Below are 57,671 nucleotides of genomic sequence, written 5' to 3' on the forward strand. Positions count from 1 at the left end.
CTGCAGGCGATGCGCACGCGGGCCCGCCGGGTCGACGACGGGTACGTGGTCGACGGCACGAAGACGTGGATCACCAACGCGCGCCGCGCGGGGCTGGTGGCGTTGCTGTGCAAGACGGATCCCGACGCCGAGCCCAAGCACCGCGGCATCAGCGTGCTGCTGATGGAGAAGGTGCCCGGCTTCGAGGTCTCGCGCGACCTGGGCAAGCTCGGCTACAAGGGCGTGGAGACGTGTGAACTGTCCTTTTCAGACTGTCACGTGCCCGCGTCGGCGTTGCTGGGCGGGGAAGAGGGCCGCGGCTTCGCGCAGATGATGCGCGGCCTGGAGATCGGCCGGATCCAGGTCGCCTCGCGCGCGCTCGGCGTGGGCCGGGCCGCGTTCGACGACGCGTTCCGCTACGCGCAGGAACGCGAGTCGTTCGGCAAGCCGATCTGGAAGCACCAGGCGGTGGGCAACCACCTCGCGGGCATGGCGACGAAGCTGACGGCCGCGCGCCAGCTCATCCTGCACGCCGCACGGCAGTACGACTCCGGCGCGCGCTCCGACCTCGAGGCCGGTATGGCGAAGCTGTTCTGCTCCGAGGCCGCGATGGAGGTGGCACTCGACGCCATCCGCGTGCACGGCGCGTATGGCTACTCCACCGAGTTCGACGTGGAGCGCTACTTCCGCGACGCCCCGCTGATGATCGTCGGCGAGGGCACCAACGAGATCCAGCAGGACGTGATCGTGCGCCAGCTCATCGCCCGCGGTGGCCTCTAGCCGTTTCGGAGCCCACCGCGGGCGACCGGGGCGTCAGTCCGCGACGTCCAGCGCGGCGCGGATGATGCTGTCGGTGTCGATGCCGTGGTGGCGGTAGACGCTCTCCAGGTCGCCCGACTGCCCGAACCGGGTCACGCCCAGGTGCGCGGCCCGCACGCGGTGCACGCCGGCCAGGAACGCGAGCGTGTGCGGGTGCCCGTCGAGCACCGTCACCATCGGCGCCGAGCGCTCGGACGGCAGCGCGGAGTCGAGGATCCACGTGTCGGCGGTGTCCTGGCCCGAGCGCGCCTGCAGCGCGCGGAACAGCAGGCCCGCGCTCGTCACGCACACGACGTCGGCGTGCTTGCCCAGCGCGTCGAGGCGGTCGGCGGCGGCCAGCGCCTCGGTGACCATCGCGCCCATCGCCACGATCGTCACGTCCGGGCGGGCGACCGCGGCCGTGCGGATCGGGTAGGCGCCGGCCACGACCTGGCGGCGCCGGCGTTCGCGTGCGGCGAGGTCGGTGGGCACCGCGGCGAGGTTCTGCTCCACGGGCCGGGTCGAGAGCCGCAGGTACGCCGACGTGCCGTCGGGCCGGCCGAGGCGGCCCAGCGAAGCCAGCAGCGTCCACTCGACGTCGATCGCGAACGCCGGTTCGTAGGTGATGCAGCCCGGCTGCTCGAGCCCGACCGACGGTGTGGTCACCGACTGGTGCGCGCCACCTTCCGGCGCCAGCGTGACGCCCGAGGGCGTGCCGACGAGGATCGACTGCCCGCCGCCGTAGATGCCGAACGACCACGGCTCCAGCGCGCGTTCCACGAAGGGGTCGTAGAGCACGCCGATGGGCAGCAGCGGCCGGCCCCAGCGCGACCACGTGGTGCCCAGCTCGCCCAGCGCGCTCACCAGGTTCACCTCGGCGATGCCCAGCTCCAGGTGCTGCCCGGTGGGCCGTTCGCGCCAGTGCAGGATCGTTTCGGGGTCGTCGGCGAACCAGTCGACGCGTTCCTGCGGCGACCACACACCGACCTTGTTGACCCACCCGCCGAGGTTGGTGCTCGACGAGACGTCGGGGCACAGCGTCACGACGAGCTTCGCGGCTTCGGGCGCTTCCCGGGTCAGGTCGAGCAGCGCGCGCCCGAGCGCCGCCTGCGTGGTCGTGCGACCCGAGGGCGTGCGGCCGATGTCGGCGGGAATGGCCGGAACCTCGTGGGCCACCACGGGTTCGCGGTGCAGCCGCGCCGCGGTCTCGGCGCACAGACGGGCCGCGGCCGAGGCTTCGGGGAACTTGTGCCACGGGTCGTCGACCGACGTGCCGACGCGCTCGGCCAGCTGCCCGAGCTGCTCGGCCGTGAGCAGCGACGAGTGGTTCTGCGGGTGGCCCTCGCTCGCGAGGCCGAAGCCCTTGACGGTGTAGGCGAAGATCACCGTGGGACGGCGGTCGTCGATGGCGTCGAACGAGTCGAGCAGCGCGGACAGGTCGTGGCCGCCGAGGTTGCGGATCGCGGCGTGCAGCGTCTCGTCGTCGAGCGAGTCCAGCAGCGGTGCCAGCTCCGCCGACGCCAGGCGCTCGCGCAGCTGGGCCGGCGTGCAGCGCAGCAGGCGCTGGTACTCGGGGTTGGGCATGTCGTCGATCCGCCGGCGCAGGGCCTCGCCGCCCGGGCGCTCGAACAGCTCCTGAAGCAGCCGGCCGTACTTGACGGTGAGCACCTGCCAGCCCGCCGCGTCGAACATGCCCTGCAGGCGCGTGGCGCCGATGTTGGGCACCACGCGGTCGAGCGACTGGCGGTTGAGGTCGACGATCCACACGACCTCGCCGAGCTCCTGCACGTTCGGGTCGAGAATGGACTCCCAGACCGCGCCTTCGTCGAGCTCCGCGTCGCCGACGAGCGAGTACTGGCGGCCGGTGCCCGCGCCGCCGGTGGTCGACTCGACGTAGCGCCGCGCCAGCGCGCCCCAGATCGGCGCGGTGGCGCCGATGCCGACCGAGCCCGTGGAGTAGTCGACCTGGTCGGGGTCCTTCGAGCGCGACGGGTAGCTCTGCAGTCCGCCGAACTCGCGCAGCGACGTCAGGTACTTCTCGTCGAGGCCGTCGAGCAGGTAGTTGATCGCGTGGAGCACGGGGGAGGCGTGCGGCTTCACCGACACGCGGTCCTCGGCGCGCAGCCGCGCGAACCACAATGCGGTCATGATCGAGACCATCGACGCGCTGGAGGCCTGGTGGCCGCCGACCTTGAGGCCGGTCGGGTTCGGGCGCACGCGGTTGGCGTGGTCGATGATCGCGGTCGAAAGCCAGAGCACGCGGTCCTGCACCTCGCGCAGGACTTCCGTGTCCGCTGCGGTTCCCGGTGTGCGCTCGGCGGCTGGACTGCTCACGACGACAACGACCTCTCTGCGATCTTCTTGGGCGTAACGCGGTCTTCAGTCCAACAGAGCTGGGTATGCTGCACAACCGATGGTCTGTTCAGTGAGCAGAACGCCCAGAATCGCGCCTTCAGGCGCCGAGAGGACTGCGCACCATGCCCAGTGGCCAGCGGCTCGACGCCACCGACGCCCGGATCCTGCTCGCGCTCAACCGCAACCCGCGTGCCACCGCGGTCGCGCTGGCCGACGAGCTCGGCCTCTCGCGCAACACCGTGCAGAGCCGCCTCGCGCGGCTGGAACAGGGCGACTCGCTGCGCTCGGTCGAGCACCGGATCGACCCCGCCGCGCTGGGCTACCCGCTCACGGCGTTCGTGACCGTGCAGGTCACGCAGCGGCTGCTCGACGAGGTCGGCCGCGCGCTGGCCGCGGTGCCGGAGGTGCTGCAGGTGCGCGGGCTGACCGGGCAGTCCGACCTGCTGGTGCACGTCGTGGCCCGCGAGGCCGACGACCTCTACCGCATCGCCGGGCAGATGCTCGAGATCCCCGGCGTGGAGCGCACGCACAACGCGCTCGTGATGCGCGAGATGGTGCCCTACCGGATCACGCCGCTGCTGGAGCGCGCGGTGGCCGGGAAGTGAGCCGCGCGGGCACACTGGAGCCGTGAACGATCTTGTCGCGCGGGCGCGGGAGCTGCGGCCCCTGCTCACCGCCGAGGCCGCGCAGGGGGAGACCGACCGCAGGCTCACCGACAAGGCCGTGCGCGCCCTCGACGACGCCGGCCTGTTCCGGCTCGGCACGCCGCGGCGCTTCGGCGGCCACGAGGCGAGCCTGCGGACACTGCTGGACGTCGGCGCGGAGGCGGGCGAGGCCGACGGCGCGACGTCGTGGGTGCTCACGCTCGTGAACGCGTGCGCGTGGGTGGTGAGTCTCTTCCCGGAGCCGGCGCAGGACGACGTGTTCGGCGCGGACGCACAGGCGAAGATCGCCGGCGCGCTCGCGCCGACGGCCGGGCCGAGCGGGTGCCCGGCGGGTACCGCGTCGGCGGGCGCTGGCCGTACGCGTCGGGGATCACGCACGCGGGCTGGGCGCTGCTGGGGATCCCGGTGGGGGACAACGGCGAACCCGCGATGGCGCTCGTGCCGGCGGGTGACTACGCCGTCGAGCGCACGTGGGCCGTCGCCGGCATGCGCGGCACGGGCAGTGACACGGTGGTCGCGGACGAGCTCTTCGTGCCCGAGCACCGCGTTGTGCGTACGGCCGCCCTTCTGGAACGTGTTTCAGTCTTCGCGCCGTACCTGACCGTGGTGCTCGCGGCGCCGCAGCTGGGACTCGGCCGGGCCGCGCTGCGCCTGGTGCGCGAGGCCGCGTCGGCAAAAGGTGTGACCGGAACCGTGTATGCGCGCCAAGCCGATTCGGCGGTGTTCCAGGTGCGGTTCGCCGAGGCGGCGTTGAAAATCGACACCGCGCACCTGCATTCGGCGCGAGCCGCGGGTGACGTCGACGCGGCCCTCGCGAGTGGGGAACCGATGACCGAACTGGCGCGGGGGCGAGTGCACGGGGACATCGGGCTGGCGGTGCAGAGCGTCGTCGACGCGATCGGGATCCTCGTGGCGGCGCACGGCACAGGAGGGTTCGCCGACGCGCATCCGTTGCAGCGCATCTGGCGCGACGCGAACTTCGCACTGACCCACGCGATGGCACAGCCGGCGGTGAACCACGAGATCTACGGGAAGGCGCTGCTCGGTATCCGGCCGAACATCACCGCGATGCTCTGAGCCTGCGCTAGGCCTTCGCGTCGTCGGCCGTGTGATTGCGCTTGCGCATCAGGATCGACCGGTGGACCCAGACGAGCACAGGGACCGTGACGAGGCCCCACAGGAACATGCCGGTGCTGCCGGCCAGCAGCCCGACCACGATCATCAGCACCACGGTGACGTCGGCCAGGATCAACGTGGCGAGCCACGTGCGCGATCGCACGGGCGGGGCGCCGGCGCTCAGGGCCGCGACGAAGTCGGGGTCGCTCGCGGCCAGCTCTTCTTCGATCTTCCGCAGTGCACTGCGGTCACGATGGGGAAGCATGACCCCCTCCTCAGGACGGATCGGGCCGGGTGATCGCCCTACCAGTTGAATCCCCGGGCCCACCCCACGTCAAGCGCCGCTTTTCCAGGAATAATCGCCAAACCGGACGGGTGGTGCGGTGCTCCGTGGCCCGGAGGCCACCTGCTCACTGTAGAACACTTCCGGCCGTCAGGCGGATTTCGTTGCAAACTGAAACACGTTCTAATACTGTCGGGAGCCGTGAGATACGGCATCGTGCTCTTCACGAGCGACCGCGGGATCACCCCCGCGGCGGCGGCGCGGGCGGCCGAATCGGCCGGGTTCGACACCTTCTACGTTCCCGAGCACACCCACATCCCGGTCAGGCGCACGGCCGCGCACCCGCGCACCGGCGACGCGAGCCTGCCCGACGACCGGTACCTGCGCACGCTCGACCCGTGGGTCTCGCTCGCCACGGCGGCCTCGGTCACCACGCGCATCCGCCTGGCCACGGCGGTCGCGCTCCCGGTGGAGAGCGACCCGATCACGCTCGCCAAGACGATCGCCACGCTGGACCACCTCTCCGGTGGGAGAGTCACGCTCGGCGTCGGGTTCGGGTGGAACACCGACGAGCTGGCCGACCACGGCGTGCCCGCGGGCCGGCGTCGCACCGTGCTGCGCGAGTACCTCGACGCGATGCGTGCCTTGTGGACCGACGAGGTGGCGAGCCACGAGGGCGAGCACGTGGCGTTCGGGCCGAGCTGGGCGTGGCCGAAACCGGTGCAGGAGCGGGTTCCCGTGCTCGTGGGCGCGGCCGGCACCGAGCGCACGTTCCGCTGGATCGCACGCTCGGCCGACGGCTGGCTCACCACACCGTCCGAAGTGGACGTCGAGGCGAATGTCGGGCTGCTGCGGGAGATCTGGCGCACCGAGGGCCGCGCCGGCGAGCCGGCGGTGGCCGCACTCGGCCCGCGGCCCGATCCCGAAGGCCTCGCACGGCTCGAAGCGGCCGGTGTCACGGAAGTGATCTTCGGGCTGCCGGACCGCGAGCCGGCCGAAGTCGTGGCCTGGCTCGGACGGCTCGCGGGCAAACTCGATCACAGAACCCTCATCCGACCCTGACAAGTTCCTGACCGATTCGGCCCGCCGTTCTGCCAGCCTGGCGCGGTGCTGAAGAGAGTGTGGGCGACCGCGGTCGCCACCGGCTCGATCCTCGTGCTCATCTCGGGCACGGCGGTCGCCGCCCCGAGCCCCGGGTCCGACGGCGCCGGCGACCCGCTGTTCCCGCAGGACGGCAACGGCGGCTACCGCGTGAGCCACTACGACGTCGCGCTGGACTACGACCCGGCGAAACCCGACCACCTCACCGGCGACACGGCAGCCGACGCCGTCGCCACCCAGGACCTGAGCCGCTTCGACCTCGATCTCGAAGGCCTCACCGTGCAGAGCGTCACGGTCGCGGGCGCGCCCGCGGCGTTCACGTGCACCGGGGAGCACGAGCTCGTGATCACGCCCGCGAAACCCCTGCGGCGCGGGCAGTCCTTCCGGGTGCGCGTGCGCTACCAGGGCACGCCGGGGTTCTTCTGGATGACGGCCGACGACGCCGGTGCGGTGCACGCGTTCGGCGAGCCGCATTCCGCGTCCAGCTGGTACCCGGTGAACGACCACCCGTCGGACAAGGCGACGTTCCACCTCGCCGTGACGATGCCGGACCGGCCGGGCTGGGCGGTGGTGGGCAACGGCGTGCCCGCGCCGCCGGTGGTGCGCGACGGCCGCAAGACGTTCTCGTGGACGGAAAACCACCCCGTGGCCTCCTACCTGACGGGTGTGGTGATCGACCGGATGACCGTCCACACGGGACACCTCGCCGACGGGACCCCGGTCGTGGACGCGTACACCACGGGCGCCGAAGCCGCGAAGCCGTTCGAAGACCGGCTGCCCGAGGTGCTCGGGTTCCTGTCCTCGCGCTTCGGGAAGTACCCGTTCTCCGCGGCCGGCGGCGTCTTCTACCCCGGCGGCACCGGTGGCGGGTTCGAGATGCAGGAGCGGCCCGTGTACCCGGGCGGGGTTCCGCCCGAGCAGTTCACCGACATCGTGCACGAGCAGGCGCACCAGTGGTTCGGCGACAGCGTCGCGGTCGCGCGCTGGTCCGACATCTGCCTCAAGGAGTGCTTCGCCACCTACGCGGATGGCTGTGGCGGGAGGCGAAGGAGGGCCACGACCTCGACGCCGACTACCGCACCGCGCTCGCCGGCGCCGGCCCGGACTTCTGGCAGGTCCCGCTCGCGGACCCGGGTGCCGGCTTCTACGGCGGCTCCTACACCGTCGGCCCGCTCATGCTGCACGCGCTGCGCCGCACCGTCGGCGACGCCGTGTTCTTCCGGACCCTGCGTGATTTCCTCGCGCAGCACCGCGACGCCAACGCCTCCTGGGCCGACTTCGAGCACCTCGCGGCCCAGGAGTACGGCCACGACCTCACCGGCTTCTTCACCGCGTGGGCCCACAGCACCGTGATCCCGCCCGAGCCCTACCTCCACCCCGGAACCCTGAAGGACAACGCATGAGCTGGTACAAAGCGCTCGCCCTCGTCGCGAGCGGAGCGGCGGCGCTCGGCATGGCGCAGCCGCCGGCGATCGGCGCGGACGGCGTCGGCGACCCGTACTTCCCACAGGACGGCAACGGCGGCTACGACGTCTCGCGCTACGACGTGAAGGTGTCGTACGACCCCGCGGATCCCGGTTCGTTCACCGGCGACACCACGGTGCACGCGGCCGCGCGCCAGGACCTCGACCGGTTCGACCTCGACCTGGAGGGCTTCACGGTCTCGGCCGTGACCGTGAACGGCGCGCCCGCGAAGGCGATCGCGCGGTCGGGCGCGCACGAGCTGGTGATCACGCCGCGCACGCGGGTGCTGCGCGGCAGCACCTTCGCCGTGCGCGTCGTGTACTCCGGCAAGCCGGTCGGCGCGAGCTGGCACCGGCTCGTGGGCGGCGGCATCGACGTGAGCGGCGAGCCGCACTCGGCGACGGCCTGGTTCCCGCTGAACGACCACCCGTCGGACAAGGCGGCGTTGCACCTGGAGGCGACCGTGCCGACCGGGTGGACGGTGCTGGGCAACGGGCTGCCCGGCCCGACGACCACCTCCGCCGGCCGCACGACGTTCCGCTGGCACGAGGACCACCCGATCGTCTCCTACGCCACGACGATGGCGATCGACAAGTTCACGGTGCACACCTCGAAGCTCGCCGACGGCACGCCCGTGATCACCGCGTACGGCCAGAACACGAGTTACCTCCCCGACTCCGAGGCGCTGCTGCCGAAGATCATGGGCTTCCTGACGAAGACGTTCGGCCCGTACCCGTTCGACTCGACCGGCGCGATCGTCGTCGCCCCGGAGGCCACCGAGGGCAGCCTCGCGCTGGAGACGCAGACCCGCCCGACCTACGACGGCGCGTTCTTCGACGCCTCGGCCGTCCACGAGCTGGCGCACCAGTGGTTCGGCGACGCGGTGTCCTTTTCGGACTGGCGCGACGGCTGCCTCGCCGAGTGCTTCGCCCAGTACGCCGGGCAGCTGTGGGACGAGGCCGAGAACGGCGCCGACCTCGACGAGAGCTACCGCTCGATCGTCGAGCAGAACGCAGGCGACGCCGCCTACTGGCAGGTGCCGATCTACGACCCGGGCAAGGATCGCCCGCTCGACTACGCGCTCTACGACCGGGGCTCGCTCATGCTCCACGCGCTGCGCCGCACGATGGGCGACGACAAGTTCTTCGGTCTGCTCAAGCACTGGATCTCCGCGCACCGCGACGGCAACGCGTCCTGGCCCGACTTCGAGCACTTCGCGTCGGCGCAGGCGGGCCAGGACCTGTCGGGCTTCTTCACGGCGTGGGCGCACAGCTCCGTGATCCCGCCGGCCCAATACCTGTACCCGGGCTCACTCGCGCGCTGAGCGAGCCGCACTTCACCCGAAATAGTGAAGTGCGCCACCACGCGTCATTCTGTTCACCGGATGTCCTCTCGGTGGGTGTGGCGGTGACCGGCCGGCACGCCCCCCGACTGGCCGGTCACCGCTGTACGCATCCGGCATTCGGGTGCCGCCCGGCGAGGCGATTGGCGCGCCCCGGCGCGGGCCGCAAGACTGGGCCGGTGCAGAGCCCGACCGCCTCCGGATCACCGACCCCCGACGTTTCGCCCGAGCTGGCCGAGCTGGCCGCCGCCTACGGCGTGGCGACCCACTACGAGAACTCCGACCGCGTGGAAGTGCAGGTCGAGGCCGAGGTGGTGGTCGCCGTCCTCGCGCAGTTCGACGTGGACGCCTCGAACGAGGAGTCGATCCGCCGGGCGCTGGAGGGCGTGCGCGCGGCGCGGGCGTCGGCCGACCTGCCGCCCACGATCGTCGTGCGCGCCGGTGACACGCGCGAACTGGGCCGGGAGGTGACCGTCGAGCTGGAGGACGGCACGACCCGCGCCGTCGGCACCACGCTGCCAGCCGACCTGCCGCTGGGCTGGCACCACGTCGTCGACGGCGAGCGCCGGGTGCCGCTGGCCGTGGTCCCGGCGAAGCTGCCCGAGGTGCCCGCCGCGTGGGGCTGGATGCTCCAGCTCTACGCCCTGCACTCGGCCGGGTCGTGGGGGATGGGCGACTTCGGCGACCTGCGGACCACCGCCACGCGCTCGGCCGCCGAGCTCGGCGCCGGCGTGCTGCTGGTCAACCCGGTGCAGGCGTTCGCGCCCGCGCACCCCGTGGAGCGCTCGCCGTACTCGCCGTCGAGCCGCCGCTTCGCGAACCCCGTGTACCTGCGGGTCACCGACACCGAGGCGTTCGCCGGGGCCGACGAGGCCACGCGCGCGAAGGTGCTGGCCCTGGCCCCGGACGCGGTTCCGGACCTCATCGACTACGACGCCGTGTGGGACGCCAAGCGCACCGCGCTGGAGCTGCTGCGCCCGCACCACCCGCGGCCCGTCGAGCTCGACGGCGACCTTCGCGACTTCGCGACGTTCGGCGCGCTGGCCGAGGTGCACGGCGCCGACTGGCGCGAGTGGCCCGAGGCCCTGCACGACCCCGCGAGCCCCGAGGTCGCGGCCGCGCGCGCCGAGCTGGCCGACCGGGTCGAGTTCCACGGCTGGCTCCAGCAGCTGTGCCACGAACAGCTCGACGAGGTCCGCCACGCGGCGCGTGAGGCCGGGATGACGGTGGGGGTCGTGCACGACCTGCCCGTCGGCGTGCACCCCGGCGGCGCCGACACGTGGGCGCTGCGCGAGGTGTTCGCCGCCCGGGTGCGCGTGGGCGCGCCGCCCGACGCGTTCAACCAGCAGGGCCAGGACTGGAACCTCCCGCCGTGGCGGCCCGACCGCCTCGCCGAGGCCGGGTACGCGCCGTTCCGCGACGTCATCCGCGGTGTGCTGCAGCACGCCGACGGCATCCGCGTGGACCACATCGCCGGGCTGTGGCGGCTGTGGTGGATCCCGCCGGGCGAGCCCGCCGGCCGCGGCACGTACGTGCACTACGACGCCGAGGCGATGCTCGGCGTGCTCGCGCTGGAAGCCCACCGCGCCGGCGCCGTGGTGGTCGGCGAGGACCTCGGCACGGTCGAGGACATCGTCACCGAGACCATGCACGAGCGCGGCGTGCTCAGCTCCGCCGTGCTGTGGTTCCAGCGCGACTGGGACGCACCGGGCAAACCGTTCGTCCGCCCCGCGGACTGGGATCCGCACGCGATGGCGAGCATCTCGACCCACGACCTGCCGACGGTGTCCGGCTGGCTCGAAGCGGAGCACGTGCGCGTGCGCGCCGAGCTGGGACTGCTCGACCGGCCCGTGGAGCAGGAGTACACCGAGGCGGCGGCCGAGCGCAGCGCGCTGCTCGACCTCGTTGCGCGCGAAGGCATCCCCGCCGACGACCCGGTGGTGGCCCTGCACACGCTCCTGGCCTCGGCGGCGTCACGCCTGGTGCTCACCTCACCGGCCGACGTGGTCGGCGAACGGCGCCAGCCCAACCTGCCCGGGACGATCGACCAGTACCCTAACTGGCGGATCCCGCTCCCCGTCACCGTCGACGGGTTCTTCGCCGACGCGCGGGTGCGTGCGGCGGTCGCCCCGCTCAAGGCCGCCCGTCCGCTCCCGTAACCGCCCGGGCCGGTCCTCGTGGTTCGAGACCCGCCCGCGCGGGTAAGTCAGTCTTCCCCGAGCAACCCGACAAACCGATGTCCCCCAAGGAGAGTCCCGTGCGTCCCTGGCCCGGAAGGCCCTACCCGCTCGGCGCCACCTACGACGGGGTGGGCACGAACTTCGCCCTGTTCTCCGAAGTCGCCGAGTACGTGGAGCTCTGCCTGTTCGACGAGGACGGCACGGAAACGCGCTCGCGCCTGGAGGAGGTCGACGGCTTCGTCCACCACGGCTACCTGCTCGGCATCGGTCCCGGCCAGCGCTACGGCTTCCGCGTGCACGGCCCGTACGACCCCGAGCGCGGCCTGCGCTGCAACCCGAACAAGGTCCTGATCGACCCGTACGCCAAGGCCCTTTCGCGCGGCGTCGACTGGTCGGAGGCGCTGTTCGGGTACGAGTTCGAGAACCCGGAGCAGCGCAACGACCAGGACTCGGCCGGGCACGTGCCGTACTCGCTGGTGGTCAGCCCGTTCTTCGACTGGGCCAACGACCGCGCGCCGCGCACGCCCTACCACGAGACCGTGATCTACGAGGCCCACGTGCGCGGCATGACGATGACGCACCCGTTCGTGCCCGACCGCCTGCGCGGCACGTACGCCGGGCTCGCGCACCCGGCCGTGATCGAGCACCTGAAGAAGCTCGGCGTCACGGCGGTGGAACTCATGCCGGTGCACCAGTTCGTGACCGACCACGGCCTCGACCAGAAGGGCCTGCGCAACTACTGGGGCTACAACACCATCGGCTTCTTCGCGCCCCACGACGCCTACGCGGCGATGCCGGGCCAGGGCGGGCAGGTGCAGGAGTTCAAGGGCATGGTCCGCGCCCTGCACGAGGCCAACATCGAGGTGATCCTCGACGTCGTCTACAACCACACCGCCGAGGGCAACCACCTGGGCCCGACGTTGTCCATGCGCGGCATCGACAACGAGGCCTACTACCGGCTGGTCGAGGACGACTCGCAGTACTACATGGACTACACGGGCACGGGCAACTCGCTCAACGTCCGCAACCCGCACACGTTGCAGCTGATCATGGACTCGCTGCGCTACTGGGTCACCGAGATGCACGTGGACGGGTTCCGCTTCGACCTCGCCTCCGCGCTGGCGCGCGAGTTCTACGACGTCGACCGTCTGTCCACGTTCTTCGAGCTCGTGCAGCAGGACCCGATCGTGAGCCAGGTCAAGCTCATCGCGGAGCCCTGGGACGTCGGACCCGGCGGGTACCAGGTGGGCAACTTCCCGCCACTGTGGACGGAGTGGAACGGGCAGTACCGCGACACCGTGCGCGACTTCTGGCGCGGCGAGCCGTCGACGCTGGGGGAGTTCGCCTCCCGCATCACGGGTTCGTCGGACCTGTACCAGGACGACGGGCGCCGGCCGTTCGCGTCGATCAACTTCGTCACCGCGCACGACGGCTTCACGCTCGAGGACCTGGTGTCCTACAACGAGAAGCACAACGAGGCCAACGGCGAGGACAACCGCGACGGCGCCGACGACAACCGGTCGTGGAACTGCGGCGTGGAAGGCCCGACCACCGACGAGGAGGTGCTCGCGCTGCGCGCCCGCCAGCGCCGCAACCTGCTCGCCACCGTGCTGCTGTCCCAGGGCGTGCCGATGCTGCTGCACGGTGACGAGCTGGGCCGCACGCAGCAGGGCAACAACAACGCGTACTGCCAGGACTCCGAACTGTCCTGGATGGACTGGGGGCTCGCCAAGGAGAACGTCGACCTCGTCGAGTTCACCGCGGCGCTCACCGCGTTCCGCAAGGCGCACCCGGTGTTCCGGCGCCGCCGGTTCTTCCAGGGAAAGCCGGTGCGCAAGGGCGAGGAGCTCGGCGACATCGCCTGGTTCACTCCGGCCGGCGAGGAGATGACCGAGCAGAACTGGGACGACGGCTTCGGCAAGTCCGTGGTCATCTTCCTCAACGGCGAGGGCATCTCCGACCTCGACCCGCGGGGCATGCCGGTGGTCGACGAGTCGTTCCTGCTCGCGTTCAACGCCCACTACGAGGACATCGCGATGACCTTGCCCGCCAACGGGTACGGCACCGAGTGGACGGTCGTCGTCGACACGGCCACCGGCCAGGTCGGCAAGACCGACGTGGAGCCGATCCCGGGCGGGGGCAAGCACACGCTCGCCGCGCGGTCGCTCGTCGTGCTGCAGCGCACCGGCCGGGAGGAGCAGGAGTGAGCGCGCCGTCCTCGACGTACCGGGTGCAGCTGCGCCCGGAGTTCACCTTCACCGACGCCGCCGGGATCGTCGACTACCTGCGCTCGCTCGGCGCGGGCGCGCTCTACGCGTCGCCGGTGCTCGACGCGACGACCGGCTCCACCCACGGCTACGACGTGGTCGACCCGACGCGGGCGCGGCCGGAGCTGGGCGGCGAGGAAGCCCGGCAGGTGCTGGTCACGCGGCTGGCCTCCGCGGGGCTCACACTCGTGGTCGACATCGTGCCGAACCACATGTCGGTGGAGGTCCCGAAGCTCAACCGCTGGTGGTGGGACGTGCTGCGCCACGGGCCGGCTTCGGAGCACGCGGGTTTCTTCGACATCGACTGGAGCCGCGGCAAGGTGCTGCTGCCCGTGCTGGGCGAGGACGCTGCCGTCGCCGAGCTGACCGTCGAGGGAGAGGAGCTGGTCTACTACGACCACCGCTTCCCGATCGCGCCCGGCACCGGCGAGGGCACGCCGCAGGAGGTGCACGCGCGCCAGAACTACGAGCTCGTCGGCTGGCGCCGCGGCAACGCCGAGCTGAACTACCGCCGCTTCTTCGACATCACCAACCTCGCGGCCGTCACGGTCGAGAAGGCCGAGGTGTTCGCCGAGACCCACGGCGAGGTGCTGCGCTGGGTGGCCGACGGCGACGTCGCCGGCCTGCGCGTGGACCACCCGGACGGCCTGGCCGACCCCGGCGGGTACCTGCGCCGGCTGCGCGCAGGCGCGCCCGACGCGTGGCTGGTCGTTGAGAAGATCCTGCACCCGGGCGAGGCGCTTCCGCAGAGCTGGCCGGTCGACGGCACCACCGGCTATGACGCGCTGAACGAGATCACGGGCGTGTTCGTCGACCCGGCCGCGGAGCCGGCGTTCACGCGGCTCGCGGGCGAGCTGGGCGGGCGCACCGACTATCCCGCCGTGGAAGAAGAAGCGCGGCGGCTGGTCACCGACCGGATCCTCGTGGCCGAGGTGCACCGCATCGCGGGCCTGGTCGACGGCGTCGAGCCGGAAGCCGCGCGCGCCGCCGTGGCCGAGGTGATGATCGCCTTCGGCGTCTACCGCTCGTATCTGCCGGAGGGCGCCGCCGAGTGGACGGCGGCCGTCGAGCGCGCGCGGGCGCGCCGGCCCGACCTGGACGAAGCCCTGACCGCGCTCGATACGCAGGTCCGCGCGGAGCCCGCCGGCGAGCTGGCGACGCGCGTCCAGCAAACGTCCGGCATGGTCGTGGCCAAGGGCACCGAGGACACCACCTTCTACCGCTTCACCCGCTTCGCCGCGCTCAACGAGGTCGGCGGCGACCCGGACCGGTTCGGCCGCACGGTGGCCGAGTTCCACGAGCTGGCCGGGGCCCGCGCCGCCGGCCGCCCGGCGAGCATGACCACGCTGACCACGCACGACACCAAGCGCTCCGAGGACACGCGGGCGCGGCAGGCCGCGCTGTCCGAGCTGGCCGACGAGTTCGGCGACGCCGTGCGCCGCTGGACGAAGCGGCGCGGCATCGACGAGCCGGCGCTCAACCTGCTGGCCTGGCAGACCCTCGTGGGCGCGTGGCCGATCGCGCCCGGGCGCCTGCGCGACTACCTCGACAAGGCGGCCAAGGAGTCGAAGCTCCGCACCACCTGGACCGACCACGACGAGGAGTTCGAGCAGGCCGTGGCCGCGTGGCCCGAGCAGGTGCTGGGCGACGCCGAGCTGGTGGCCGAGATCGAGGAGTTCGTCGGGAAGCTGCGCGGGCCGGGCTGGGTGAACTCGCTGGGCCAAAAGCTGGTGCAGCTGGCCGGGCCGGGCGTGCCGGATGTCTACCAGGGCACCGAGCTGTGGGACTTCTCGCTCGTGGACCCGGACAACCGGCGCGCGGTCGACTACGGCGTGCGCCGCGAGATCCTGGAGCGCGTGCTGGCCGGGGAACAGCCGGAGGTCGACGAAACCGGTGCCGCGAAACTGCTCGTGGTCCACCGGACGCTGACGCTGCGGCGCGAACGGCCCGAGCTGTTCACCGGCTACCGCCCGCTGAAGGCCGAGGGCGCGGCCGCCGAGCACCTGCTGGCGTTCCAGCGCGGCGAGAACCTGGCGGTGGCCGTGACGCGGCTGCCCGTCGGGCTGGAGAAGTCCGGCGGCTGGCGCGACACCGTGCTGCCGCTGACCGACGGCTTCTGGACCGACGTGCTGACCGGGCGGGCGCTCGGCGACGCGCCGCCGGCCGCCGCGCTGTTCGACCGGTACCCGGTGGCTCTTCTGGTGCGAGGGGATTCCTGAATGTTCACCGTGTGGGCGCCCGCCGCGGATCGCGTGCGGGTGCGCGTCGACGGCACTGACCACGAGATGAGCCCAACCGCCGGCGGCTGGTGGCAGGCCGAGGTCACCGGTACCGACTACGCGTTCCTCCTCGGCGACGACGGGAAACCGCTGCCGGACCCGCGTTCGCTGCGCCAGCCGGCCGGCGTCCACGAGGCTTCGCGCGTGTACGACCACGCCGAGTTCGAGTGGACCGACCGCGCGTGGACCGGCCGCCAGCTGCCCGGCGGCGTCGTCTACGAGCTGCACCTGGGCACCTTCACCGAGGGCGGCACGTTCGACTCGGCGATCGAGCGGCTCGGCCACCTCGTGGACCTCGGCATCACGCACGTCGAGCTGCTGCCGGTGAACTCGTTCGACGGCACGGCCGGCTGGGGCTACGACGGCGTGCTCTGGGGCGCGGTGCACGAGCCCTACGGCGGGCCGGACGGCCTCAAGCGCTTCGTCGACGCGTGCCACGCCCGCGGCCTCGCCGTGGTGCTGGACGTGGTCTACAACCACCTCGGCCCGTCGGGCGCCTACCTCGACCGCTTCGGCCCGTACTTCGCCGGCCACACCGACTGGGGCGCGGGCCTCAACCTCGACGGCCCCGGCTCCGACGAGGTGCGCCGGTACGTGCTCGACAACGCGCTGGGCTGGCTGCGCGACTTCCACGTGGACGCGCTGCGGCTCGACGCCGTGCACGCGCTGGTGGACAAGCGCGCCGTGCACCTGCTGGAGGAGCTGGCCACCGAGGTCGGCGAGCTGTCCGCGGCGCTGCGCCGCCCGCTCACCCTGATCGCCGAGTCGGACCAGAACGACCCGCGGCTCGTCACCCCGCGTGAAGGCGGCGGCTACGGCGTGCACGCGCAGTGGTCCGACGACCTGCACCACACGCTGCACGTCCGCATCACCGGCGAGACTTCCGGGTACTACGCGGACTTCGCCGCGCCCGGCGCGCTCGCGAAGACGCTGCGCGAGGTGTTCTTCCACGCCGGCACCTGGTCGTCGTTCCGCGAGCGCACCCACGGCCGCCCGGTGGACACGCGCAAGGTGCCGGGCCACCGGTTCCTCGCGTACCTGCAGAACCACGACCAGATCGGCAATCGCGCCACCGGCGACCGGCTTTCGGCCACCGTCGCGCCGGGCCTGATCGCGGCCGCGGCCGCGGTGGTGTTCTGCTCGCCGTACACGCCGATGGTGTTCATGGGCGAGGAGTGGGCGGCGAGCACGCCGTGGCAGTTCTTCGCCTCCTTCCCGGACCCGGAGCTGGCCGAGGCCGTGCGCACGGGCCGGCGGCGCGAGTTCGGCCGCCACGGCTGGGGCGAGGCCGACGTGCCGGACCCGATGGACCCGGCGACCGTCGCGCGCTCGCGGCTCGACTGGACCGAGCCGCAACAGCCCGGGCACCAGGAGATGCTGCGGACCTACCGCAGGCTGATCCGGCTGCGCCGCGAACGGCCGGAGCTCGCGGACCCGAACCTCGACGGGTTCGTCGTGTGCGCGGCCCCGGACGATTCGTGGCTGGTGCTGCACCGCGGCGCGCTGCGGCTCGCGTGCAACTTCGGCGGAACCCCGGCGACCGTCCCACTGGGCGGGACGCCGGGCGAGATCCTGGCGTCCTGGGACACGCCGGAGTTCGACCATGCCGGTGAATCCGTCCGGCTTCCGGGCGCGTCTTTCGTGCTGGTGGTCACCTCCTGACCGGCGCCTACGCGGGAAGTCCGGCACTTTCCCCGGAAAGTTCAGCCGGGTAGCCGGACCCGCGGGACCGGCCGGTTTGGGAGGATCACCCCATGGCAACACGACCCGCTTCCGACACCCAGGTCCTGGCCGGCCGACCCTTTCCGCTCGGCGCTCACCCGGAAGCCGGAGGGGTGCGGTTCGCCGTCACCTCGGCGGTGGCCGACGCCGTGGAGGTCTGCCTCCTCGGTGACGACGGCAGCGAGCGCCGGATCGAGCTGACCGAGCGGACGTTCGGCGTGTGGCACGGGCTGGTCCCGGGCGTCACGCCGGGCCAGCGCTACGGCTACCGCGTGCACGGCCCGTACGACCCGGCCCGAGGGCTTCGCTGCAACCCGGCGAAGCTGCTCGTGGACCCGTACGCGCACCGGATCAGCGGCCGGTTGACCGACCTCACGGCCGCGCAGGGCTTCGTGGGCGACCCGGACCGCGGTCCCGCGTCCACTGTGGACTCACTCGGCAGTGTGCCGCTCTCGGTGGTCACCTCTCCCGGCGGACCGGACACGGGCGTGCGGCCCGAGGTGCCGTTCGAGGAGTCGGTGATCTACGAGCTGCACGTGAAGGGCTTCACCGAGCTGCACCCGTTCATCCCGGAAGCGCTGCGCGGCACCTACCTGGGTCTCGCGCACCCGGTGGCGATCGAGCACCTCACGCGGCTCGGCGTGACCACAGTGGAACTGCTGCCGGTGCACGCGTTCGCCGACGAGCCGGCGCTGGTGCGCGCGGGCCGGCACAACTACTGGGGCTACTCGCCGCTGGGCTACTTCGCCCCGCACCCGGGGTACGCGAGCGAACCCGGCCGGGAGATCGAGGAGTTCCGGACGATGGTGGCGGCGCTGCACGCGGCCAACATCGAGGTGATCGTCGACGTCGTGTTCAACCACACCTGCGAGGGCGGGCCCGACGGGCCCACGCTGTTCCTGCGCGGCCTCGACGCGCCGGCCTACTACCTGCACACCAAGCGCGGGCAGATGGCCGACATCACCGGCTGCGGCAACACGCTCGACTCGGGCTCGCCGACCGTGGTCCGGCTCGTCACCGATTCGCTGCGGTACTGGACGCAGGAGCTCGGCGTCGACGGCTTCCGGTTCGACCTCGCGAGCACGCTGGGCCGTCCGCGCGGCGGTATGTTCGACCGCGACTCCACCATGCTCACGGCCATCACGACCGACCCGGTGCTGTCGCGGTGCAAGCTCATCGCCGAACCGTGGGACGCGACGGGGGAGGGCTACCGCGTCGGCGACTTCGGCGCGCAGTGGGCCGAGTGGAACGGCCGCTACCGCGACAGCCTGCGCGATTTCTGGCGCGGCGTCACGGGTGTGCGCGACCTCGCCTACCGGCTTTCGGGGTCGTCGGACCTCTACGACCACAACCTGCGCCGGCCGTGGCAGTCGATCAATTTCGTGACCGCGCACGACGGCTTCACGTTGCGGGATCTGGTGTCCTACAACGAAAAGCACAACGAGGACAACGGCGAGGACAACCGCGACGGCACCACCGACAACCGCTCGTGGAACCACGGCGTGGAGGGCGAGACCGACGACCAGGCGATCGTCGCGCTGCGCACCCGGCAGGCGCGCAACCTCTTCGCCACGCTGCTGCTGTCCACCGGCACGCCGATGTTCGTCGCGGGCGACGAGATGTGGCGGACCCAGGGCGGCAACAACAACGCCTACTGCCTCGACGACGAGACGTCGTGGGTCGACTGGACGCCCTCGGCCGCGTCGGAGCCGATGCTCGCCTTCGCCCGGCGGGTGGTGCGTCTGCGCGCGAGCAGCCCCGCGCTGCGCCAGCCGGAGTTCTTCGAAGGCCGCACCACACCCACCGGCAAACCGGACCTCGTCTGGTTCCGGCCCGACGGCGAGGAGTTCGACGAGATCGACTGGTTCGACGAGAGCCGCCGCACGCTGTGCATGTGGATCGACGGCTCCAACTCGCAGGCCCGCAACCGCGAGGGCGAGCTCGTCACCGACCACTCCTGGCTGCTGATCCTGCACGCCGGAGAGGACGACGTGGAGGTGGTGCTGCCCGGACCCGAGTACGGTGCCACGTACAAACCCACGCTGGACACCGGCACTGCCGATGGCAGCCCCGCGTACGTCGGGGCGCTGGATCCGAAGACGCGCATCGTGGTGGCGGCCCGATCGTTGCAGCTGCTCCGAGCGCCGCGGGACTTCGTGCCGGGCCCCCAGCCGCTTTAGCGCGGGGGTCCGGCGGCTCCCGGGGTGCATCGATCAAGAGGTTTCGCAGAAATCGGTCAAGAGATCACTCTCACCCCGGAACGCCGGAATCCCCCTCGTCATCCGGATCGTTGGATGCTGAAATCCAGCGTGGCTATCCCCGAGGAGAAGTGCATGAGCGACGACGGCACTGGATCCGAGCCCGGTCTGCGCATCGGACTGGTCGCGGAGTCGACGAAAACCGAGACCCGCGTCGCGCTGACGCCGGACACCGTGCGCAAGGCCATCGGCCTGGGTTACCGCGTGCTGGTGGAGTCCGGGGCCGGCGTGCGATCGGGGTTCGACGACGAGGCCTACCTGTCCGCGGGCGCCGACGTCACCCCCGATCCGGTGTGGGACGCGGACGTCGTGGTCACCGTCAACGCGCCCGATCCCGGCGAGATCGAGAAACTGGGCCCGGGCACGGTCCTGGTGTCGATGCTGGCGCCCGCGCTGGAGCCGGACCGGCTGGCGGCGCTGGCCGCCCGCGGCGTCACCGCGCTCGCGATGGACGCGGTTCCGCGGATTTCGCGGGCGCAGTCGCTGGACGTGCTCAGCTCGATGGCGAACATCGCCGGCTACCGGGCCGTGATCGAGGCCGCGCACGTGTTCGGCCGGTTTTTCACGGGCCAGGTCACGGCGGCCGGGAAGGTGCCGCCGGCGAAGGTGCTCGTCGCGGGCGCCGGGGTCGCCGGGCTCGCGGCGATCGCCGCGGCCAACAGCCTGGGTGCCGTGGTCCGCGCGACGGACCCCCGGCCGGAGGTGGCCGACCAGGTCCGTTCGCTCGGTGGCGAGTACCTCGCCGTCGAGGTCGAGCAGGAGGCCAGCACCGACGGCTACGCCAAGGCGACCTCGGCGGACTACGACAAGCGGGCGGCGGAGATCTACTCCGAGCAGGCCGCCGACGTCGACATCGTCATCACGACCGCGCTCATCCCGGGCCGGCCCGCGCCGAAGCTGCTCACGGCCGAGCAGGTCGCGTCGATGAAGCCGGGCAGCGTCATCGTCGACATGGCCGCCGCGCAGGGCGGCAACGTCGCCGGCACCGAGGCCGGCGAGGTCGTGACGACCGAGGGCGGGGTCACGATCATCGGCTACACCGACCTGCCGGGCCGGCTGCCCGCGCAGGCTTCGCAGCTCTACGGCACCAACGTGGTGAATCTGCTCAAGCTGCTCACGCCCGGGAAGGACGGCCGGCTCGCGCTCGACTTCGAGGACGTGGTGCAGCGCGGGCTCACCGTGGTCCGCGACGGCGAGGTCCTGTGGCCGCCGCCGAAGGTGTCGGTGAGCGCGGCGCCGCAGGCCGCGCCGGCGGCGCCGAAGCCGGCACCGGAACCCGAGAAGCCCCGCTCGCCGTGGGCGCGGGCGACGGTCGCCGCGGTCGGCGCGGTGCTGCTGTTCCTGGCGTCGGCGTTCGCACCGCCGGAGCTGGCCGGGCACCTCACGGTGTTCGTGCTCGCCATCGTGATCGGCTTCTACGTGATCGGCAACGTGCACCACGCGCTGCACACGCCGCTGATGTCGGTCACCAACGCGATCTCCGGGATCATCGTCGTCGGCGCGATCCTGCAGATCGCCGGCGGCGGGATCGCCACCACCGTCCTGGCCGCCGCCGCCGTGCTGCTGGCCGCCATCAACATCGTCGGTGGGTTCATGGTGACCCGCCGGATGTTGTCGATGTTCTCGAGGAGCTGAGCGAACAGTGCACGCTGAAACGTGGAAGTCGGCGGCGTACCTGATCGCCGCCCTGTTGTTCGTGGCCAGCCTCGCGGGGCTCGCCAAGCACGAGACCTCGCGCCGCGGGGTCTGGTTCGGGATCGCGGGCATGGCGATCGCGCTGATCGCGACCGCGGCCACCGCGCTCGGCCTGGCCTCGGGCCTCGGCATCACGCTGCTGCTCATCGCGCTCGTGATCGGCGCCTCGATCGGCGTGTGGCGGGCGCGCGTGGTCGAGATGACCGGCATGCCCGAGCTGATCGCGCTGATGCACAGCTTCGTCGGCCTCGCCGCGGTGCTGGTCGGCTGGAACGGGTTCCTCGAGGTCGAGGGGAACGACGCGCAGACCGAGCTCGTGGGGTCGCTGCTGGGCATCCACCACGCCGAGGTCGTGATCGGCGTGTTCATCGGCGCCGTGACGTTCACCGGCTCGATCATCGCGTTCCTGAAGCTGTCGGCGCGGATCCCGTCGGCGCCGTTGCAGCTGCCGGGCAAGAACATGCTCAACCTCGGCGCGCTGGTCGTGTTCGCGGTGCTCACGGTGTTCTTCGTGATCACTCCCGCCACATGGCTGCTCGTGGTGGTCACGGTGCTCGCGCTGGCGCTCGGCGTGCACCTGGTCGCGTCGATCGGCGGCGGGGACATGCCGGTGGTCGTGTCGATGCTCAACAGCTACTCCGGCTGGGCCGCGGCCGCGTCGGGCTTCCTGCTGGGCAACGATTTGCTGATCATCACCGGCGCGCTCGTCGGCTCTTCCGGTGCGTACCTGTCCTACGTGATGTGCAAGGCGATGAACCGGTCGTTCATCTCCGTCATCGCGGGCGGCTTCGGCGCGCCGGCGACCAGCGGCCCGGCCGAGGTCACGGGCGAGCACCGCGAGATCGACGCCGCCGGGGTGGCCGAGCTGCTGGCAGGCGCGAGCTCGGTGGTCATCACGCCGGGGTACGGCATGGCGGTGGCGCAGGCGCAGTCGCCGGTGGCCGAGCTGACGCGGCGGCTGCGGGAGCAAGGCGTGAACGTCCGGTTCGGGGTGCACCCCGTCGCCGGCCGGCTGCCCGGGCACATGAACGTGCTGCTCGCCGAGGCGAAGGTGCCCTACGACATCGTCCTGGAGATGGACGAGATCAACGACGACCTCGCCGACACCGACGTCGTGCTCGTCATCGGGGCCAACGACACCGTGAACCCGTCGGCCGCGGAGGACCCGGGCAGCCCGATCGCCGGCATGCCGGTGCTGCGGGTCTGGGAAGCCGGCAACGTCGTGGTGTTCAAGCGGTCCATGGCGCCGGGCTACGCGGGTGTGCAGAACCCGTTGTTCTTCCGCGAGAACAGCCAGATGCTCTTCGGCGACGCCAAGGAGCGGGTGCAGGACATCCTCGCCGCGCTGCCGGCCCGCGTCGGCTGAGCCGGTAGTCGTCCACCGCGCCGCCGGACCGGGAGAGCCCCCGGACCGGCGGCGCGGTGCTGTGTCCGGCGCCCACTGTGGACAGTCGGGCGCGAATCCGCCGGGGTCGTCGACTCGCGCGAGGAACTGTGAACGTTGTTCGACTTCTGTGTTACGGGGAAACTGCGAAAAACAGGCTCAGGTGATTGTTCCGCCGTTCGAGTTGCGCCCGCTGCGAACGTGTGGGAAAGGGCGGAAACTCCGGCCGGCCGGATCCGTTTCGCCCGACCGGGTGGCGGGTACAACCGTAAAAGGCCCCGCTGTCAAGGGCTTTGAGGGAATCAGGCACACTGACCGTGCTCGCGTTCGCACGGAAATCAGCACAGCCAAGAGGGGCGTTGCCATGACCGGCCGGCTCGGTATCGACGACGTCAACCCGACCGTCAGCTGCGGTCGGTACCCGGCGAAAGCCGTTGTGGGAGAACACTTTCCGGTCTCCGCCACGGTGTGGCGCGAGGGTCACGACGCCGTGGCGGCCACCGTCGCCTGGCGCGGTCCGGGTGACCGGGTGTCGCGTCAGACGCGGATGGCCGAACGCGGCAAGGGCCTGGATCTGTTCGCCGCCGTGATCGTGCCCGACACCGAAGGCCTGTGGACCTACCGCGTGGACGCCTGGAGCGATCCGTGGGCGACGTGGGAACACGCCGTCGAGGTCAAGATCGCTGCGGGACAAGGACCCGAGGACCTCGCGAACGACCTGGAGAACGGCGCGCGGCTGCTCGAGCGCGTGTCCCGCCGGCCCGAGCGCCGCGGCGAGCGCGCGCTGCTCGCGGGCGCGGCGGCGGACCTGCGCGACGCCGGCCGCGATCTCGGCGAGCGCGTGGGCGCCGCGCTTTCGCCCGAAGTGCGCCACTTGATGCACGAATTCCCCGTGCGGGAACTGATCACCAAGGGCAAACCGCTGAAGCTGTGGGTCGACCGCAAACGCGCGGCCTTCGGTTCCTGGTACGAGTTCTTCCCGCGGTCCACGGGCGGGGTCGACGAGCACGGCAATGCGGTGCACGGCACGTTCGCCACCGCCGCGCGTTCACTCGACCGGGTGGCGAACATGGGCTTCGACGTGGTCTACCTGCCGCCGATCCACCCGATCGGGCGAGTGAACCGCAAGGGTCCGAACAACACCCTCGTTGCCACTCCCGACGACGTCGGCTCGCCGTGGGCCATCGGCGCCGACGAGGGCGGGCACGACGCGATCCACCCGGACCTCGGCACGTTCGACGACTTCGACGCGTTCGTCGCCCGTGCGGAGGAACTCGGCATGGAGGTGGCGCTCGACCTCGCGCTGCAGGCCGCGCCCGACCACCCGTGGGTGCTCAAGCACCCGGAGTTCTTCACCACCCGCCCGGACGGCACGATCGCGTACGCCGAGAACCCGCCGAAGAAGTACCAGGACATCTACCCGGTCAACTTCGACAACGACCCGCGCGGCATCTACGACGAGGTGCTCCGCGTCGTGCTCCACTGGGTGTCGCACGGGGTGCGCATCTTCCGGGTGGACAACCCGCACACCAAGCCGCCGGACTTCTGGGCGTGGCTGATCCAGTCGGTCAAGGACGCGCACCCCGACGTGCTGTTCCTGGCCGAGGCGTTCACGCGCCCGGCGCGGCTGTGGGGCCTGGCGAAGCTCGGTTTCACCCAGAGCTACACCTACTTCACCTGGCGCACGAGCAAGGACGAGCTGACCGAGTTCGGGACCGACCTGGTCGAGCACTGGAACGAGGGCCGCCCCAACCTGTTCGTGAACACCCCGGACATCCTCCACGAGTCGCTGCAGCACGGCGGCCCGGGCATGTTCGCGCTGCGGGCGGCGCTGGCCGCCACGCTGTCGCCGACGTGGGGCGTTTACTCCGGGTACGAGCTCTACGAGCACCAGCCGGTGCGCGAGGGCAGCGAGGAGTACCTCGACTCGGAGAAATACCAGCTGCGTCCGCGCGACTTCGAGCGGGCGCTGGCCGAAGGCCGTTCGCTGGAACCGTGGCTCACGAAGCTCAACACGATCCGCAAGAACCACCCGGCGTTGCAGGGCATGCGGACCCTGCGGTTCCACCACGTCGACAACGGCGCGCTGCTCGCCTACTCCAAACAGGACCCGGCGACCGGCGACACCGTCGTCACGGTGGTGAACCTCGATCCGCACGGTGCGCAGGAAGGCACCCTGTGGCTCGACCTGGAGTCGCTCGGCTTCGACTGGCACGAGCGGCTCATCGCCCACGACGAGGTCACCGGGGAGACCTGGGACTGGGGCCAGGCCAACTTCGTCCGGCTCGAACCGTGGCGTGCCGTCGCGCACGTCGTCGCGGTCCGCCGCCGGCTCGCCGGGTAACCGGGTCCCCTGAACGAATTTTCCAGCCACCCTGCACGCACGGCACGCGGCAGGGACGATCGAACGTACCGCCGGACGCGGGACGAGGTGGAGTTTGATGGACGACGAGAGCCGGCCCGACGCAGCTCTGGGCCTGGACGGTGTTCCGCACACGGGTGAGGCGATGACCGCCGAGGGCCTGCTCGTGGAACCGCAGGCGGACGAGTTCGCGCACGCCGAAGAGGCGCCGCGCGACCCGCACTGGTTCAAGGGCGCCGTGTTCTACGAGGTGCTCGTGCGTGCCTTCACCGACTCGAACGGTGACGGCACGGGCGACCTGCGCGGGCTCGCGAGCCGGTTGGACTACCTGGAGTGGCTCGGCGTCGACTGCCTGTGGCTGCCGCCGTTCTACGCGTCGCCGCTGCGCGACGGCGGTTACGACATCAGCGACTTCCGCTCGGTGCTGCCGGAGTTCGGCACCGTCGAGGACTTCGTGTACCTGCTCGGCGAGGCGCACCGGCGCGGGATCCGCGTGATCACCGACCTGGTGCTCAACCACACCTCCGACGCGCACCCGTGGTTCCAGCAGTCGCGTTCGGACCCGGACGGCCCGTACGGCGACTACTACGTGTGGAGCGAAGACGATTCGCGCTACGCCGACGCCCGCATCATCTTCGTCGACACCGAGACGTCGAACTGGACCTACGACCCGGTGCGCGGCCAGTTCTACTGGCACCGCTTCTTCAGCCACCAGCCGGACCTCAACTACGAGAACCCGGCCGTGCAGGAAGCGATGATCGACGTGCTGCGGTTCTGGCTCGACCTCGGCATCGACGGGTTCCGGCTCGACGCCGTGCCGTACCTGTTCGAGCAGGAGGGCACCAACTGCGAGAACCTGCCGCGCACGCACGAGTTCCTCAAGCGCTGCCGCAAGGTCGTCGACGACGAGTTCCCCGGCCGGATCCTGCTGGCCGAGGCGAACCAGTGGCCCTCGGACGTGGTCGAGTACTTCGGCGACCCGGACGTCGGCGGCGACGAGTGCCACATGGCGTTCCACTTCCCGCTGATGCCGCGCATCTTCATGGCGGTGCGGCGCGAGTCGCGGTTCCCGATCTCGGAGATCCTGCTGCAGACGCCGCAGATCCCGAGCGGCACGCAGTGGGGCATCTTCCTGCGCAACCACGACGAGCTCACGCTCGAGATGGTCACGGACGAAGAGCGCGACTACATGTACTCCGAGTACGCCAAGGACCCGCGGATGAAGGCCAACATCGGCATCCGCCGGCGCCTGGCGCCGCTGCTGGACAACGACCGCAACCAGCAGGAGCTCTTCACCGCGATGCTGCTCTCGCTGCCGGGCTCGCCCGTTCTGTACTACGGTGACGAGATCGGCATGGGAGACAACATCTGGCTCGGCGACCGCGACGCGGTCCGCACCCCCATGCAGTGGACGCCGGACCGCAACGCCGGCTTCTCCTCCTGCGACCCCGGCCGCATCTACCTGCCGGTGATCATGGACCCGGTCTACGGGTACGAGGCCCTCAACGTCGAGGCCCAGTCGAACAACGTGTCGTCGCTGCTGAACTGGACGCGGCGGATGATCGAGGTGCGCAAGCAGCACCACGCGTTCGCCGAGGGCGACTTCGTGGACCTCGGCGGGTCCAACCCGAGCGTGCTGGCGTACAAGCGCCAGTGGCGCCGCCCGGACGGGCGCGAGGACGTGGTGCTGTGCGTGAACAACTTGTCGCGCTTCCCGCAGCCGGTGGAGCTCGACCTGGCCGGCCACCGCGGCTCGGTACCGGTGGAGCTCACCGGCGGGGTGCGGTTCCCGGAGGTCGGTGAACTTCCGTACCTGCTCACGCTGCCCGGACACGGGTTCTACTGGTTCCAGCTCCTTGAGCGGGAAGCCGAAGGCGAAATGAGGTGAGTGCCTTGAGCGACCACGGGCACCTGGTCGAGCAGCTCGTCGCGGAGCTGCCGGCCTGGCTTCCGGCGCAGCGGTGGTTCGCGGGCAAGGACCGGCCGATCACGGCCGTCCGCCCGCTCGCGTCCACGGTGCTGGTCGAAGGCGACCCGCAGCTGCTGCACGTGGTCGTCGAGGTGGTGCAGGGCGAGCGGTCCGAGCCGTACCAGCTGCTGGTCGGGCGCCGTTCGCACCCGCCGGAGATCTCGTCGTCGGCGTGGATCGGCGCCGACGGCGGCCTCAACTTCTACGAGGCGAGCGGTGACGCGGACCTGACCGCGGTGCTGCTGGACCACGTGGTGGCCGGCGACCGCGTCGGCCCGCTCGTGTTCGAGCACGAGCCCGGTGCGCAGCTCACCGGCGGGCTGCGCGCGCGGCCCATCACCTCCGAGCAGAGCAACACGTCGCTGGTGTACGGCGGGCAGTACATCCTCAAGCTGTTCCGCAAGCTCAGCCCGGGGACGAACAAGGACCTGCTGCTGCACCGCGCGCTGCAGAAGGCCGGCTGCGAGCACATCGCCGAGGTCGTCGGCTCGATCACCGGCGAGCTCGCCGGGGAGCCGGCGACGATCGCGATGCTGCAGGTGTTCCTGCCCGACGCCGTCGACGGCTGGGCCATGGCCACCACGAGCGTGCGCGACCTGATGGCCGAGCCGGAGCTGCGGCCCGACGAGGTCGGCGGCGACTTCGCCGGCGAGGCCGAACGCCTGGGCGCGGCGGTGGCGCACGTGCACACCGACCTCGCCGCGGCGCTGGGCGCGCACCCCGTGGACGAGTCCGAACTCGAGCGCACGGTGGCGGGCATGACCGAGCGGCTCGACCGGGTCGCGCGCGAGGTCCCGCAGTTGGCCGAGCACGCGCCCGCGCTGCACAAGGTGTTCGACGCGCTGCGCGACCTGCCGCCGGGCCGGCCGGGGATCTCGATGCAGTACATCCACGGCGACCTGCACCTGGGCCAGGTGCTGCGCACGGTCGGCGGCTGGCTGCTGCTCGACTTCGAGGGCGAACCGGCCGCGCCGCTGGAGGAGCGGCACGCCCTGCGGTCGCCGCTGCGCGACGTCGCGGGCATGCTGCGCTCGTTCGACTACGCGGCCCGGCAGCTGCTGGTGGGCCAGCCGGACGACCCGGCGCTGACCGAACGCGCGCTCGAATGGACGCGCCGCAACCGCACGGCCTTCTGCGACGGGTACGCCGGGGCCGCCGGCCCGATCGGCGACCCGCGCGAGCACGGAGAGCTGCTTCGTGCGTTCGAACTCGACAAAGCGGTGTACGAAGTGGCCTACGAGCACGCGAACCGGCCCGACTGGCTGGCCGTGCCCATGGCGGCGATCGCCCGCATCGCCCACGGAGGTGAGTGAAGACGTGAACGCGGTTTCCCGGGATCTGCCCGCGGCGGCTCCGTCCCCGCAGGACATCGACCGGCTGCTGGCCGGCTCGCACCACGACCCGCACTCGGTGCTCGGCGTGCACGCCCAGGGGACGGTGGGCATCGGCAGCACGAGCCCCGGCACCGTCGTGGCGCGCGCGTTGCTGCCCGGGGCGAAGTCCGTCTCCGTGCTGGCGGGGGCGCGGCGGTTCCCGCTGGAGCGCGTGGCCGACGCGTTGTTCGCGGCCCCGCTGCCCGAGCACCCGGGCGACTACCGGCTCGAGGTCGACTACGACGGGCACACCGTGGTCACCGACGACCCGTACCGCTGGCTGCCGACCGTCGGCGAGCTCGACCTGCACCTCATCGGCGAAGGCCGCCACGAACGGCTGTGGGACGTCCTCGGCGCTCACGTGCGCGACTACGACACGCCCCACGGCGCGGTCGAAGGCGTGTCGTTCGCCGTGTGGGCGCCGACCGCGCGCGGCGTGCGGGTGATCGGCGACTTCAACGGCTGGGAGGGCCGCGGGCACGCGATGCGCTCGCTCGGCTCGTCGGGCGTGTGGGAGCTGTTCGTGCCCGACGTGCCGGTCGGCTCCTGCTACAAGTTCCGGATCCTCGGCGCCGACGGGCACTGGCACGAGAAGGCCGACCCGATGGCGTTCGCCACCGAGGTGCCGCCCGCGACCGCGTCGAAGGTCACGAAGTCGGCCTACACGTGGGCCGACGACGAGTGGACCGCCCGGCGCGAGGCGACGAACTGGGCCGACGCCCCGATGAGCGTCTACGAGGTCCACCTCGGCTCGTGGCGGCCGGGGCTGGACTACCGCGAGCTGGCCGACCAGCTGGCCGATTACGTGACCGACACCGGCTTCACCCACGTCGAGTTCCTGCCGGTGGCCGAGCACCCCTTCGGCGGTTCCTGGGGCTACCAGGTCACCTCGTACTACGCGCCGACCTCCCGCTTCGGCTCGCCAGACGACTTCCGCTACCTCGTGGACCACCTGCACCAGCGGGGGATCGGCGTGCTCGTGGACTGGGTGCCCGCGCACTTCCCGCGCGACATCTGGGCGCTGGCGCGCTTCGACGGCAGCCCGCTGTACGAGCACGAGGACCCGCGCCGCGGCGAGCAGCCCGACTGGGGCACGCTCGTGTTCAACTTCGGCCGCAACGAGGTGCGCAACTTCCTCGTCGCCAACGCGCTGTACTGGCTCGAGGAGTTCCACCTCGACGGCCTGCGCGTGGACGCCGTCGCGTCGATGCTCTACCTCGACTACTCGCGCAAGGACGGCGAGTGGCTGCCCAACGAGTACGGCGGCCGCGAAAACCTCGACGCCGTGCGGTTCCTGCAGGAGCTGAACGCGACCGTCTACAGGCGACACCCTGGTGTGGCGATGGTGGCCGAGGAGTCCACCGCGTGGCCCGGCGTCACGCGGCCGACGCACCTCGGCGGGCTCGGCTTCGGCTTCAAGTGGAACATGGGCTGGATGCACGACACGCTGCGCTACCTCGGCCACGAGCCGATCCACCGCGCCTACCACCACAACGAGATGACGTTCTCGCTCGTCTACGCGTGGAGCGAGAACTTCGTGCTGCCGCTCTCGCACGACGAAGTGGTGCACGGCAAGGGTTCGCTGTGGCAGCGCATGCCGGGCGACGACTGGAACAAGGCGGCGGGACTGCGGTCGCTGCTGGCGTTCATGTGGGCCCACCCGGGCAAGCAGCTGCTGTTCATGGGCGGCGAGTTCGGGCAGCCGCAGGAGTGGTCGGAGTCGCGCTCGCTCGACTGGCACCTGCTGGAGCAGCCGCTGCACCGCGGCGTGCAGGACCTGCTGCGCCGCCTCAACGACATCTACCGGTCCACGGCCGCGCTCTTCAGCGGCGACGTGCGGCCGGAGGGTTTCCAGTGGATCGACGCCAACGACTCGGCCGGCAACGTGCTCAGCTTCCTGCGCATCGGCTCCGACGGTTCGCGGCTGGCGTGCATCGCGAACTTCGCGGGCGTGCCGCACCACGACTACCGCGTGGGCCTGCCCGCCGCCGGGCGCTGGACCGAGCTGCTGAACACCGACGCCGAGGTCTACGGCGGGTCCGGGGTCGGCAACCTGGGCGCGGTCGAGGCGGTCGCCAAGCCGTGGCACGGCTTGGCGGCCTCGGCGGTGCTGCAGCTGCCGCCGAGCGGTGTCCTGTGGTTGCTGGAGGAGGCCCCGGTTACCGCCGAGTGAGGTTGTCGGAAAATTCCTCACGTCAATCCTTGCCGGTGAACAACCGGTCGGGTTAGCTTTGTTGCCATCCACAACAAACCCGGGGTGGCGCCGCCAGGCCGCCCCTCGAGTGACGAGGGATGACGACGATGAAGTCTCCGAAGACGTCTGCCCGGTGGCGGCTGCTGGCGATTCCGGCTGCGCTGGCCGTGGCGGGAGCCGTGACGCTCACGGCGACACCGGCCGGCATCGCGGCTCCGGCGAGCCCGGCCGCCACGTTCACCGACGACTTCGACGGGCCCGCGGGCAGCCCGGCCGACGGCTCGAAGTGGAACTACGAGACCGGCGACAACGTGAACAACCACGAGCGCGAGTGGTACACCTCCGGCGCGGCCAACGCGGCGCTCGACGGCCAGGGGCACCTGGTGATCACGGCCAAGCAGGAGAGCTCCGGCAACAATTGCTGGTACGGCCCGTGCGAGTACACCTCGGCGCGGCTCAACACCTCCGGCAAGTTCTCCACGAGCTCCGGCCACGTCGAGGTCCGCATGAAGCTCCCGCGCGGGCAGGGCATGTGGCCGGCGTTCTGGATGCTCGGTGGCGGCAACTGGCCGACCGACGGCGAGATCGACGTCATGGAGAACATCGGCAAGGAGCCGAACACCGTGCACGGCACGATCCACGGCCCGGGCTACTCCGGTGCCAACGGCATCGGCGCGGCCTACAACGGCCCGAACTTCTCCGACGACTTCCACACCTACGCGGTGGACTGGTCCACGAACAAGATCGTGTGGTCGGTGGACGGCAACGCCTACGAAACGCGCACGCCGGCCGACCTCAACGGCAACAAGTGGGTCTACGACCACCCGTTCTTCCTCATCCTCAACCTCGCCGTGGGCGGCGACTGGCCGGGTGACCCGGACGGTGGCACGCAGTTCCCGCAGCAGCTCGTGGTCGACTACGTGCACGTGAGCTGATCGTCTACTTCGGACTGTTTCGCGGTGGTGCACGCCACCGGACGCCTCCGCGAATTCGGGCCGCGGCGGCGGGCGGAGATCGGGTGGGCGCGGATCTCCGCGGCTTCGCCCGGCTCGACTTGCGGCGAGCCGGGCGAAGCTCCGGAACCGGGTCTCCGGTACTTGTCCACTGCGGATCTACAACCAGCCGCGTTCTTTCGCGTTCATGCCGGCCTGGAAGCGGGTCGTCGCGTTGAGCTCGGTCATCAGCCGCTGCACGCGCCGCTGAGTGGTGCGGGGACTCCAGCCGAGGGCGCGGCCGATGCCGGCGTCGGTCTGGCCCGCGGCGAGCAGAGTCAGCAGTGTCATGCTCTCGGGATCGCGGTCCGGCGACGGGTCGGTGAACGCCTCGGCGATCGGCACGGCGCGGTCCCACTCCGCTTCGAACAGCGTGACGAGTGCGTCGAGCAGGGCCGAGGCGTGGATGATGTAGGCCGCGTCGACGACGTGCGGTGACGAGCTGATCGGGATCACCGCCACCTCCTCGTCGGCCATCACCATCTTGATCGGCAGCTGCGGGCGCACGCGCGAACGTTCCCCGTGGGTGCCGCTCAGCAGGATGTCGTTCTGCAGCCGGCCGGGCACGGCGATCGCCTCGCGGTCGTAGATCACGCGGAAGACGATGCCGGCCTTGAGCCGCCGGTGTTCCAGGTCGAGGTTGCCCCCGGGCGCGCTGACGTAGGGCGGCCGGTCGAACCCGCGGATCTGCGTGCGGGCCTCGTCCTGCAGCCGGCGCACGCGGGCGTCGAGGTTCTCCGCGCCGGTCACGACCTCGACGAGCTCGGCGGGGTGGGTGAACCGGCTGGCTTCCCGGTGCACGGTCATCAGGTCCTCGATCGCCGCGCGGGCGCTTCGCAGCTCGGCCGCGCGTTCGGCCGCGAGCGCACCCAGTGCGATGTCGGGGGCCGCGGCGAGGTAGCGCGCGGGCCGCCCGGGCACCCGGCTCGCCATGCCGCTCGCGGTGAGCCGCGAGAGCGCCCGCGTCACCTGCTGGGCGGAAAGTCCGGATTGTTCCACCAGGTCCACGGCTCGCGTGCGCGGATGGCCGAGCAGCGCCGTGTAGACCTGCGCGTCCGTGGCCGGGACGCCGAGCGCGTCGAGGTCCCGCAGCTGCTGGCGGGAACCCGCCACTTGGCGACTATTGGTCATGGTGGCTATCTTGCGCCACCGCGGCCACCGCTGGGAAATTGATCCGATCACTGGCCGACCGGTCGGTGATCCCCGTCCCCGACCCCTGTGAACTCCCCGTCCCCCCGACCCGAAAGGGAGCCAGGTGCCCCGCGCCCGAACGATCCCGTTTCGCCGTGTCCTGACCGCTGTGACCGCGGCCGCGACCTTCGCCGGTCTCGCAGTCGCTCCGGCCACCGCCGCACCCGAGCCCGATCAGCCACCACCTTCGAGACACGTCGCGATGCCCGATGGCGGCAGCATCACCGTCGACCCCGACGGCACCGCGACCCGCACCGACGCCCACGGCAAGACGCTCGGCAAGACCGTGCTCGCGCTGCCGCAGGGGACTTCCCCACTCGGCGCGCTGGCGCCGACCGACGACGCCGTGCGCGCCGCCTTCACCCGCAGCGCCACGCCCGAGCAGCCGAGTGACGTGCTCGTGCAGCTCGCCGCCTCCACGGCCGTGACCGGCGCGCCGCTCGCGGCCGGTCGCCGTGCGGCCAAGACGTCGGACAACGGCGTCAACGCGGCGCTGGCCGCGGTCGGCGCGACCTCCGTCGAACCGGTGTTCCCCGACGTCACCGACGTGCCCGCGCTGGCCAAGACCGTGCTGGTGCACCTCGCCGACAGCAAGCACACCGATGCCGCCGTGCAGAAGCTCGCCGCCACGCCCGGCGTGGTGAGCGCGCAGCCCGACCGCCGCGTCTCGGCGATGTCGACCGGCCCCGTGCCCGTGCCGCAGCCGAAGGTGAAAGCGGCGAAACTGCCGCAGGCGCACCAGAAACCGCCGACCGGCCTGCCGTCGAACTACGGCGTGACGTCGTCGGCGCAGAGCTACCTCGACGCCGGCGGCACCAACGCGCTCGGTACGTACAGCCTCCTGCACGGGAAGCTCCCGGGCAGCGGCGAGATCATCACCAACGTCTCGCTCGGCGACCTCACCGACCAGAGCATGGCCGACGCGGGCGACACCTACGTGCGCAACTACGGCCCGACCACCGTCGTGCAGGGCGGCCAGCGCTACCTCGATGTGCCGTCGATGCCGCTGATCCCCACCTACACCGCCGACTCCTCGGGCCGGCTCGACCCGCTCGGCTCCGTGGAGAACGAGGACCCCGCGCTCGGCGAGGTGCTGCTCGACTTCGGCGTGATGGCCCCGCTGCCGCACGACGCGCAGCGCGCCGGCGCCCAGGGTGACGGCTTCACCGACCTGCTCGGCATCGCGCCCGGCGCGCAGTACCGGCTGGTGGTGCCGCAGGAGCCGACGCTCGACCAGATCTCCGTGGCGCTGCTGGCCGCCGCGCGCCAGACCCCGCGGCCGGACGTGATCACCGCGAGCCTCGGCGTCGGCACCGACAGCGCGGGCTTCCCGGGCCGCTACCTCGAAGACGACCCGGTGGCGCAGGCGGTGATCTCGACGATCGTGAACCAGTACCACATCGTCGTCACCATCTCGTCCAACGACGGCACGCGCCTCTACACCCCGGCCGCGGTCGGCCCGGACGGCGGCAGCACGCCCACCGACGTGACGCGCGACGCCCGCGCGACCACGGACATCGCCGACGACCAGTTCTCCACCACCCCGACCAAGGTGCTCGACAGCGGCGCGATCGCCGTCGGCGGCACCACGCTCGACGACACGCTCGCCGTGCCGCAGCAGGCCGGCGGCGCGGCCGCGCACAACCCGACCTTCGCCACCACCCGCACCGACGGGGGCGGGAACTTCTCCTCCGGCTTCGGCACGCGCGTGGACGTTTCCGCGCCCAGCGACAACATCCTCGTCGTCGAGCACACGCAGAGCGGCGGCGCGCAGGACGTGACGCCGGTACTCAACGGCGGCACGTCGGCGTCCGCGCCGATGACCGCGGCCGCGGCGGCGGTGGTGCTGCAGGCGGCGAAGCTGGCCGGCCGTTCACTGAGCCCGGCCGACGTCCGCTCGGTCCTGCAGCACACGGCGCGGCCGGTCGCGTCGCCGCCGCAGATGGACCGGCCCGTGACGGTCGGTCCGCAGATCGACGTGACGGCGGCGGTGCAGTCGGTGCTCGGTGATCGGCATGCGGAGCCGGCGATCGCGGGGGTTTCCGTGGCGCACCGCGTGACCGTGGGCGGGCTCGGCGGTTCCTTCACCGAAAACGCCGACGGCGGCCGCATCGACCTCGACACCGGCGGCACGGGGGAGGGCCTCGTCGGCCCGGTCACCGTCGGCGCCGACGTGGTGGGTGCGCCGGATCACGCGACGTACGCGCTGAAGATCCACGGGCACGAGTTCACTTCGGACGTTCCGGCCGTGCGGCTGAGCCCGAAGGAAATCCTGGCCGCGGCGGGACTTCCGGTGGTGTCCACAGAGGACCGATCCGTGCCCGTCACCTTCGAGGTCCGCTCGGGACACCGCGTGGTCGCGTCGGCCGCGCAGACGCTCACCTTCGGACCGGCCGACGGCACCTACGCCGAGGCACTCGCCCCGGTGGCGCCGGCAACCGTGGCCGTGGGCAAGGACGTGCGGGTGCACTACGACCTCACCGGCGTGCGGAACCTCTCGAACCCGCAGGTGGTCGTGTCGACGCTGGGGCACTGGAACCCGGTCAACGCGCCGCTGTTCGGCACTTCGTTCGTCGCGCCGGTCACCGCGACTTCCGGTGACGTGGTCGTGCCGGCTTCGGCTTTCGCCGGCGGGGCGGGCGTCTACGGCGTCGGGATCGTGCAGCGTTCGGTGACCGGCACCGCCGGCGACCCGACTTACGGCGAGTTCACCGCGATCCGCGTCGGCGGCGCGGCGCAGCGGCCCGACGCGCCGATCCTCACGGCGGGCGGGATTTCCGGGCACTTCGTGGAGATCACGCGGGCGGCGCCGGCGTTCTCGCTCGGCTACGACGTGCGCGGCGTGCCGGGTGCGACCGGCGCCGCGGTGGAGGTGTCGGCTCCGGCGCCGACGTTGTACAACTCGCTCAACACCGTGACCAACGCCAACGGCGACCGGCGCGACCAGGGTGGCCCGAGCGCGGGATCTGTTGCGTACCAGCAGCTTCCGGCGCGTAACGGCGTCGCGAAGCTGGACGCGGTGAAGCTCGGGCTGGGTGGTTCGGTGGCCTACGACGTGCGCGTGCTCGCCACCGACCGCCAGGGCAAGGTGCTCGGTCAGGCGTCGCCGACGTCGTTCCTCGCGGTCGATGACGGCTATGCGCCCGGAAACGCCGTGGTGACGAGTTTCGCGGCGGCGGCTCAAGGTCTGTCGTACGCGGCGCTGCGCGCGCCCGGCGGTGGTGAGGCGGTGCAGGAGTACGACGCCGTGAAGGGCACGTACGGGCGGGTGCTCACGTCCGACCCATCCGGCGACGGCGGCTACCAGGTGCTCGGCGCGGACGCTTCGGCGCACCGGCTGGCGTTGCTGCACTTCACCAACGCCGGGTGGACGCTGGAGACGTACGACACGACGTCGTTGCAGCGGGTGGCTTCCGTGACCGCGGACGGCTACTCGGTGCAGGGCGGCCGCGTGGACGCGACCCGGCACCGCGTGGCGATCCTGGCCAAGCGGACGGCGGACAACACCGACTTCGTCCTGCCGCTGACCCTGGCCGACGGCGCCCTCGGCACGCCGCTGCTCGCGGACCCGCCGGGTGCCGTGGCGGGCGCGTTCAAGATGATCGAGCTCGACCAGGCCACCGGTCTGGTCTACCTCGCGCGCACCGGCGGCGGCCCGATCTGCTTCGGCGGCGGCGCGGCCTCCATGGCGAGCGTCGACCTCGACTCCGGCACGACGACCCTGTCGGGCGCGGGCAGCGTCTGCGCCGGCGCCATGGCCTACGACGAGGGCGCGAACAAGCTGTACCAGCTCGTGTACCGCTCGGTGAGCCTCAACATCGTCGGCACCACCTCGCTGGGCTCCATCGCGGGCGACACGCTGACCGCGGGGGAGTCGTACACGGTGCGCCAGCAGCAGGCGGCCTTCCTCGCCGTGGACGGCGTGCACCACCTCGGCCTGGTCGCCTTCCGCACGCCCCCGGTGATCTCGCAGTTCGGCAAGGTGGGCGGCGTGATCACCGACAACAACGCCACGAGCCAGCTCGCCGTGATCGACCTGGCGACCGGCAAGCAGCTGTCGGTGGTTTCCGGCCTGAACTTCGTGTCGAGCCCCTTCGGCGGCGAGTACAACTCCCTCACCGAACGCTCGGTGCAACTCGACCCCGCCACCCGCACGGGCTGGGTGCCTTCCTACGACGGGAGGCAGTTGCAGCAGTTCCGGTACTGAGGTTTCGGTGATCGCGGCGGGGCTGGTCCAGGGTGGACCGGCCCCGCTGTGGTTTTGGTGGGCAGGTGTGGGCCGGCTTTGGCGCGGCGCGTGGTCGCGGTTGGGCAGAACGCGCGGCGTCGGGTCGGCGGCTCGGCGGTCTGCCGCGGGTGGGTGAGGGTGCTTTCGTGATTCGGCGGCTTGCTGAGTGCCCTTCCTGCCGGTCCATGCCGGCAGGAAGCGCATCGGCGGCCGCTTTCAGGATTTGGCTCGCGGGGTCCGGCGTGCGCGGGCAGGACGTGCGACTTCGGGGCCGCGGTTCGCTGCTGGGCGGTGCGCGTGATCGCGGTTCGGCGCGTCGCGGGGGCCCGGTGTGGCCGGCGCTGGTGGGCAGGAAGCGTGCCTTCCCGGGCCGGCCGTTCGCCGTGGTCCCGGGGCGCGGGCAAGATCGGGATCATGAACGGAGCTTTGGCGGGCAAGATCGCGGTCGTCACGGGTGCGACGCGGGGTGTGGGCAAGGGCATCGCCCTCGAGTTGGGGGCGGCGGGGGCGACGGTGTACGTCACGGGCCGCACCGCTGAGCCCGTGGCGTTGCCGGGCACGCTGGGCGAGACGGCCGCCGAGGTGACCGCGCTGGGTGGCACCGGGGTCGCCGTGCGGTGTGATCACCACGACGACGCCCAGGTGGAGGCGGTCTTCGCGCGCGTCGCCGAGGAGGCGGGCCGGCTGGATGTGCTGGTGAACAACGTCTTCTCCGCGCCTGACCTGGCAACCTGGCTGAACCGGCCGTTCTGGGACCTGCCGCTGACCGCGTGGGACGAGGTCCTCGGCATAGGCGCGCGCTCGCACTACGTGGCGAGCGTGTTCGCCGCCCCGCTGCTGTTCGCCGCGGGCGGTGGCCTCATCGCGAACATCTCGTCGTCGGGCGCGGCGGCGTACCAGCAGAACACCGTGTACGGCGTCGGCAAGGCCGCGGTCGACAAGATGACCGCCGACATGGCGCTGGAACTGCGCGACCGCGGCGTCGCGGCCGTCTCGATCTGGCCGGGCCTCGTGCGCACCGAGCTGCTCGCCCTCGCCGGCCGCCCCACGCCCGACGGCCGCACCGTCCTCGACATCCCGGGCGCCGGCGAGTTCGACCTCGCCGCGGCGGAGTCCCCGCGCTTCGTCGGCCGCGGCGTCGCGGCCCTCGCGGCCGACCCCGCCGTGCTCACCCGCTCGGGCCGCGTCCACACCACCACGGACCTCGCCACCCACTACGCCTTCACCGACCTCGACGGCACCCTCCCGGGCGAGGTCGCCGCGTCCTGACCCACGGGATCCGGTTGCTGTGGTGCGGTTCGCGCAATTGACGACAGTCTCACTGAGCCCAGGGGTGCAGGGCGCTCCAGGTGCCTCCGGTCGCTGCGAAGACCAGCGCCGAGCCGTCGAAGACTTCCTCGGCATTCTCCGGGTGCAGGCTCCCGAAACGTTCGGCACACAAGTCGACCTGCAGCAGGCCGCCGAAGCGGGTGAACTGCGGGGGATCGTAGAGCACCCACGAGCCCTCGATGTTCTCGTCGATGCGGAACCGCCGCACGTCGAGCAGGTCCAGGGACACCGGTTCCCAGCGGAGATCTTCCCAGCGCGCACCCTCGCTCAGGACCCTGGCGTCGATCACAAGCCGGACGACCCGTGTCCCTTGCGGGCCCCATTCCTGATCGACGATGACGCGACGGACGAGGGAGTCGTGAAACGCGTAGCGGTGCAGCAAGGCCGCGACCCCGTCCTCGGTCAACGGGTGTGGCCCGAGCTTGCGCTCCGGTACCGGCGGTCTGAGATCCATTGTGCTCCTTCGTCCTCCGGCGAAACCGCAGCCGACGACGAGCGCCGGCATCGGCAGGACAGATAGTTCCGACGCGTCGGCCCGAAGGAGCAGCGGATCGGCGTTCTGCTGCGCCAGCCGGCCGGGCAAGCTCCTGCATCCGACGCACGGGGAGACCGCCGCCCCGGACAGTGAGGGCGTGCTCGAAGTCCGCAATCGCCGCGAAGGGCGCCCCGACGGTGGTCGAGGCGCCCTTCGCGGCGAGGGAAGCGGTCAGCCGCCCATCTGCTTCACGATCTCGCTCATGTCGGCGATCTGGTCGGCCGGCGGGGCGGTGATGGTGACGGGGGTGCCCCAGTCGCTGTATTTGAGCGTGCTCTTGCCCAGGCCGGTGCCGCCCGTGCCTTCGGCTTGGGTCAGTGCGGTCTCGTCCATCGTGATCTGGCGCGGGAGCTGGTTCTTGTCCACCCAGAGCTCGGTCGGGAGCATGATGTGCTTGCCCTTGACCTGCTGCTCGAGCTTGGCCTTCGCCGCGGCCGGCAGGAAGTCGGTGACCTTGTCCAGGATCTTGTCGAGATCGAGCTGCACCTTGTAGTGGTTCATTTTCTCGCCGTCCAGGGTGGTCTGGTCGGAGCTGAGGATCCGGCCGGCTTCGGCGACCCGGTCGAGCACCTCGGTCGGGTCACTCGCCTGGGAGGTCGAACCCATGCTGCCCGACATCGCCTGCGACAGCGCGTCGTCGGCACCCGGCGTGATCTTGAGCCAAGGCTTGTCGGTGCCCAGCTGGCTCGCCTCGCCCGGCGGAACCTTCACGTACAGGGTCTTGTCGACGATCCGCAGCTCGACTTGCTGGCCTTCGACGGTCTCGGTCAGCGAAAGCTCGATGTTGCCCGGCTGGAACAAGTAGTCGCCTTGGGCCGTGACCGTCTTGCCGGCCGCGTTCGCCACCAGCGAGACTTTCGCCGACTTCGACTTCTGCGTGACCTGCTTCGAGGCGGCCGACAGTTCCAGCACATTCTGGAACGGTGCGGCGAGCCCGAGTTCCGGTTTGTCACCGGCGCCCGACGCCGTCCCGTTCTGGCCCTTGGCACCACAGCCCGTCAGCACGAGTGCCAACGCGGCACCCGCGGCGACGACGAAAGTGGTTCTGCGCATGCAATCTCCCTGGGAGGTCATTGGTTCACCCGCATATCGCCGTGGTGGTCCGGCGGTTACGCCGTTTCGGTCACGATTCGGCGTTGTGGTTCGACAAAAGTGCGGCCGGCGTCTTTTGCGACATCAATCCCGCTGACACGCAAATCCGCCAATAGGGAGGGATAAACCCCGATATTCGAAAAGGCGTCATCCGGGGCCGAAACCACCACGGCAAATGATCAACCGCCCCACGCGAAATAGTCCCAATCATCCCGATTTGACCGAAAAATCCCCGACATACGGCGACACATCCCCGCAGGTTCACCGCGCGAGCCGAGACGAACACCACTCTCGACATCTGCTTAGGTTTGCCTAAGCTCACCCTGCCCGACCTGCCGGGCAGCCCACTTGAGTCCGGAAAGGACCTTCGCCGTGAGTACCCCTGTCACTCAAGCCGCGCCCGTCGCGGGTTCCGTGTCCCCCACCTTCCGGCGGCTGCACGCCGCTGCGGTCGCCCGGATCGTGTTCGGTGTGGTGTGGGCGATCGACGCCACGTTCAAGTGGCTGCCGGGCTTCGTGCACGGCCAGACGCTCGGCAAGGAGCTGGGCAAGGCCGACAAGATCTCAGTCCCCGTGGTGCACCAGTGGCTGGAGCTGTGGCACACCGTTGCGAGCTGGAGCCCGGCGGCGTTCGCCGTGGGCACCGCCGTGATCGAGACGCTGATCGCGCTCGGGCTGATCTTCGGGGCGTTCTCGAACCTCGTGTTCATCGGGAGCGCGGTGTTCTCGTTCGGCATCTGGTCGGCGGCGGAGGGCTTCCACCTGCCGTGGGACGCGCCGGGCATGACGGACCTCGGACCGTCCGTCGGCTACATCTTCGCCTCGCTCGGCCTGTACTACGCGGCCGCCGGATCCGTGTGGAGTGTGGACACGGTGCTGCAGCCGAGGCTCGGCAAGCTCTCCTGGCTGGCCGCGAAACCCGCCGCTGTCTAGTCGGAGCCGCCGCCGGACCGCTCGTGGCCGAGGTCGAGCAGCTCCTCGAAGAACCCGCCGATCCGCCGTTCGCGGTCGACGAGGTGGACCTCGAGGATCCAGTGCGACGTCTGCCCGTTGCGGTCCGGCCGGCGCATCGGCCGGTCGCTGCCCGGCGCGATGTAGGACTCGATCCGCTCGCCGTCGATCGTCTCGTGCGGGAACTGGCCCACGAGGTGCCCGGAGTGCGCGCCGCCGAACTCCCAGCCGGCCTCGGCGGCGAGCTTGGTGACGTGCTCGTACAGCTCGGCGCCGGTCACGTCCGGGTGTGCCTCGAAGTACTCGCGCCCGGCCTGCCACACCACGGGCAGGCTGTCGCGCAGCCGCAGCTTCACGGGGTCGTCGCCGAGCACGAACGTCCGCCCGAAGTCGGCCTCGAACTCCTCGAAGATCGGCCCGAAGTCCACGAAGACGATGTCGTCCTCGGCGATCACGCGGTCGGGCGGGTTCTCCCGGTACGGCCGCAGAGTGTTCTCGCCCGCGCGCACGATCCGCTTGTGCCAGTAGCGGTCCACGCCGAACAGCTCCGCCGCGAGGTCGCGCAGCGCGTTGCTCGCCTCCGTCTCGCGCACGCCGGGCGCGAGCAACCCGCGCCGCTCGACCTCGTCGAACAGCTCGACGGCCTTGGCCTGCGCGTCCAGCAGCCGCGCCGCGCGCTGTGCCTCGTCCTCGATCAGCTCACCCATGCCCCCGACGGTAACCACCGCCGCACGTGGCCACCAGGCGAGTCCGATTTGGGCGCCGGCGGGAGGAATCACCCGATCCGCGACCGAACCTGGGGAAACTCCACAGGTTTCCCACGGAGCCCGGCAAGGAAAATCTCAGGTACGGGGTGTGTTCTGGCCGAGGCGGTAGCCAGGAGCGGGACGAGGCTGGAGCGGGAACATGAGCGAACAGGAGCCGGGGTCGACCGGTGGGTGGCCGTACGGACACGGTGACCAGGCCCAGCCGGGCGCGTACGGGCAGTACGGACAGCCGGACGCGGCGGGCCGGCAAGGCACCCCGGGACAACAGGGCCACTACGGCCCGTACGACGGCTACAACCAGGGCTGGGCACCGCAGGGCGCGTGGGGTCACCCGGGCACCCAGCAGTTCCCGCAGACGCCGTACCACCGGCCGCCGCGGCCGATGCGCAGCGCGGCGATCGCCGTCGGCGCCATCGGGCTTTCGGTCGTGCTCGGCCTCGGCATCGGGCACTTCGTGTGGACGCCGGGCTCGGATTCCGCGTCGGGCAACCAGAACTTCGGGTCCGTGGCGCCTCCCGGGGGCACGTCGAGCACGTCGATCGACCCCAACGGGATCGCGACGAAGGTCGACCCGGGCCTGGTCGACGTGAACACCGAGCTCGGTTACCAGAGCGCCGCCGCGGCGGGCACCGGCATCGTGCTGACCTCGGACGGCGAGATCCTCACCAACAACCACGTCGTCGAAGGCGCCACCAGCATCAAGGTGACCGACATCGGCGACGGCAAGACCTACACCGCCTCCGTGCTCGGCTACGACCGCAGCCACGACATCGCGGTGATCAAGCTCAACGGCGCCTCCGGCCTGAAGACCGCGACGCTCGGCAACTCGTCCGCGGTCGCGGTCGGCGACGCCGTGGTCGGCATCGGCAACGCCGGCGGCGCCGGCGGCACCCCGGCCGTGGCGGCCGGCAAGGTGACGGCGCTGAACCAGTCGATCACCGCGTCGGACGAGTCGGCCAGCTCGTCGGAGCAGCTCACCGGCCTGATTCAGGTCGACGCCGACATCCAGTCCGGCGACTCCGGCGGCCCGCTGGTCAACGCCAACGGCCAGGTCATCGGCGTCGACACCGCCGCGTCTCAGGGCTTCCAGTTCAACGGCGGCCAGGGCCAGGGCGGTCTCGGCCGCGGTCGCGGCGGGCTCGGTCAGGGTCAGGGCGGCCTGGGGCAGGGTGGTCTCGGGCAAGGCGGTCTCGGGCAAGGTCAGGGCGGCCTGGGTGGCCTCGGCGGTCTCGGCCAGGGTCAGGGCGGTCTGGGCCAGGGCGATCCGGGCCAGGGCCAGGGCGGCCTCGGCGACGGCAGCGGCCAGCAGGGCGCCTCGAGCGGCCACCAGGGCTTCGCGGTCCCGATCAACCAGGCGATCGACCTGGCCCACCAGATCATCGGCGGCAAGTCGTCCGACTCCGTCCACATCGGACAGAGCGCGTTCCTCGGCGTGTCGGTGAGCGACGCCGGCCAGCCACAGCAGGCGCCCGGCGGGTTCGGCCAGGGCCAGTCCCAGGGTGGCCCGGACCAGTCCCAGGGCAGCTCGACCGGCGCGCAGATCCAGGACGTCGTCGCGGGCGGCCCCGCCGCCTCGGCCGGCCTCACGGGCGGCGACGTGATCACCGCCGTCGACGGCAAGACCGTCGACTCGGCGACCGCCCTCACCACCCTCATGGACACCCACCACCCGGGCGACAAGCTCACCGTCACCGTGGTGGACCAGACCGGCCAGCAGCACGACGTCACCGTGACCCCGGTCAACGGCCCGGTCGGCTGACCGCAAGCACGCAAGGAGGGGTCCCGGTCGATTGCGAACCGGGGCCCCTTCGCTGTCGCGGTGGCAACTTGCTCCTGGGCCGTGCCGAGCAGGAAGACGTGACTTCGGGCGGACGGCCTCCGACGGCCTGGCTCGGCCCCGGTGCGAGAACGTTGTCACGCGCCCGAGAAGGGGGTCCCGGTCGATTGCGAACCGGGGCCCCTTCGCTGTCGCGGTGGCAACTTCCTCCTGGGCCGTGCCGAGCAGGAAGACGTGACTTCAGGCTGACGGCCTCCGCCGGCCTGGCTCGACTCCGGCGCGAGAACGTTGTCACGCGTACGAGGACGGGTCCCGGGCCATTGCGAACCGGGGCCCCCTTCGCTGTCGCAGTGGCAACTTGCTCCCGGGCCGTGCCGAGCAGGAAAGCGCGACTTCAGGCTGACGAACTCCGACGGCCTGGCCCGACCCTGGCGCGCGAAAGTTGTCACGCGCCCGAGAAGGGGTTCCGGTCCAGTGGACCGGGACCCCTCCCGCCATAGCGGCGTTACCTTCCCCCGACACGAGCGAGGGAGGAACAGCCCATGGACCGCAAGTGGCTCACCCCGGTGCTTCTGCTGGCGGTCACCGGCTGCAGCACCGGCACGACCGGCCACGCACACCCCGCCGGTGGGGACCTGCCGGGCGCGGCCGACGGGCGCGACTACGCGGCCTGCGCCGACGGCAACTGCGAAGTCCTCGTCACGAAGCCGGTCGGCCTTCCGGCCGGCGGGCGCGGGGACGTCGACACGGTGGCGATCACCCGCATCGGGCCCGGCGGGGTGGACTACGAGGTCAGGAGCGCCCACGGCAGCGGCTCCGGGAACCTGACCACGGGCTGCGTCTCGACGTTCTTCCAAGGCGGGGGCGGCTCGGCGTGCTACTCGGGGGACGTGCCGCGGCCGCAGGCGCAGACGGGGGTGCTCGCGGTGCGGCTGACGGGGGCGTCGGCGGCCGGGGCCGTGGTGCAGCTGGTCTCGGGGCCGCCCGGGCCGCCGCCGGAGTCGCTGGTGCCTCACATTCCCGGTTTCGGGGGCTGAGTGCGGCCTATTCTCTGCAGCGGCACCGTCGCCGAAGCCGGGAGAGGAATCCGTGGACTCCATCAGCACCCTGTCGTACGAGCCGCTCACCCCGACCGCCTACCTCGACCGCGCCGCGGCCGCGCACGGGGACCGGATCGCCGTGGTCGACGGTGAGGACCGCTGGACCTACGCCGAGCTGCACGAGCGGTGCCGCCGGCTCGCCGGGGCGCTGGCGCCGCTCGCGGACGGGCGGCCGGTGGCCGTGCTCGCGCCCAACACCCACGTGCTGCTGGAAGCCAACTTCGGCGTGCCGTGGGCGGGCGTGCCGCTCGTCGCGGTGAACACGCGGCTCGCGGCGCGCGAGGTGGCCTACATCCTGGAGCACGCGAAAGCGGCGGTGCTGGTGCACGACCCGGTGTTCGACGAGCTGGTCGAACACGCCATCGCGTTGCTGCCCGGGCCCGCGCCACGCCGGATCCGCGCGGGCGAGGAGTACGAGCGGCTGCTGGCGGCCGCCGAGCCGCTGGCGATCACGCCCGACGACGAGCGGTCCGTGCTGTCGATCAACTACACCTCCGGCACCACCGGCCGGCCGAAAGGCGTGCTCTACAGCCATCGCGGCGCGTACCTGCAGGCGCTGGCGATGGTCGGCCACACGGGCCTCTCGCCCTCGGCCGTGCACCTGTGGACGCTGCCGATGTTCCACTGCAACGGCTGGTGCTTCCCGTGGGCGGTCACCGCGGCCGCGGCCACGCACGTGTGCCTGCCGAAGGTCGAGCCCGCCCGCGTGTGGCAGCTGATCCGCGAGCAGGGCGTCACGCACCTCAACGGCGCGCCGACCGTGCTGTCGATGCTCGCCTACGCCCCGGAAGCGGCGCCGGTCGAGACGACGGTGCGGGTCGCCACCGGGGGAGCGCCGCCGTCGCCCGCGATCCTGCGCCGCATGAGCGAGCTCGGCTTCGACGTGACGCACCTGTACGGCCTGACCGAGACCTACGGCCCGGCGATGATCTGCGACTGGCGTCCCGAGTGGAACGCGCTGGACGAGCAGGAGCAGGCGCGGCTCAAGGCCCGCCAGGGCGTGGGCAACATGATCTCCTGCACCGCCCGCGTGATCGCCGACGACGGCACCGACGTGCCCGCCGACGGCGCCACCGTCGGCCAGATCGCCTTGCGCGGCAACAACGTCATGCTCGGCTACCTCGACGACCCCGAAGCGACGCGCGCCGCCGTGCCCGACGGGTGGTTCCGCACCGGCGACCTCGGCGTGGTGCACCCGGACGGCTACGTCGAGCTGCGCGACCGCAGCAAGGACGTGATCATCTCCGGCGGCGAGAACATCGCGTCGGTGGAGGTGGAGCAGGCGATCGCCGAGCACCCGGCCGTGCTGGAGGTGGCCGTGGTCGCCGTGCCGGACGAGCGCTGGGGCGAGGTGCCGGCCGCGTACGTGACCTTGCGCGACGGCGCGAGCGCCACGGAGGCGGAGATCGTCGAGTTCGTGCGCGAGCGGCTGGCGCGGTTCAAGGCGCCGAAGTCCGTGACGTTCGGGGACCTGCCGAAGACCTCGACCGGGAAGATCCAGAAATACGTGCTGCGCGAGAAGGCCTGGGCGGGCGTGGAGCGGCGCATCCAGTGAGCACTCAGCCCAGCCGGTAGAAGCGCCACATGTCGTGGTCGATCGGCAGGGTCTCGATGCGGGCGAACCCGGCTTCGCGGGCGTACGCCTCGACGGTCGAGCGGCGGATCGCGGTGCCGGTGGCGGCCGAGCCCGTGCTGCTCATGCTGTCGGGCAGGCAGATCGCCACGCTGAAGCCGTACATCAGCCGCTCGACGGCGTCGCCGGGCGCGGTGAACTCGTCGGCGACCTTCATGTCGGCCACGAGCACCGGCCCGCCGAGGCCGCGCATCGCCGCGAGCGCGCGGACGGGGTAGGGCAGGTCGTGGAGGCATTCGAAGGCCATCACGAGGTCGTACGGCTCGGCCTCGACCGTGCCGATGTCCTGGCGGTGCACGGTGATCCGGTCGGTGAGGCCGGCTTCGGCGACGTTGGTCCGGGCGAGCTCCACCGACGCTTGGTCGAGGTCGTACGCGTCGACGTGCGTCTCGGGGAACGCGCGCGCCAGCGCGATCGCGGCCCAGCCGCCGCCGCAGCCGATGTCGGCGACACGCGACGGCCCGTCGGCCAGGCGCGCGAGCACGTCGGGCATCGCGGGCAGCCATTGGTGCGCCAGCAGGTGCAGGAAACCCGGACGGTTGAGCGCCGCCTGGGATTCGCGCATGTCGGCGCCGTAGCCGGCCCACGGGAAGCCGTGGCCGGTGCGGAACGCCTCCGCGACCTCGGGCACGTGCCCGGCGGCGCTCACGAGCTGGCGCGCGAGCGGGCTGAGGTAGGCGAGCGCGTCCTGGTCGGCGAGCACGGTCTCGGCGCCCGGGGCGAAGCGGTAGTGCCGTTCGGTCTCGGTACCGGTGACCTCCAGGAACCCCGACACCGCCTGCTGTTCGAGCCATTCGCGGGCGCACCGCTCGTCGGTGCCGGTCGACTCCGCGAGCTGGGCGGGCGTGCGGTCGCCGCCGGCGAGGGAGCGGTAGTAGCCGAGGCGGTCGCCGAGCGCGATGGCGATGACGTCGGAAGTCGCGACGGCGGCGTCGAACACGCGCGCCGCCATGGCTTCGGCGGGGTCTTCGGGCATCACCCAGTATTCGCAGAGCGGCCCGAACCGGACAACGACGGGCTTTTCACCGGGGCCCGGGCTCGCGGCCCGGGCCCCGGCGGAGATCAGCGGGAGATCGCGGAGAGGAGTTCGGCGTTCGTGGTGTCGCCGGAGAGCTCCCACGCGAACACGCCGCCGAGCCCCTGCGACTTCGCGTAACCGGCCTTGGCCGACGCCGTCGCGGGAGTGTCGTAGCTCCACCACTGCGAGCCGCACTTCGCGTAGGCGGTGCCGGCGATGAGGCCGTTGGACGGGCACGTGGTCTTGAGGACCTTGTAGTCCTCCACGCCGTCCTCACCCGTGGTGGTGCCCTTCACCGGGCCGGTCGCCGTGCCGCCGGGCTGCTTCTGCGTGACACCGTCCCAGCCGCGGCCGTAGAACCCGAGGCCCAGCAACAGTTTCGCCGGCGGCACGCCGTCGCGGCGCAGCTTCTGGATCGCGGCGTCCGCGTAGAACCCCGCGGTGGGGATGCCGTGGTACGAGCGCAGCGGCGAATGCGGCGCGGTGGGACCGGCCGGGGAGGCGCCGGCGACGAAGTAGTCGTAGGTCATCACGTTGTACCAGTCGAGGTAACGGCTCGCGCCCGCGTAGTCGGTGGCGTCGATCTTGCCGCCGGGCGTGCCGTCCGCGGTGATCGCCGCGGTCACGAGCTGCTTGCCGAACCTGGCGCGCAGGGCCCGGACGACCTCGGTGAAGGCGTCGGGGCCGCTGGCGTCGCACTCGAGGCCGCAGGCGTTGGGGTACTCCCAGTCCACGTCGATGCCGTCGAAGAGCCCGGCCCAGCGCGGGTCGTTCACCAGGGCGTAGCAGGAGTCCGCGAACTTCGCGGGGTCTTTCGCGGCCTCGGTGAAGCCGGGGGAGAAGGTCCAGCCGCCGAACGACCACAGGATCTTCAGGTTCGGGTGCAGCTTCTTGAGCTGCAGCAGCTGGTTGAAGCTGCCGTGCAACGCGCCGGGCTCGGCGCTGTCGGCCTGGCCGGTCACGCTCGTGGCGGCGTCGTAGGGCTGATCGGCGTCGGCCCACTCGTCGCCGAACGCGCACTGGCCGGCCGTGACGGTGCCGAACGCGTAGTTGATGTGGGTGAGCTTCGCGGCGGAGCCGGAGGTCTCGATGTCCTTGACGTGGTAGTTGCGGGCGTACACGTCCCAGTCGGCGAAGTAGGCCATGACCTTGTGGTCCGGCCGGTGATTCGCCGCGGCCGGGGTGGGAGCAGGTGTGGTCGCCGTCGCCGGCGCTGCGAGGGAGGCGAGCACCAGGGCCACCCCGGCCCCAGCCGTGACCAGACGTCTCAGCACGATCGTTTTCCCTTCGACGGGGGAAGAAGACCGCCGGACGCTAACAGGTCCAGACCATTGGGGACAGGGCTTGCCGGGAGAGCGGGCAGCAACGCGGCCCGTTTTGACCCTGCCGGCGCGGAGACGGGCCTCAGGGTCGGGGAACCGGCGCTCAGGCCTGCTTGACCTCGCAGCGCCACGCGCCGCCGGCGCCACGGGTGCACGTGAGCTGCTGCTCGTCGGTCGCGTCGCCGGGCTGGCGCCACGGCATCACGGTGTCGCCGGCGATGAGCGCGTCGAGCGTCTGCAACTGCGGGTCGCGCGGCTCGGGGTGGTGCTCGTACCCGGCCCGCCCGAGCGCCAGCGCGATGGCCATGCCGAGCAGGTTGACGTCGTTCGCGTCCGTCGGCAGCTCGCCTCCCTCGGGGCGCAGCCGCACCCCGGCCTCGGGCGAGTGGACGATCGCTGCGGTGTAGCTGTCGGACATCAGCCGGCACTCTCCGTTCGTGAACTTCCGGACGGGGCTCAGCCTATTTCGCCCGCTCACCGGTGTCACCGCCGACCCGCCGGGCTCAGCCCAGCGCCCGCCGCAGCCGGGGTGCGCTCAGGAGCACCCGGCAGGCGTAGCGCACCTGGGCCCACCGGCCGCTGCGCGCTTCGGCGAGGTCGTGCAGCTCCGAGAGGAACAGCTCGGCGTACTCGGCCCGGCTCCCGGCCGGCAGCAGCGCCGCCGCGCACGTGGCCGTCACGCGGGAGAACGCGATCACCTGCGCCGGGCTCGCCGCCGGCCCCGCCCACCCGTGCCAGCGGGGACGCCGCGAGCCGAACCCGTGGTCGGAGAGCACGGTGACGACGTCCCTGCGCGCCGCGTCGAGCTGGTCCACCACCTCGATCACGCAGCGGCGCGCGAGGTCGTGGTCGTCGCGGCCGGTGCCGTCGCCGACCAGTGCCAGCGCGCGCCACGCGTAGGCGCGGGCGTTGCCGAGCGCCGGCCCCAGCTCGGCGGCGCTCGCGAGGTCGCCCGTCACGTCGAGCTCGCGGCACAGGTCGGCGAGAAGCCCGCCGACGAGCGGCAGGTCGACGGTACGGAACGAGCTGCTCAGGTGGGGCAGCAGCGTGGCCGCGACGCGATCGTGGGTCCGGCCGAGCATGCGGTCCAGGCTGAGCAGCAAGTCGAGCGGCGGGTTCACCGCGCGTCCCCCGCCAGGCCCGGGCGCAGCCGCGTCAACGCGCGCGCCGAGGTTTCCGCGCGGTGCAACGCTTCCCGCACGGCCTCGAGACCGTCGGGGTCGAGCCGGTAGTAGCGCCGCCGCGGCCGGCCCGCCTCCGCCGGATCCGCTTCCTCCCACCGCGACCGCAGCCAGCCCGCCTTCTCAAGGCGCGCAAGGATCGGGTGGATCGTGCCGCTGGGCAACCCGGCGGCAGCGCAGATCTCGAGCCCGTAGAGCTCCTGGGTGGGCTCCCGCAGCAGCGCGTGGAGCACCAGCTGGGTCGGGAGGGTCATCCGCGGACCGGCCATGCAAGAACTCTACCTAGCCCCCTTCGCGAGGGGAAGCCCTGGCCGTGGCTCGGCGTCCGGGTGGGCTTCGGGAAGTGGTCTGGACATTTCACACATTGGTCCAGACAATGAGCACCTCCCCGCCGAAGCCGGAGGTGCGCGATGAGGCGTTCCCGACTGTCCGTGTTCCTGGCCGCGTTCGCCGTGGCGCTGGGTGGGCTCGTGGCCGTGCCCGGCAGTGCCGGGGCCGCGAACCTGCTGGTCAACCCCGGGTTCGACGCCGGGTCGACGGCCGGGTGGGAGTGTGCGGGCGGGGCGGCGACGGTGGCCTCGCCGGTGCGTTCGGGGGCGGGGGCGCTGGCCGTGACCGCGTCCGCGAGCGACACCGGGCAGTGCAGCCAGACGGTGTCCGTGCGGCCGAACACGACGTACGCCGTGGAGGCGTGGGTGCGGGGCAACCCGGTGTACCTGGGGGTCACCGGAGGGCCCTCGACCTGGGCGGGCTCGGGTGACTACACGCGGCTGGCGCTGTCGTTCACCACGGGTGCGAGCCAGACGTCGGCGCAGCTCTACCTGCACGGCTGGTACGGCGGCGGCACCTACTACGCCGACGACGTCAGCTTCGACGGCCCGGGCGGCGGGACCCCCGGCGCGCCGAGCGCTCCGACGGCGCCGAAGCTCGGTGCGGTCACCAGCACGTCGATCGGCCTGACGTGGACCGCGCCGGCGGGCACGGTGACCGGCTACCGCGTCTACGAGGACGGCACGCTGCGCGCCACCGTCACCGGCACCTCGGCGACGCTCACCGGCCTTTCGCCGTGCACCACGCACAGCTACACCGTCGCCGCCTACAACACGGCGGGGGAGTCGCCGCACAGCGCCACCGTGTCCGGGTCCACCGGCGGCTGCACCAACGCCGGCCTGCCGGAGCACGCCCTCATCGGCTACCTGCACGCCAGCTTCGCCAACGGCTCCGGCTACGTGCGCATGGCCGACGTGCCCGACGCGTGGGACATCATCGACCTCGCGTTCGGCGAGCCGACCACGCCGACGTCCGGCGACATCCGCTTCAACCGCTGCCCGGCGACCGAATGCGCGGGCGTGGAGAGCGACGCCGACTTCATCGCGGCGATCCGCGCGAAGCAGGCGCAGGGCAAGAAGGTGCTCATCTCCATCGGCGGCGAGAAGGGCCAGGTGCAGCTCACCACACGGCCGCCCGCGACGCGTTCGTCAGCTCGGTCTCCGCGATCATCGACAAGTACGGCCTCGACGGCCTCGACGTCGACTTCGAAGGCCACTCGCTGTCGCTGAACGCGGGCGACACCGACTTCCGCAACCCGACCACCCCCGTCGTGGTCAACCTGATCTCCGCGCTCAAGACGCTGAAAGCCCGCTACGGCAGCGGGTTCGTGCTCACGATGGCGCCCGAGACGTTCTTCGTGCAGGTCGGCTACCAGTTCTACGGCGGCTCCTCGGCCGGCGACCAGCGCACCGGCGCGTACCTGCCGGTGATCAACGCCCTGCGCGACTCGCTGACGGTGCTGCACGTCCAGGACTACAACTCCGGGCCGGTCATGGGGCTGGACAACCAGTACCACACGATGGGCGGCGCCGACTTCCACATCGCCATGACCGACATGCTCAAAGCCGGCTTCACCGTCGCCGGCGGGGCGTTCTTCCCGGGCCTGCGCGACGACCAGATCGCCCTGGGCGTGCCGGCGACCGTCAACGCGGGCAACGGCTACACCGCCCCGGCCGACGTGCAGACCGCCCTGACCTGCCTCACGAAGGGCACCGGCTGCGGCGGCTACACCCTGCGCGGCGGGACCGTGCCGGGGCTGCGGGGGCTGATGACGTGGTCGATCAACTGGGACCACTTCTCGGGCTGGGCGTTCCAGAACGCGCACGCGCCGTTCCTGGACACGCTGCCCTGAGACCCCTGCCCTGAGACCCACGAGACATGGCGGCCCGCCGGCGATCTTCGGCAGACTGGGAACCACCCCGAAGATCGTGAGGACCACCGATGGACCTGAAACTCCGCGGCAGGCGTGCCCTGGTGACCGGCGCGTCGAAGGGCATCGGCGCGGCCGTGGCCGAGGTGCTGGCCGCCGAGGGCAGCCACCTGCACCTGGCCGCGCGCAGCGGTGAGGCGCTCGAAGCCCTCGCCCGGAAGCTGCGGGAGGCGCACGGGGTCGAGGTGACCGTGCACGTCGTCGACCTGCGGGAAACCGCCGATCTCGAACGGCTCGCCGAGGCCACGGCCGACGCCGACATCCTCGTGAACAACGCCGGCGACATCCCCGCCGGCACGCTCGACCAGGTCGGTGCCGACCGGTGGCGGCACGCGTGGGACCTCAAGGTGTTCGGCTACGTCGACCTCACCCGGCTCGTCTACGCGCGGCTGCGCGCGCAGGGCCGCGGCGTGATCGTCAACGTGATCGGCGCCGGCGGCGAGCGGCCCAAGCCGGAGTACATCGCCGGCGGCGCGGGCAACGCGGCGCTGATGGCCTTCACGCGCGCGCTCGGCGCCGAGGGCCCGCGCGACGGCGTGCGCGTGGTCGGCGTGAACCCCGGCCCGGTCGCGACCGAGCGGATCACCACCATGCGCGCCGCCAATGAAGACGTCGACGCGAGCTTCGCCGCGCTGCCCTCGCGCCGCGTCGCCGAGCCGGGCGAGGTCGCCGACCTGGTGGCGTTCCTTGCCTCGGGCCGCGCCGACTACATCAGCGGCACCATCGTCACCATCGACGGCGGGCTGTCCGCCGCGTCCTGACTCACCCGGCGGCGAAGACGTGCCGCCACCGCTCGGCCGAGTCGGCGAGGTCGCGCCCGACGTGGTCGAAGTAGTCGCCCATCGCGGCCAGCCGCGCGGCGGCGGGGGAGCCGGCCAGCAGGCCGGCGCCTTCGCGCGCCGAGGTGGCCCACGCGGTGCAGACGTCGGCTTCGCGCCGGCACGAGCGGTACCACGCGTCGTCGTCGACGCGGTAGTGCTCGCGACTGCCGGGCTCGCTGACTCGGCGGACCAGCTCAAGCTGCTCCAGGTACGCGATCGCCTTCGACACCGACGCGGGGCTCACCCGCACGCGCGCCACGAGGTCCGCCGCGGAGAGGGCGCGCCGGTCGCTGGTCAGCAGCGCGGCGAGCACGCGGGCGGGCATACGGGGGAGTCCGGTGTGGACCATCATCTCCGTGAACCGCTCCTCGAAGCCGGTCGCCGCCGGCGCGCCCGCGGGCACGCGCCGGCCGCGCTCGTGCGTGGCCTCCTGGGCGTGGTCGGCCCGGTAGCCGCGCGGGCCGCCGTTGCGCCGGACCTCCCGGCTCACGGTCGACGTCGGCCGGCCGAGCAGCCGCGCGATCTCGGCGTAGGCGAGCCCGGCGGTCAGCCCCTCGGCGACGGCTCGACGGTCCTCGTGGGTCAGGCGGCTTCCCGGCATGCCCCGAGCGTACGCCGTCATTGCAACGCAGGCCGGTCGTTGCACTCGTGACAGCCATTGCAACACAAGGAAAACCCGAGTTGACGGACCCCGGCGGACAGTCGTAGTTTCCCGATCGGGAAAAGGGGGTCACCATGGACACGACGGCGTTCACCGCGGTGGAGAACAGCCTGTTCCTCACGCTCGACGGCCGCGCGCTCGACGCCCGCACGCCCCGCCCGGTGCTCGGCGGCCCGACGGCCTCGGGTGTCGTGGCGGCACTCGGCCACGACCCCGCCGCGGCGCCGTTGGTGAAGAGCCAGGTGTTCGACATCGCCGTGCGCTCGCGGATGCTCGACGACGTGGTGCGCTCCTTCGTCGGCCGGCACCCCGACGCCGTGGTGCTGGAGCTGGGCTGCGGGCTCGACGGCCGGATCGAACGCGTGCAGCCGCCGTCCACAGTGGACTGGTACGACCTCGACCTGCCCGGCGTCGTCTCCGTGCGCGAACGGCTCCTGCCCCGGCCCGCGAACGCCCACCTGGTGGCCGCCGACCTCACCGACCCGGCGTGGCTCGACCGGATCCCGGCCGGCCGGCCCGCCGTCGCGGTCGCCGACGGGCTCGTCGCCTTCCTGCCCCAGGACGCGTTCGTCGCCCTGCTCGCCGGGATCGCCGGCCGCTTCCCGACGGGCGAGATCGCGTTCAACAGCTACACGCGCTTCCACGTCTGGGCCATCAAGCACTACCGCGGCACCGGTTCCATCGCGGGCGTCGTGGCCAACCCCGGCTTCGACGACCCGCGCGACCCGCAGCGCTGGGTGCCGAAACTGGAGCTGGCCGGCGAGCAGTTCGCTTCCCGCGCGCCCGAGGTCGCGTTGCAGCCGCTCGCGCTGCGCTGGTTCACCCGCCTGGCGGCCCGCAGCACAGCCTTGTCGCGACGGGGGACGTGCGTGCTGCGCTACCGGTTCTGACTCACGCGTCCGGGGTCGACGTCGCTCTGCCCGATGGTGGTTCGGATCGTGATCATGCTTCTGGCGGGTGATCTGGGGTCGGCGTCGGGGCGAGGCCCTCGATCAGGCGAGCGTCGGTTCGATCAGGAACGGCCGGTACCCCGCGATCTCGGGCAGGTCGAAGTGCTCGAACGCCTCTCGCCGCAGGTGCCACCGGATGATGCGGCGGGTCGACGCGTGGTGCGGCTGGGAGAAGACGAGCGTGTCGGGGGTTTCCCAGATCGGGGCGGTCGGCGGGATTTCGCCGACCTCGCAGCCCTCGGGGAGCGGGTGTTCGGTGATGGTCCCGGTGGTCAGGTCGAGCACCATCAAAGTGAGCGGGTTGTGCCGGAACGAATACATGCTCGCGCCACCCGGGACGAAGCCGCCGCGCGGGGTGTCCACGGTCCGCCGCCGCTCGCCCGACGCGGTGAACACCGCCAATCCTTGCGCGTCTTCGCGCACGTTGGCGCCGGACAGCGGATCGAGTCGATGCACCGGCGAGGCGAGAGCCACGGGTTCCCGGCCTGGAATCCAGCGAGAGGTGGTGAACGCCGCTTCGCCCGACCTGGTGGAGAAGTAGACAGCGCCGTCGTGGATGCCCAGGACGTGGCGCGTGAGGTTTTCCGACCTCGGCAGGCTCCACGCTTCCTCCGTTGTCACGTCGGAGACGTGCACTTGATCCCACGGTCGCCGGCCGGTGCGTCTGCACTCTGGCCAAGTGCCGTCCGTCTGCGCTGCGAACGGGCTGGAAACCCAGGTCCACCGGAAGCCGGCTCCCGGCCCCGGCCCAGGTCATCAGTTGTCCTTGCCCGGCGGAGGCGGCGTCGTAGATGCCTGCCGGGGTCTCGAACGCGCGGTAGCGGTAGTCGCTGTCGACCCGGCCCAGGACGACAGGTTCCCCTGCGCGCCACACGACGACCGTGCCATCGGCGGCGAGGAACCCCGCACGCGGCGGAGCACCGGCCACGGTCACCGGTTCCGCCCTGCGAACGGACCGGGGGGCCACCCGCGGTACCGGCGCGGTTCACAACGGCGGGCGAGGAAGCGCTGTGACAGTGCCGTTTCCCCGTTGGATCAGGTTGTCTTCGGCCGCGTACTCGAGTAGCGGTTCGATCGTTTCCCCAGGGACAGCCAGCAACGCGGCCAGGTCCTCGATGCGCGCCGGATTCGACCAGGCGGCGATGCCGGTGACATCGGCGGCGAGCCAGATGTACGCGCTGCGCACTGCGTCGGCATCCACCCGGGCCGCCAGTTCACCTGGTAAGTCGAGCGCTTCCGTGGCCCGCCGTGGCGTGCCCGGGGAGAATCGTCCGGCACCGTCGTCCACGATCAGCCCCGCGGCGACCAGCAACGGGATCGCGTCCCGGCGCGTGCGCGGCGGATCGACACCCAGCTGGGCGCACACCCCGGCCGACGGCCGCGGCTCGTCGGGCAGCGGTTCGTCGAGCCAGCCGTCCGGGCGCTGCATGCCTGCGAGGGTGAAGAACCACGACACCTCGATGACGTGGTAACCGAGCACCTGCTGCCACCCCGGGTTCGCCGGGTGAACCGCCGCACGCGTGCGCTTGAGCCACCGCGGTGCCTCCGGCGTGCCCGGCGCCGGCCAGGACTGGATCAGCCAGACGTCTCCTTCTTCTCCGTCGTCCGCGGCCTTGCGGCACACCCGGACGCGAAAGAGGCCCTTCGCACCGAGACTCAGTTCGTCGCCGAAGGTCCCACCCGTCAGCGTTCCCAGGCCCACGACCCCCGAGCGGCTGTGAAACGGCGTCTCGACGATGTCTTCCCAGTCCCCGAGCCGTACGTCGGGTGGCTCGTCGTGCGCTTCCCAGCGAACCGTTTGGCAGGGATCGCCGGCCGTGCCGTGCAGCCATCCGTCGCCCGCCGTCGCGATCGTGCCGGACAACGCGTTGGTCGCGAGCTCGCCGAGCAGCTCGTTGCCCAGCGAGGGCAAAAGGTCCTCGCGGTACACGTCACGCACCACAACGGTCCCGTATTCGGGCAGGTACTCGTCGTCCTCACAGAACCCCAGAATCGTCACGCCGGGCACGGTAGCGCCCGGCGCCGACAATTCCGGTGGCGATCGCTTTCACCGGAAGTACGCGGCTCGGCGGAAGGACCGGCTCACGCGTCCGGGTAGCGCGTGTCCAGTGCGACGGCCTCCCACTCCGCGAGGTCCGCCAGCTGCTTCTCCAGCTTCGCCCGGATCCGCGTGACCGCTTCCGGCCCCAGTGGCAGCCGCAGTGGTGCGTCGGGGGTGTCGACGAGCGTCAGGATGGCCGCGGCGGCGCGGGCCGGGTCGTTGGGCTGGTGCCCGTCCTGCGCGGAGAAGTGCGAGCGCAGGCGGCCGGCGGGGGTGTCGGCGTAGTCGGCGATCGGGTCGGCGAAGGTCATGGAGCGGCCGGCGAACTCGGTGCGGAAGGGGCCCGGCTCGACGATGCTGACGCGGATCCCGAGCGGCCCCACCTCGCCGGCGAGGGCCTCGGACATGCCTTCCAGCGCGAACTTCGACGTCGCGTAGATCGCGTGGCCCGGGTTGCCGACGACGCCGCCCACGGAGGACAGCTGCACGATGTGGCCGCTGCGCCGCGCCCGCAGGTGGGGCAGCACGGCGCGCGTCACGGCGAGCACGCCGAACACGTTGGTCTCCATGACCTTGCGCGTCTGCTCGTCGGTGAGCTCCTCCAGCGCGCCGATGAGGCCGTGGCCCGCGTTGTTCACGAGCACGTCGATCTGCCCGTACTCGGCGAGCGCGGCGTCGACGGCCGAGTGGATCGACGCGGGGTCGGTCACGTCGAGGCGCGCGACGAGCGCCCGGTCGGCGAAGTCCTTCACCGACTCGACGTCGCGCGCGGTGGCCACGACCCGCTCGCCCCGCGCGAGCACCGCCTCGGCGAGCACCCGCCCGAAACCGGCGCTCGTGCCCGTGATGAACCAGACCCGGCTCATGTCCGTCTCCTCGATTCGCGGTATCTTGATACTCAAACCAAACTACCTTGAGGCTCAAGGGAGTGTCCAGTGGACCAGGACTCGGTCGGCGCCGGCCTCGCGGCGTGGCTGCGCGTGATGCCCGCCGGGGTCGACGCGGACGTCGAGGCCGCGCGCCAGCGGATCGGGCG

At 71.6% G+C, this 57,671-nt stretch carries 43 protein-coding genes and 2 pseudogenes (2 of these 45 cut by a window edge); 30 read left to right on the plus strand and 15 right to left on the minus strand.

What is annotated here, in order from left to right:
• Positions 1-759, plus strand: partial view of an acyl-CoA dehydrogenase family protein gene (locus ACFY1H_RS37480; RefSeq protein ID WP_386954478.1) — the 3' portion only. The gene continues 393 nt to the left of window position 1, outside the view; 759 of the gene's 1,152 nt are visible here — the last part of the coding sequence; its start codon lies beyond the left edge, outside the window; its stop codon occupies positions 757-759.
• 33 nt (positions 760-792) lie between these two features.
• Here ACFY1H_RS37480 and ACFY1H_RS37485 read toward each other — a convergent pair whose 3' ends face one another.
• On the minus strand, positions 793-3,111 hold the full coding sequence (locus tag ACFY1H_RS37485; RefSeq protein WP_386954481.1) for a transketolase C-terminal domain-containing protein: 2,319 nt from the start codon (positions 3,109-3,111) through the stop codon (positions 793-795).
• A gap of 143 nt (positions 3,112-3,254) precedes the next feature.
• On the opposite strand from ACFY1H_RS37485, the gene ACFY1H_RS37490 reads away from it, so the two are divergent.
• The 3 genes and pseudogenes from ACFY1H_RS37490 (at position 3,255) to ACFY1H_RS37500 (ending at position 4,874) form a co-directional block, all read left to right on the plus strand.
• Positions 3,255-3,737, plus strand: coding sequence for an Lrp/AsnC family transcriptional regulator (locus ACFY1H_RS37490; RefSeq protein WP_220241846.1), 483 nt, complete (start codon positions 3,255-3,257; stop codon positions 3,735-3,737).
• Positions 3,738-3,855: 118 nt separating this feature from the next.
• Positions 3,856-3,990, plus strand: a pseudogene (locus ACFY1H_RS37495) (oxidoreductase); the annotation flags it as partial.
• 128 nt (positions 3,991-4,118) lie between these two features.
• Positions 4,119-4,874 carry a hypothetical protein gene (locus tag ACFY1H_RS37500; RefSeq protein ID WP_386954484.1) on the plus strand — a complete coding sequence of 252 codons (756 nt, stop codon included), beginning with the start codon at positions 4,119-4,121 and terminating at the stop codon, positions 4,872-4,874.
• Positions 4,875-4,881: 7 nt separating this feature from the next.
• Here the strand turns inward: ACFY1H_RS37500 and ACFY1H_RS37505 are convergent, their stop codons facing one another.
• Positions 4,882-5,178, minus strand: coding sequence for a DUF3040 domain-containing protein (locus ACFY1H_RS37505; protein ID WP_366583560.1), 297 nt, complete (start codon positions 5,176-5,178; stop codon positions 4,882-4,884).
• 219 nt (positions 5,179-5,397) lie between these two features.
• Here ACFY1H_RS37505 and ACFY1H_RS37510 point away from each other — a divergent pair, with 219 nt between their 5' ends.
• The 15 genes and pseudogenes from ACFY1H_RS37510 to ACFY1H_RS37580 form a co-directional block, all read left to right on the plus strand.
• On the plus strand, positions 5,398-6,258 hold the full coding sequence (locus ACFY1H_RS37510) for an LLM class F420-dependent oxidoreductase (protein WP_366583561.1): 861 nt from the start codon (positions 5,398-5,400) through the stop codon (positions 6,256-6,258).
• 45 nt (positions 6,259-6,303) lie between these two features.
• A complete protein-coding gene (locus tag ACFY1H_RS37515) occupies positions 6,304-7,650 on the plus strand; it encodes a M1 family metallopeptidase (RefSeq protein WP_366583562.1) in 1,347 nt (448 codons plus the stop codon).
• Positions 7,651-7,696: 46 nt separating this feature from the next.
• Positions 7,697-9,085: a M1 family metallopeptidase gene (locus tag ACFY1H_RS37520; protein WP_386954489.1), complete on the plus strand. Its 1,389-nt coding sequence runs from the start codon at positions 7,697-7,699 to the stop codon at positions 9,083-9,085.
• A gap of 197 nt (positions 9,086-9,282) precedes the next feature.
• On the plus strand, positions 9,283-11,262 hold the full coding sequence (gene malQ / locus ACFY1H_RS37525) for a 4-alpha-glucanotransferase (protein WP_386954493.1): 1,980 nt from the start codon (positions 9,283-9,285) through the stop codon (positions 11,260-11,262).
• A 98-nt stretch (positions 11,263-11,360) separates the two neighbouring features.
• Entirely contained in the window at positions 11,361-13,490 is a 2,130-nt protein-coding gene (gene glgX / locus ACFY1H_RS37530; protein WP_366583565.1) for a glycogen debranching protein GlgX, read from the plus strand.
• Entirely contained in the window at positions 13,487-15,769 is a 2,283-nt protein-coding gene (gene treY / locus ACFY1H_RS37535; protein ID WP_386954495.1) for a malto-oligosyltrehalose synthase, read from the plus strand. Before glgX (ACFY1H_RS37530) ends, treY begins: the two co-directional genes overlap by 4 nt.
• Positions 15,770-17,491 carry a malto-oligosyltrehalose trehalohydrolase gene (treZ, locus tag ACFY1H_RS37540; protein WP_366583567.1) on the plus strand — a complete coding sequence of 574 codons (1,722 nt, stop codon included), beginning with the start codon at positions 15,770-15,772 and terminating at the stop codon, positions 17,489-17,491. It abuts the gene before it with no gap.
• Positions 17,492-17,583: 92 nt separating this feature from the next.
• Entirely contained in the window at positions 17,584-19,731 is a 2,148-nt protein-coding gene (gene glgX / locus ACFY1H_RS37545) for a glycogen debranching protein GlgX (protein WP_366583568.1), read from the plus strand.
• A 153-nt stretch (positions 19,732-19,884) separates the two neighbouring features.
• Positions 19,885-21,444 (plus strand): Re/Si-specific NAD(P)(+) transhydrogenase subunit alpha, encoded by a 1,560-nt coding sequence (locus ACFY1H_RS37550; protein ID WP_366583569.1) that lies wholly within the window; start codon positions 19,885-19,887, stop codon positions 21,442-21,444.
• Between the two features lie 7 nt (positions 21,445-21,451).
• Entirely contained in the window at positions 21,452-22,870 is a 1,419-nt protein-coding gene (gene pntB, locus ACFY1H_RS37555; RefSeq protein ID WP_366583570.1) for a Re/Si-specific NAD(P)(+) transhydrogenase subunit beta, read from the plus strand.
• A 382-nt stretch (positions 22,871-23,252) separates the two neighbouring features.
• The gene (locus tag ACFY1H_RS37560; RefSeq protein ID WP_366583571.1) at positions 23,253-25,232 is read left to right on the plus strand and encodes a maltotransferase domain-containing protein; all 1,980 of its coding nucleotides are present in this window, start codon (positions 23,253-23,255) and stop codon (positions 25,230-25,232) included.
• Between the two features lie 97 nt (positions 25,233-25,329).
• Positions 25,330-27,138: a maltose alpha-D-glucosyltransferase gene (gene treS, locus ACFY1H_RS37565; RefSeq protein WP_366583572.1), complete on the plus strand. Its 1,809-nt coding sequence runs from the start codon at positions 25,330-25,332 to the stop codon at positions 27,136-27,138.
• A gap of 5 nt (positions 27,139-27,143) precedes the next feature.
• Positions 27,144-28,532: an aminoglycoside phosphotransferase gene (locus ACFY1H_RS37570; RefSeq protein ID WP_366583573.1), complete on the plus strand. Its 1,389-nt coding sequence runs from the start codon at positions 27,144-27,146 to the stop codon at positions 28,530-28,532.
• 4 nt (positions 28,533-28,536) lie between these two features.
• On the plus strand, positions 28,537-30,765 hold the full coding sequence (gene glgB, locus ACFY1H_RS37575) for a 1,4-alpha-glucan branching protein GlgB (RefSeq protein WP_386954502.1): 2,229 nt from the start codon (positions 28,537-28,539) through the stop codon (positions 30,763-30,765).
• Positions 30,766-30,893: 128 nt separating this feature from the next.
• Positions 30,894-31,718: pseudogene (locus ACFY1H_RS37580) on the plus strand (family 16 glycosylhydrolase); the annotation flags it as partial.
• A 180-nt stretch (positions 31,719-31,898) separates the two neighbouring features.
• Here ACFY1H_RS37580 and ACFY1H_RS37585 read toward each other — a convergent pair.
• Positions 31,899-32,909, minus strand: coding sequence for a helix-turn-helix domain-containing protein (locus ACFY1H_RS37585; protein ID WP_366583575.1), 1,011 nt, complete (start codon positions 32,907-32,909; stop codon positions 31,899-31,901).
• A 262-nt stretch (positions 32,910-33,171) separates the two neighbouring features.
• Between ACFY1H_RS37585 and ACFY1H_RS37590 the strand changes: the two genes are divergently transcribed.
• Both ACFY1H_RS37590 and ACFY1H_RS37595 read left to right on the plus strand, forming a co-directional pair.
• Entirely contained in the window at positions 33,172-37,176 is a 4,005-nt protein-coding gene (locus tag ACFY1H_RS37590) for a S8 family serine peptidase (protein ID WP_366583576.1), read from the plus strand.
• Between the two features lie 435 nt (positions 37,177-37,611).
• Complete coding sequence (locus ACFY1H_RS37595) at positions 37,612-38,466, plus strand: SDR family NAD(P)-dependent oxidoreductase (protein WP_386954505.1); 855 nt, start codon at positions 37,612-37,614, stop codon at positions 38,464-38,466.
• 49 nt (positions 38,467-38,515) lie between these two features.
• Here the strand turns inward: ACFY1H_RS37595 and ACFY1H_RS37600 are convergent, their stop codons facing one another.
• Both ACFY1H_RS37600 and ACFY1H_RS37605 read right to left on the minus strand, forming a co-directional pair.
• On the minus strand, positions 38,516-39,109 hold the full coding sequence (locus ACFY1H_RS37600) for a hypothetical protein (RefSeq protein ID WP_386954508.1): 594 nt from the start codon (positions 39,107-39,109) through the stop codon (positions 38,516-38,518).
• A gap of 123 nt (positions 39,110-39,232) precedes the next feature.
• Positions 39,233-40,114, minus strand: a complete 882-nt coding sequence (locus ACFY1H_RS37605) for a hypothetical protein (RefSeq protein WP_366583579.1) — start codon at positions 40,112-40,114, stop codon at positions 39,233-39,235.
• Positions 40,115-40,525: 411 nt separating this feature from the next.
• Between ACFY1H_RS37605 and ACFY1H_RS37610 the strand changes: the two genes are divergently transcribed.
• Positions 40,526-41,086 carry a hypothetical protein gene (locus ACFY1H_RS37610; RefSeq protein ID WP_366583580.1) on the plus strand — a complete coding sequence of 187 codons (561 nt, stop codon included), beginning with the start codon at positions 40,526-40,528 and terminating at the stop codon, positions 41,084-41,086.
• Here the strand turns inward: ACFY1H_RS37610 and ACFY1H_RS37615 are convergent.
• A complete protein-coding gene (locus ACFY1H_RS37615) occupies positions 41,083-41,811 on the minus strand; it encodes a M24 family metallopeptidase (protein ID WP_366583581.1) in 729 nt (242 codons plus the stop codon). The two genes, ACFY1H_RS37610 and ACFY1H_RS37615, sit on opposite strands and share 4 nt — an antisense overlap.
• A 199-nt stretch (positions 41,812-42,010) precedes the next feature.
• Here ACFY1H_RS37615 and ACFY1H_RS37620 point away from each other — a divergent pair, with 199 nt between their 5' ends.
• From ACFY1H_RS37620 to ACFY1H_RS37630, 3 genes are all read left to right on the plus strand, one after another.
• The gene (locus ACFY1H_RS37620; protein WP_366583582.1) at positions 42,011-43,630 is read left to right on the plus strand and encodes a trypsin-like peptidase domain-containing protein; all 1,620 of its coding nucleotides are present in this window, start codon (positions 42,011-42,013) and stop codon (positions 43,628-43,630) included.
• A gap of 560 nt (positions 43,631-44,190) precedes the next feature.
• The gene (locus tag ACFY1H_RS37625) at positions 44,191-44,685 is read left to right on the plus strand and encodes a hypothetical protein (RefSeq protein ID WP_366583583.1); all 495 of its coding nucleotides are present in this window, start codon (positions 44,191-44,193) and stop codon (positions 44,683-44,685) included.
• Between the two features lie 61 nt (positions 44,686-44,746).
• Positions 44,747-46,303 carry an AMP-binding protein gene (locus ACFY1H_RS37630; RefSeq protein WP_366583687.1) on the plus strand — a complete coding sequence of 519 codons (1,557 nt, stop codon included), beginning with the start codon at positions 44,747-44,749 and terminating at the stop codon, positions 46,301-46,303.
• A gap of 4 nt (positions 46,304-46,307) precedes the next feature.
• On the opposite strand, the gene ACFY1H_RS37635 is transcribed toward ACFY1H_RS37630, so the two are convergent.
• From ACFY1H_RS37635 to ACFY1H_RS37655, 5 genes are all read right to left on the minus strand, one after another.
• Positions 46,308-47,357 (minus strand): class I SAM-dependent methyltransferase, encoded by a 1,050-nt coding sequence (locus ACFY1H_RS37635; protein WP_386954512.1) that lies wholly within the window; start codon positions 47,355-47,357, stop codon positions 46,308-46,310.
• Positions 47,358-47,443: 86 nt separating this feature from the next.
• Entirely contained in the window at positions 47,444-48,670 is a 1,227-nt protein-coding gene (locus tag ACFY1H_RS37640) for a glycoside hydrolase family 18 protein (protein ID WP_386954699.1), read from the minus strand.
• 154 nt (positions 48,671-48,824) lie between these two features.
• Positions 48,825-49,139, minus strand: coding sequence for a hypothetical protein (locus ACFY1H_RS37645; RefSeq protein WP_366583586.1), 315 nt, complete (start codon positions 49,137-49,139; stop codon positions 48,825-48,827).
• A gap of 85 nt (positions 49,140-49,224) precedes the next feature.
• A complete protein-coding gene (locus ACFY1H_RS37650; RefSeq protein ID WP_386954514.1) occupies positions 49,225-49,842 on the minus strand; it encodes a hypothetical protein in 618 nt (205 codons plus the stop codon).
• Positions 49,839-50,171, minus strand: coding sequence for a PadR family transcriptional regulator (locus tag ACFY1H_RS37655; protein ID WP_366583588.1), 333 nt, complete (start codon positions 50,169-50,171; stop codon positions 49,839-49,841). Before ACFY1H_RS37655 ends, ACFY1H_RS37650 begins: the two co-directional genes overlap by 4 nt.
• A gap of 141 nt (positions 50,172-50,312) precedes the next feature.
• Between ACFY1H_RS37655 and ACFY1H_RS37660 the strand changes: the two genes are divergently transcribed.
• From ACFY1H_RS37660 to ACFY1H_RS37670, 3 genes are all read left to right on the plus strand, one after another.
• Complete coding sequence (locus tag ACFY1H_RS37660; RefSeq protein ID WP_386954516.1) at positions 50,313-51,461, plus strand: carbohydrate binding domain-containing protein; 1,149 nt, start codon at positions 50,313-50,315, stop codon at positions 51,459-51,461.
• A gap of 41 nt (positions 51,462-51,502) precedes the next feature.
• Entirely contained in the window at positions 51,503-52,084 is a 582-nt protein-coding gene (locus ACFY1H_RS37665) for a hypothetical protein (RefSeq protein WP_386954517.1), read from the plus strand.
• A gap of 89 nt (positions 52,085-52,173) precedes the next feature.
• A complete protein-coding gene (locus ACFY1H_RS37670) occupies positions 52,174-52,923 on the plus strand; it encodes a short-chain dehydrogenase/reductase (protein ID WP_366583590.1) in 750 nt (249 codons plus the stop codon).
• Position 52,924: 1 nt separating this feature from the next.
• Here the strand turns inward: ACFY1H_RS37670 and ACFY1H_RS37675 are convergent, their stop codons facing one another.
• Positions 52,925-53,584 (minus strand): MarR family transcriptional regulator, encoded by a 660-nt coding sequence (locus ACFY1H_RS37675; protein WP_366583591.1) that lies wholly within the window; start codon positions 53,582-53,584, stop codon positions 52,925-52,927.
• A 134-nt stretch (positions 53,585-53,718) separates the two neighbouring features.
• Between ACFY1H_RS37675 and ACFY1H_RS37680 the strand changes: the two genes are divergently transcribed.
• Positions 53,719-54,534, plus strand: coding sequence for a class I SAM-dependent methyltransferase (locus ACFY1H_RS37680; protein ID WP_386954519.1), 816 nt, complete (start codon positions 53,719-53,721; stop codon positions 54,532-54,534).
• Between the two features lie 102 nt (positions 54,535-54,636).
• Here the strand turns inward: ACFY1H_RS37680 and ACFY1H_RS37685 are convergent, their stop codons facing one another.
• The 3 genes from ACFY1H_RS37685 to ACFY1H_RS37695 all read right to left on the minus strand — a co-directional run bounded on the left by ACFY1H_RS37685 (position 54,637) and on the right by ACFY1H_RS37695 (position 57,501).
• Positions 54,637-55,230 (minus strand): hypothetical protein, encoded by a 594-nt coding sequence (locus ACFY1H_RS37685; RefSeq protein WP_386954521.1) that lies wholly within the window; start codon positions 55,228-55,230, stop codon positions 54,637-54,639.
• A gap of 349 nt (positions 55,231-55,579) precedes the next feature.
• Positions 55,580-56,602 carry a hypothetical protein gene (locus ACFY1H_RS37690; RefSeq protein ID WP_386954523.1) on the minus strand — a complete coding sequence of 341 codons (1,023 nt, stop codon included), beginning with the start codon at positions 56,600-56,602 and terminating at the stop codon, positions 55,580-55,582.
• Between the two features lie 74 nt (positions 56,603-56,676).
• Positions 56,677-57,501, minus strand: a complete 825-nt coding sequence (locus tag ACFY1H_RS37695; protein WP_386954526.1) for an oxidoreductase — start codon at positions 57,499-57,501, stop codon at positions 56,677-56,679.
• Positions 57,502-57,570: 69 nt separating this feature from the next.
• On the opposite strand from ACFY1H_RS37695, the gene ACFY1H_RS37700 reads away from it, so the two are divergent.
• Positions 57,571-57,671, plus strand: the 5' portion of a protein-coding gene (locus ACFY1H_RS37700; RefSeq protein ID WP_366583597.1) for a MarR family transcriptional regulator. It continues 439 nt past the right edge of the window; 101 of the gene's 540 nt are visible here — the first part of the coding sequence; it begins with the start codon at positions 57,571-57,573; the stop codon falls past the right edge of the window.

The sequence above is a fragment of the Amycolatopsis sp. NPDC001319 genome (assembly GCF_042896185.1).
Classification (GTDB): Bacteria; Actinomycetota; Actinomycetes; order Mycobacteriales; family Pseudonocardiaceae; genus Amycolatopsis.

Excerpts from the sequence above, each read along its gene's own strand:
- ACFY1H_RS37680 (WP_386954519.1), top strand. The coding sequence starts at position 53,719 with ATGGACACGACGGCGTTCACCGCGGTGGAGAACAGCCTGTTCCTCACG.
- ACFY1H_RS37620 (WP_366583582.1), top strand. The coding sequence starts at position 42,011 with ATGAGCGAACAGGAGCCGGGGTCGACCGGTGGGTGGCCGTACGGACAC.
- treS (WP_366583572.1), top strand. The coding sequence starts at position 25,330 with ATGGACGACGAGAGCCGGCCCGACGCAGCTCTGGGCCTGGACGGTGTT.
- ACFY1H_RS37585 (WP_366583575.1), bottom strand. The coding sequence starts at position 32,909 with ATGACCAATAGTCGCCAAGTGGCGGGTTCCCGCCAGCAGCTGCGGGAC.
- ACFY1H_RS37695 (WP_386954526.1), bottom strand. The coding sequence starts at position 57,501 with ATGAGCCGGGTCTGGTTCATCACGGGCACGAGCGCCGGTTTCGGGCGG.
- ACFY1H_RS37505 (WP_366583560.1), bottom strand. The coding sequence starts at position 5,178 with ATGCTTCCCCATCGTGACCGCAGTGCACTGCGGAAGATCGAAGAAGAG.
- ACFY1H_RS37590 (WP_366583576.1), top strand. The coding sequence starts at position 33,172 with ATGCCCGATGGCGGCAGCATCACCGTCGACCCCGACGGCACCGCGACC.
- ACFY1H_RS37520 (WP_386954489.1), top strand. The coding sequence starts at position 7,697 with ATGAGCTGGTACAAAGCGCTCGCCCTCGTCGCGAGCGGAGCGGCGGCG.
- ACFY1H_RS37635 (WP_386954512.1), bottom strand. The coding sequence starts at position 47,357 with ATGCCCGAAGACCCCGCCGAAGCCATGGCGGCGCGCGTGTTCGACGCC.
- glgX (WP_366583568.1), top strand. The coding sequence starts at position 17,584 with ATGGCAACACGACCCGCTTCCGACACCCAGGTCCTGGCCGGCCGACCC.
- ACFY1H_RS37655 (WP_366583588.1), bottom strand. The coding sequence starts at position 50,171 with ATGGCCGGTCCGCGGATGACCCTCCCGACCCAGCTGGTGCTCCACGCG.
- ACFY1H_RS37595 (WP_386954505.1), top strand. The coding sequence starts at position 37,612 with ATGAACGGAGCTTTGGCGGGCAAGATCGCGGTCGTCACGGGTGCGACG.
- treZ (WP_366583567.1), top strand. The coding sequence starts at position 15,770 with ATGTTCACCGTGTGGGCGCCCGCCGCGGATCGCGTGCGGGTGCGCGTC.
- ACFY1H_RS37490 (WP_220241846.1), top strand. The coding sequence starts at position 3,255 with ATGCCCAGTGGCCAGCGGCTCGACGCCACCGACGCCCGGATCCTGCTC.
- ACFY1H_RS37605 (WP_366583579.1), bottom strand. The coding sequence starts at position 40,114 with ATGCGCAGAACCACTTTCGTCGTCGCCGCGGGTGCCGCGTTGGCACTC.
- ACFY1H_RS37645 (WP_366583586.1), bottom strand. The coding sequence starts at position 49,139 with ATGTCCGACAGCTACACCGCAGCGATCGTCCACTCGCCCGAGGCCGGG.
- ACFY1H_RS37660 (WP_386954516.1), top strand. The coding sequence starts at position 50,313 with ATGAGGCGTTCCCGACTGTCCGTGTTCCTGGCCGCGTTCGCCGTGGCG.
- ACFY1H_RS37675 (WP_366583591.1), bottom strand. The coding sequence starts at position 53,584 with ATGCCGGGAAGCCGCCTGACCCACGAGGACCGTCGAGCCGTCGCCGAG.
- ACFY1H_RS37670 (WP_366583590.1), top strand. The coding sequence starts at position 52,174 with ATGGACCTGAAACTCCGCGGCAGGCGTGCCCTGGTGACCGGCGCGTCG.
- ACFY1H_RS37615 (WP_366583581.1), bottom strand. The coding sequence starts at position 41,811 with ATGGGTGAGCTGATCGAGGACGAGGCACAGCGCGCGGCGCGGCTGCTG.
- ACFY1H_RS37550 (WP_366583569.1), top strand. The coding sequence starts at position 19,885 with ATGAGCGACGACGGCACTGGATCCGAGCCCGGTCTGCGCATCGGACTG.
- ACFY1H_RS37560 (WP_366583571.1), top strand. The coding sequence starts at position 23,253 with ATGACCGGCCGGCTCGGTATCGACGACGTCAACCCGACCGTCAGCTGC.
- ACFY1H_RS37625 (WP_366583583.1), top strand. The coding sequence starts at position 44,191 with ATGGACCGCAAGTGGCTCACCCCGGTGCTTCTGCTGGCGGTCACCGGC.